This window comes from Pseudomonas sp. 8O (assembly GCF_902506495.1).
GTDB lineage: Bacteria > Pseudomonadota > Gammaproteobacteria > Pseudomonadales > Pseudomonadaceae > Aquipseudomonas > Aquipseudomonas chaetocerotis.
The window spans coordinates 1,205,472-1,261,982 of the sequence record NZ_LR733264.1 but is presented as its reverse complement, the minus strand read 5'-3'; the positions used below and the strand labels follow the sequence as shown (position 1 = coordinate 1,261,982).

53 protein-coding genes and 3 tRNA genes (2 of these 56 running past the window's edge) are annotated in these 56,511 nt (G+C 63.1%); 29 read left to right on the top strand and 27 right to left on the bottom strand.

Translation table 11 applies throughout. From position 1 onward, the window contains the following. The 6 genes from clpX to GV002_RS08550 form a co-directional block, all read right to left on the bottom strand. Positions 1-921, bottom strand: the 5' portion of a protein-coding gene (gene clpX, locus GV002_RS08575) for an ATP-dependent Clp protease ATP-binding subunit ClpX (RefSeq protein WP_160017910.1). 360 nt of this gene lie to the left of the window's left edge; the window shows 921 of its 1,281 coding nt (coding positions 1-921); its start codon is at positions 919-921; its stop codon lies off the left edge, out of view. A gap of 107 nt (positions 922-1,028) precedes the next feature. Then, entirely contained in the window at positions 1,029-1,670 is a 642-nt protein-coding gene (gene clpP, locus GV002_RS08570; RefSeq protein ID WP_160017909.1) for an ATP-dependent Clp endopeptidase proteolytic subunit ClpP, read from the bottom strand. A gap of 94 nt (positions 1,671-1,764) precedes the next feature. Continuing rightward, positions 1,765-3,075 carry a trigger factor gene (tig, locus tag GV002_RS08565; protein ID WP_160017908.1) on the bottom strand — a complete coding sequence of 437 codons (1,311 nt, stop codon included), beginning with the start codon at positions 3,073-3,075 and terminating at the stop codon, positions 1,765-1,767. A gap of 128 nt (positions 3,076-3,203) precedes the next feature. Further along, positions 3,204-3,288: transfer RNA gene (locus GV002_RS08560), tRNA-Leu, on the bottom strand. A gap of 56 nt (positions 3,289-3,344) precedes the next feature. Continuing rightward, a tRNA-His gene (locus GV002_RS08555) sits at positions 3,345-3,420 on the bottom strand. A gap of 39 nt (positions 3,421-3,459) precedes the next feature. Then, positions 3,460-3,536: transfer RNA gene (locus GV002_RS08550), tRNA-Arg, on the bottom strand. A 269-nt stretch (positions 3,537-3,805) separates the two neighbouring features. On the opposite strand from GV002_RS08550, the gene folD reads away from it, so the two are divergent. Next, positions 3,806-4,660: a bifunctional methylenetetrahydrofolate dehydrogenase/methenyltetrahydrofolate cyclohydrolase FolD gene (folD, locus tag GV002_RS08545; RefSeq protein ID WP_074678090.1), complete on the top strand. Its 855-nt coding sequence runs from the start codon at positions 3,806-3,808 to the stop codon at positions 4,658-4,660. 60 nt (positions 4,661-4,720) lie between these two features. On the opposite strand, the gene GV002_RS08540 is transcribed toward folD, so the two are convergent. The 6 genes from GV002_RS08540 to GV002_RS08515 are packed head-to-tail and all read right to left on the bottom strand — an operon-like array spanning position 4,721 to position 10,660. Then, positions 4,721-6,463, bottom strand: a complete 1,743-nt coding sequence (locus GV002_RS08540; RefSeq protein WP_160017907.1) for an ABC transporter substrate-binding protein — start codon at positions 6,461-6,463, stop codon at positions 4,721-4,723. Positions 6,464-6,514: 51 nt separating this feature from the next. Continuing rightward, a complete protein-coding gene (locus GV002_RS08535) occupies positions 6,515-6,787 on the bottom strand; it encodes a DUF2160 domain-containing protein (protein ID WP_160017906.1) in 273 nt (90 codons plus the stop codon). A gap of 12 nt (positions 6,788-6,799) precedes the next feature. Then, a complete protein-coding gene (locus tag GV002_RS08530; RefSeq protein ID WP_160017905.1) occupies positions 6,800-7,600 on the bottom strand; it encodes a carbohydrate ABC transporter permease in 801 nt (266 codons plus the stop codon). A gap of 8 nt (positions 7,601-7,608) precedes the next feature. Beyond that, positions 7,609-8,472, bottom strand: a complete 864-nt coding sequence (locus GV002_RS08525) for a carbohydrate ABC transporter permease (RefSeq protein ID WP_160017904.1) — start codon at positions 8,470-8,472, stop codon at positions 7,609-7,611. Beyond that, a complete protein-coding gene (locus GV002_RS08520; protein ID WP_160017903.1) occupies positions 8,469-9,566 on the bottom strand; it encodes an ABC transporter ATP-binding protein in 1,098 nt (365 codons plus the stop codon). Before GV002_RS08520 ends, GV002_RS08525 begins: the two co-directional genes overlap by 4 nt. Beyond that, positions 9,566-10,660, bottom strand: a complete 1,095-nt coding sequence (locus GV002_RS08515) for an ABC transporter ATP-binding protein (RefSeq protein WP_160017902.1) — start codon at positions 10,658-10,660, stop codon at positions 9,566-9,568. The genes GV002_RS08520 and GV002_RS08515 overlap by 1 nt, the downstream gene beginning before the upstream one ends. A gap of 259 nt (positions 10,661-10,919) precedes the next feature. Here GV002_RS08515 and GV002_RS08510 point away from each other — a divergent pair, with 259 nt between their 5' ends. Further along, positions 10,920-12,755, top strand: coding sequence for a sigma-54-dependent Fis family transcriptional regulator (locus GV002_RS08510; RefSeq protein ID WP_160017901.1), 1,836 nt, complete (start codon positions 10,920-10,922; stop codon positions 12,753-12,755). 95 nt (positions 12,756-12,850) lie between these two features. Then, on the top strand, positions 12,851-13,990 hold the full coding sequence (gene blaPRC / locus GV002_RS08505) for a PRC family class C beta-lactamase (protein WP_160017900.1): 1,140 nt from the start codon (positions 12,851-12,853) through the stop codon (positions 13,988-13,990). A 43-nt stretch (positions 13,991-14,033) separates the two neighbouring features. Here the strand turns inward: blaPRC and GV002_RS08500 are convergent, their stop codons facing one another. From GV002_RS08500 to GV002_RS08480, 5 genes are all read right to left on the bottom strand, one after another. Next, positions 14,034-15,161, bottom strand: a complete 1,128-nt coding sequence (locus tag GV002_RS08500; protein ID WP_160017899.1) for an acyl-CoA dehydrogenase family protein — start codon at positions 15,159-15,161, stop codon at positions 14,034-14,036. 147 nt (positions 15,162-15,308) lie between these two features. After that, positions 15,309-16,499 (bottom strand): acetyl-CoA C-acyltransferase, encoded by a 1,191-nt coding sequence (locus GV002_RS08495; RefSeq protein ID WP_160017898.1) that lies wholly within the window; start codon positions 16,497-16,499, stop codon positions 15,309-15,311. A gap of 85 nt (positions 16,500-16,584) precedes the next feature. After that, a complete protein-coding gene (locus GV002_RS08490; RefSeq protein ID WP_160017897.1) occupies positions 16,585-17,352 on the bottom strand; it encodes a 3-hydroxyacyl-CoA dehydrogenase in 768 nt (255 codons plus the stop codon). 19 nt (positions 17,353-17,371) lie between these two features. After that, complete coding sequence (locus GV002_RS08485; protein WP_160017896.1) at positions 17,372-18,988, bottom strand: AMP-binding protein; 1,617 nt, start codon at positions 18,986-18,988, stop codon at positions 17,372-17,374. Between the two features lie 80 nt (positions 18,989-19,068). Next, positions 19,069-20,112 (bottom strand): AraC family transcriptional regulator, encoded by a 1,044-nt coding sequence (locus tag GV002_RS08480; RefSeq protein ID WP_160017895.1) that lies wholly within the window; start codon positions 20,110-20,112, stop codon positions 19,069-19,071. Positions 20,113-20,300: 188 nt separating this feature from the next. On the opposite strand from GV002_RS08480, the gene GV002_RS08475 reads away from it, so the two are divergent. The 11 genes from GV002_RS08475 to GV002_RS08425 are packed head-to-tail and all read left to right on the top strand — an operon-like array spanning position 20,301 to position 31,626. After that, a complete protein-coding gene (locus GV002_RS08475) occupies positions 20,301-21,035 on the top strand; it encodes a helix-turn-helix domain-containing protein (RefSeq protein WP_160017894.1) in 735 nt (244 codons plus the stop codon). 53 nt (positions 21,036-21,088) lie between these two features. Then, a complete protein-coding gene (locus tag GV002_RS08470; protein WP_160017893.1) occupies positions 21,089-22,171 on the top strand; it encodes an SDR family oxidoreductase in 1,083 nt (360 codons plus the stop codon). A 32-nt stretch (positions 22,172-22,203) separates the two neighbouring features. Then, positions 22,204-23,427, top strand: a complete 1,224-nt coding sequence (locus GV002_RS08465) for an aspartate aminotransferase family protein (RefSeq protein ID WP_256667051.1) — start codon at positions 22,204-22,206, stop codon at positions 23,425-23,427. A gap of 9 nt (positions 23,428-23,436) precedes the next feature. Next, positions 23,437-23,880, top strand: coding sequence for a type II toxin-antitoxin system RatA family toxin (locus GV002_RS08460; RefSeq protein WP_160017891.1), 444 nt, complete (start codon positions 23,437-23,439; stop codon positions 23,878-23,880). Between the two features lie 4 nt (positions 23,881-23,884). Continuing rightward, positions 23,885-25,030 carry an acyl-CoA dehydrogenase family protein gene (locus GV002_RS08455; RefSeq protein WP_160017890.1) on the top strand — a complete coding sequence of 382 codons (1,146 nt, stop codon included), beginning with the start codon at positions 23,885-23,887 and terminating at the stop codon, positions 25,028-25,030. Further along, positions 25,027-25,854, top strand: a complete 828-nt coding sequence (locus GV002_RS08450; protein WP_160017889.1) for an SDR family NAD(P)-dependent oxidoreductase — start codon at positions 25,027-25,029, stop codon at positions 25,852-25,854. The genes GV002_RS08455 and GV002_RS08450 overlap by 4 nt, the downstream gene beginning before the upstream one ends. Next, on the top strand, positions 25,851-26,789 hold the full coding sequence (locus GV002_RS08445; protein WP_256667050.1) for a fatty acid desaturase: 939 nt from the start codon (positions 25,851-25,853) through the stop codon (positions 26,787-26,789). Before GV002_RS08450 ends, GV002_RS08445 begins: the two co-directional genes overlap by 4 nt. 39 nt (positions 26,790-26,828) lie before the next feature. Then, positions 26,829-27,623: a DUF3050 domain-containing protein gene (locus tag GV002_RS08440; RefSeq protein ID WP_160017888.1), complete on the top strand. Its 795-nt coding sequence runs from the start codon at positions 26,829-26,831 to the stop codon at positions 27,621-27,623. A gap of 60 nt (positions 27,624-27,683) precedes the next feature. After that, positions 27,684-28,751 (top strand): HlyD family secretion protein, encoded by a 1,068-nt coding sequence (locus GV002_RS08435; RefSeq protein ID WP_160017887.1) that lies wholly within the window; start codon positions 27,684-27,686, stop codon positions 28,749-28,751. Next, on the top strand, positions 28,748-30,310 hold the full coding sequence (locus GV002_RS08430) for a DHA2 family efflux MFS transporter permease subunit (protein ID WP_160017886.1): 1,563 nt from the start codon (positions 28,748-28,750) through the stop codon (positions 30,308-30,310). The genes GV002_RS08435 and GV002_RS08430 overlap by 4 nt, the downstream gene beginning before the upstream one ends. Continuing rightward, positions 30,280-31,626, top strand: coding sequence for a TolC family outer membrane protein (locus tag GV002_RS08425; RefSeq protein WP_160017885.1), 1,347 nt, complete (start codon positions 30,280-30,282; stop codon positions 31,624-31,626). Before GV002_RS08430 ends, GV002_RS08425 begins: the two co-directional genes overlap by 31 nt. 55 nt (positions 31,627-31,681) lie before the next feature. Here the strand turns inward: GV002_RS08425 and GV002_RS08420 are convergent, their stop codons facing one another. From GV002_RS08420 to GV002_RS08410, 3 genes are all read right to left on the bottom strand, one after another. Next, positions 31,682-32,071 carry a MerR family transcriptional regulator gene (locus GV002_RS08420; protein ID WP_160017884.1) on the bottom strand — a complete coding sequence of 130 codons (390 nt, stop codon included), beginning with the start codon at positions 32,069-32,071 and terminating at the stop codon, positions 31,682-31,684. An 86-nt stretch (positions 32,072-32,157) separates the two neighbouring features. After that, on the bottom strand, positions 32,158-32,739 hold the full coding sequence (locus tag GV002_RS08415) for a peroxidase-related enzyme (RefSeq protein ID WP_160017883.1): 582 nt from the start codon (positions 32,737-32,739) through the stop codon (positions 32,158-32,160). A gap of 71 nt (positions 32,740-32,810) precedes the next feature. Continuing rightward, positions 32,811-34,490 carry an AMP-binding protein gene (locus GV002_RS08410; RefSeq protein WP_160017882.1) on the bottom strand — a complete coding sequence of 560 codons (1,680 nt, stop codon included), beginning with the start codon at positions 34,488-34,490 and terminating at the stop codon, positions 32,811-32,813. A 151-nt stretch (positions 34,491-34,641) separates the two neighbouring features. Here GV002_RS08410 and GV002_RS08405 point away from each other — a divergent pair, with 151 nt between their 5' ends. The 9 genes from GV002_RS08405 to GV002_RS08365 all read left to right on the top strand — a co-directional run bounded on the left by GV002_RS08405 (position 34,642) and on the right by GV002_RS08365 (position 46,344). Beyond that, the gene (locus GV002_RS08405; protein WP_160017881.1) at positions 34,642-35,805 is read left to right on the top strand and encodes an isovaleryl-CoA dehydrogenase; all 1,164 of its coding nucleotides are present in this window, start codon (positions 34,642-34,644) and stop codon (positions 35,803-35,805) included. A gap of 128 nt (positions 35,806-35,933) precedes the next feature. Next, positions 35,934-37,541, top strand: a complete 1,608-nt coding sequence (locus tag GV002_RS08400; RefSeq protein WP_160017880.1) for a carboxyl transferase domain-containing protein — start codon at positions 35,934-35,936, stop codon at positions 37,539-37,541. A gap of 86 nt (positions 37,542-37,627) precedes the next feature. Further along, positions 37,628-38,428, top strand: coding sequence for a gamma-carboxygeranoyl-CoA hydratase (locus GV002_RS08395; protein WP_160017879.1), 801 nt, complete (start codon positions 37,628-37,630; stop codon positions 38,426-38,428). Beyond that, positions 38,425-40,353: an acetyl/propionyl/methylcrotonyl-CoA carboxylase subunit alpha gene (locus tag GV002_RS08390; protein ID WP_160017878.1), complete on the top strand. Its 1,929-nt coding sequence runs from the start codon at positions 38,425-38,427 to the stop codon at positions 40,351-40,353. The genes GV002_RS08395 and GV002_RS08390 overlap by 4 nt, the downstream gene beginning before the upstream one ends. Positions 40,354-40,501: 148 nt before the next feature. Beyond that, positions 40,502-41,401 carry a hydroxymethylglutaryl-CoA lyase gene (locus GV002_RS08385; protein ID WP_160017877.1) on the top strand — a complete coding sequence of 300 codons (900 nt, stop codon included), beginning with the start codon at positions 40,502-40,504 and terminating at the stop codon, positions 41,399-41,401. Between the two features lie 289 nt (positions 41,402-41,690). Then, on the top strand, positions 41,691-43,652 hold the full coding sequence (locus GV002_RS08380) for an acetoacetate--CoA ligase (RefSeq protein ID WP_160017876.1): 1,962 nt from the start codon (positions 41,691-41,693) through the stop codon (positions 43,650-43,652). Positions 43,653-43,758: 106 nt separating this feature from the next. Next, positions 43,759-44,586 carry an alpha/beta fold hydrolase gene (locus GV002_RS08375; protein WP_160017875.1) on the top strand — a complete coding sequence of 276 codons (828 nt, stop codon included), beginning with the start codon at positions 43,759-43,761 and terminating at the stop codon, positions 44,584-44,586. Further along, positions 44,573-45,526: a sensor domain-containing diguanylate cyclase gene (locus GV002_RS08370; RefSeq protein ID WP_160017874.1), complete on the top strand. Its 954-nt coding sequence runs from the start codon at positions 44,573-44,575 to the stop codon at positions 45,524-45,526. The genes GV002_RS08375 and GV002_RS08370 overlap by 14 nt, the downstream gene beginning before the upstream one ends. Before the next feature lie 68 nt (positions 45,527-45,594). Further along, the gene (locus GV002_RS08365; RefSeq protein WP_160017873.1) at positions 45,595-46,344 is read left to right on the top strand and encodes a substrate-binding periplasmic protein; all 750 of its coding nucleotides are present in this window, start codon (positions 45,595-45,597) and stop codon (positions 46,342-46,344) included. Here GV002_RS08365 and GV002_RS08360 read toward each other — a convergent pair. Then, entirely contained in the window at positions 46,341-47,558 is a 1,218-nt protein-coding gene (locus GV002_RS08360; RefSeq protein ID WP_178094628.1) for a PilT/PilU family type 4a pilus ATPase, read from the bottom strand. The two genes, GV002_RS08365 and GV002_RS08360, sit on opposite strands and share 4 nt — an antisense overlap. 148 nt (positions 47,559-47,706) lie before the next feature. Between GV002_RS08360 and GV002_RS08355 the strand changes: the two genes are divergently transcribed. Next, positions 47,707-47,985 (top strand): peptidylprolyl isomerase, encoded by a 279-nt coding sequence (locus tag GV002_RS08355; RefSeq protein ID WP_017362973.1) that lies wholly within the window; start codon positions 47,707-47,709, stop codon positions 47,983-47,985. A 7-nt stretch (positions 47,986-47,992) separates the two neighbouring features. Here GV002_RS08355 and GV002_RS08350 read toward each other — a convergent pair whose 3' ends face one another. The 4 genes from GV002_RS08350 to GV002_RS08335 all read right to left on the bottom strand — a co-directional run bounded on the left by GV002_RS08350 (position 47,993) and on the right by GV002_RS08335 (position 51,156). Next, complete coding sequence (locus tag GV002_RS08350; RefSeq protein WP_160017872.1) at positions 47,993-48,904, bottom strand: LysR family transcriptional regulator; 912 nt, start codon at positions 48,902-48,904, stop codon at positions 47,993-47,995. Positions 48,905-48,972: 68 nt separating this feature from the next. Next, positions 48,973-49,452, bottom strand: coding sequence for a DUF1348 family protein (locus GV002_RS08345; protein ID WP_075748038.1), 480 nt, complete (start codon positions 49,450-49,452; stop codon positions 48,973-48,975). Further along, positions 49,436-50,053, bottom strand: coding sequence for a TetR/AcrR family transcriptional regulator (locus GV002_RS08340; protein WP_160017871.1), 618 nt, complete (start codon positions 50,051-50,053; stop codon positions 49,436-49,438). The genes GV002_RS08345 and GV002_RS08340 overlap by 17 nt, the downstream gene beginning before the upstream one ends. Positions 50,054-50,235: 182 nt before the next feature. After that, complete coding sequence (locus GV002_RS08335; RefSeq protein WP_160018907.1) at positions 50,236-51,156, bottom strand: LysR family transcriptional regulator; 921 nt, start codon at positions 51,154-51,156, stop codon at positions 50,236-50,238. A gap of 140 nt (positions 51,157-51,296) precedes the next feature. Between GV002_RS08335 and GV002_RS08330 the strand changes: the two genes are divergently transcribed. Continuing rightward, entirely contained in the window at positions 51,297-51,692 is a 396-nt protein-coding gene (locus GV002_RS08330) for a RidA family protein (RefSeq protein ID WP_075748042.1), read from the top strand. A gap of 41 nt (positions 51,693-51,733) precedes the next feature. Here GV002_RS08330 and nfsB read toward each other — a convergent pair whose 3' ends face one another. Together nfsB and GV002_RS08320 are read right to left on the bottom strand one after the other, a co-directional pair. Beyond that, on the bottom strand, positions 51,734-52,384 hold the full coding sequence (gene nfsB / locus GV002_RS08325; protein WP_160017870.1) for an oxygen-insensitive NAD(P)H nitroreductase: 651 nt from the start codon (positions 52,382-52,384) through the stop codon (positions 51,734-51,736). 129 nt (positions 52,385-52,513) lie between these two features. Further along, positions 52,514-53,383 (bottom strand): LysR family transcriptional regulator, encoded by an 870-nt coding sequence (locus tag GV002_RS08320; RefSeq protein WP_160017869.1) that lies wholly within the window; start codon positions 53,381-53,383, stop codon positions 52,514-52,516. A gap of 102 nt (positions 53,384-53,485) precedes the next feature. Here GV002_RS08320 and GV002_RS08315 point away from each other — a divergent pair, with 102 nt between their 5' ends. From GV002_RS08315 to GV002_RS08300, 4 genes are all read left to right on the top strand, one after another. Continuing rightward, entirely contained in the window at positions 53,486-53,908 is a 423-nt protein-coding gene (locus tag GV002_RS08315) for a VOC family protein (protein WP_160017868.1), read from the top strand. A gap of 18 nt (positions 53,909-53,926) precedes the next feature. After that, a complete protein-coding gene (locus GV002_RS08310; protein WP_160017867.1) occupies positions 53,927-54,940 on the top strand; it encodes a homoserine dehydrogenase in 1,014 nt (337 codons plus the stop codon). A 12-nt stretch (positions 54,941-54,952) separates the two neighbouring features. After that, on the top strand, positions 54,953-55,654 hold the full coding sequence (locus GV002_RS08305) for a glutamine amidotransferase (protein WP_160017866.1): 702 nt from the start codon (positions 54,953-54,955) through the stop codon (positions 55,652-55,654). Positions 55,655-55,835: 181 nt separating this feature from the next. Further along, a protein-coding gene (locus tag GV002_RS08300; RefSeq protein ID WP_160017865.1) for an ABC transporter substrate-binding protein crosses the window boundary here: on the top strand, positions 55,836-56,511 show its 5' portion. It continues 239 nt past the right edge of the window; only the first 676 of its 915 coding nucleotides appear in the window; it begins with the start codon at positions 55,836-55,838; the stop codon falls past the right edge of the window.

Below are 56,511 nucleotides of genomic sequence, written 5' to 3'. Positions count from 1 at the left end.
ACGACCGACGAACTCGGGAATCAGACCGAATTTGACCAGATCGTCCGGCTCGACCTCACGCAAAGATTCGCCGATTTTCTTGCCTTCCTGCTTGCTGCGCACTTCTGCACCGAAACCGATACCGCCTCGGGTGGAGCGAGCCTGAATGACTTTCTCCAGGCCGGCGAACGCACCGCCACAGATGAACAGGATGTTACGCGTATCAACCTGCAGAAATTCCTGCTGCGGATGCTTGCGCCCGCCTTGCGGCGGAACCGAAGCCACGGTGCCCTCGATCAGCTTTAGCAGCGCCTGCTGCACGCCCTCGCCCGACACATCACGAGTGATCGACGGGTTGTCGGACTTGCGCGAAATCTTGTCGATTTCGTCGATGTAGACGATGCCCATCTGGGCCTTCTCGACATCGTAATCGCACTTCTGCAGCAGCTTCTGAATGATGTTCTCGACGTCCTCACCTACATAACCAGCTTCGGTCAGGGTGGTGGCGTCAGCGATGGTGAACGGTACATTGAGCAGGCGTGCAAGCGTTTCGGCCAGCAGCGTCTTACCCGAACCGGTCGGACCGATCAGTAGAATGTTGCTCTTGCCCAGCTCGACATCATCTTTCTTGTCACGCTGATTAAGACGCTTGTAGTGGTTGTATACAGCTACCGACAGCACTTTCTTCGCGCGCTCCTGACCGATCACGTACTGATCGAGGATGCCGCTGATTTCCTTGGGCGCCGGAAGTTTGTGCGCGCTGCTCTCAGCCTGTGCTTCCTGCACCTCCTCGCGGATGATGTCATTGCACAGGTCGACGCATTCGTCGCAGATGAAGACGGAAGGACCGGCGATCAACTTGCGCACTTCATGCTGGCTTTTGCCGCAGAAGGAGCAATAAAGCAGTTTGCCGTTGTCCTCACCGTTACGGGTATCAGTCATTCGATCAATCCAATACGGTAGGCTTGAAACACAAGATGAAGGCAAATGCGGGCATTTTCAAGGGCGCAAGTCGCGCCAGTGAAGGATGCCCGCGGCCAGTGCCTTATCTAGACCGGCATTTGACGCTTTTCATGTACGGCATCGACGAGACCGTACTCCACTGCGCGCGAAGCGCTCATGAAGTTGTCGCGGTTGGTATCGCGCTCGATGACTTCCAGGCTCTGACCGGTGTGGTGTGCCAGCAGCTCGTTCAAGCGCTCACGGATAAAGAGAATTTCCTTGGCATGGATCTCGATGTCCGAGGCCTGCCCCTGGAAGCCGCCCAGCGGCTGGTGAATCATCACGCGCGAGTTTGGCAGGCAGAAACGCTTGCCCTTGGCACCGCCAGCGAGCAGGAATGCACCCATGCTGCAGGCCTGACCGATGCAGGTGGTGGACACATCAGCCTTGATGAACTGCATGGTGTCGTAGATCGCCATGCCGGCAGTCACCGAGCCACCCGGCGAGTTGATGTACAGGTGAATGTCCTTGTCCGGATTCTCTGCTTCCAGAAACAGCAGCTGGGCGCAGATCAGGTTGGCCATGTAGTCCTCGACCGGGCCGACCAGAAAGATCACGCGCTCCTTGAGCAGACGCGAATAAATGTCATAGGCACGCTCGCCACGAGCGGATTGCTCGATGACCATCGGCACCAGGCCGCCAGCGGCCTGGATTTCAGGCATGTTTTGCATAAAAGGATTGCGGGACATGTCTTGCGCTCACTCCCTAATAGTCATGTCTCAAATACACATAAGCCAGCACGGAGGCTGGCTTATGGTGGTGTACTCGAACGAGGTTACCAGATCAGTCGGCTTTAGGAGCTTCCGCCGGCTTGACTGCGTCTTCGTAGGAAACCGCTTTATCGGTCACGTTGGCCTTCTGCAGAACAGTATCTACAACTTGCTCTTCCAGTACAACCGAACGCACTTCGTTCATCTGCTGGTCATTCTTGTAGTACCAGGCAACGACCTGCTCAGGTTCCTGGTAAGCCGAGGCCATCTCTTCGATCAGCTCGCGTACGCGGGCTTCGTCAGGCTTGAGCTCGAACTGCTTGACCACTTCGGCAACGATCAGGCCCAGTACCACACGGCGCTTGGCTTGCTCTTCGAACAGTTCGGCCGGCAGCTGGTCTGGTTTGATGTTGCCACCGAACTGCTGAACGGCCTGCACGCGCAGACGATTCACTTCGTTGCCGATCAGCGCCTTCGGCACTTCGACCGGGTTGGCAGCCAGCAGGCCGTCCATTACCTGGTTCTTGACCTTGGATTTGATGGCCTGACGCAGTTCGCGCTCCATGTTCTTGCGAACTTCGGCGCGGAAACCTTCCAGACCACCTTCCTTGATACCGAACAGGGCGAAGAACTCGTCATTCAGCTCAGGCAGTTGCGGGGCGGAAACGCTGTTCACGGTAACGGTGAACTCGGCGGTCTTGCCGGCCAGATCGAGGTTCTGGTAATCCTCGGGGAAGGTCGGATTGATCACGCGCTCTTCACCAGCCTTGGCACCAACCAGGGCATCTTCGAAGCCCGGGATCATGCGGCCGGAGCCCAGCACCAGCTGGGTGCCCTTGGCGCTACCGCCAGCGAAGGCTTCGCCGTCGATCTTGCCGACGAAATCGATGTTCAGCTGGTCGCCATTCTCGGCAGCGCGCTCAACAGCTTCGAAACGAGTATTCTGCTTGCGCAGGATGTCGAGCATGTTGTCGACGTCGCTGTCAGCCACATCGGCTTCCAGGCGCTCGATGGCGATGGACTCGAAACCGGAAACCTGAAACTCGGGGAATACTTCGAAGGTAGCGACGTATTCCAGATCCTTGCCCTTCTCGAAGGACTTGGGCTCTACAGCCGGAGCACCGGCCGGGTTCAGCTTCTGCTCGACCACGGCTTCATAGAAGGTAGCCTGGATCAGATCGCCCAGTGCTTCCTGACGAGCGGTATCTTCGTAGCGCTGACGGATCACGCTCATCGGCACCTTGCCAGGACGGAAGCCAGGAACCTTGGCACGACGGGCAGTCTGCTGCAGACGCTTGTTGACTTCGGTCTCGATGCGCTCGACGGGTACGCCGACAGTCATGCGGCGCTCAAGAGCAGAAGTGCTTTCAACAGAAACTTGCATGGATATTCCTCGTTGCACAGACATAAGCCGGCTCGAACCGGCCCCGAATCAAGGCCAAGCATTCTAGAGGGTCAATGTGCAGAAGTCACCCTAGAAGCAGGCGGCAGTCGGGAGGGGCTATATAAAGATGGTGCGGACGGAGAGACTCGAACTCTCACACCTTGCGGCGCCAGAACCTAAATCTGGTGTGTCTACCAATTCCACCACGTCCGCGTGGCTTTGCAGCTTAAAACAAAAACGCCAGGCTTTTGGCCTGGCGCTTTGGAATATGGGGTGGACGATGGGAATCGAACCCACGACACCAGGAGCCACAATCCTGTGCTCTACCAACTGAGCTACGCCCACCATATTGCATTTGCTTACTCGATTTGCCTGACCGCCAAATGGCGCACCCGGCAGGACTCGAACCTGCGACCATCCGCTTAGAAGGCGGATGCTCTATCCAGCTGAGCTACGGGCACTTATCCATCCGCTAGCGCAGACTTACAAGCTTTTGGCTCCAACCTCACCACTAGGGCTTGGCTCTTGCCGCCTCACCCAGCGAGTGGCTGTTCCTGAGAAGCGGGGCGAATGTTATAGACGGCTCCCAACCTCGTCAACAGAAATTTTCAAAAAAATTCAGCGATTTAAAGGAGTTACGCGAAAACGACGGCAGGCGCCTTTGCCCAAGTGAGCGCCCATGCGAGAATGCGCGTCCTTTTTTCATCCTTATTAATGGTTAACCAGCGCAATGACCGCACAACTGATCGACGGCAAGGCGATCGCCGCCAGCCTCCGCCAGCAGATTGCCCAACGTGTCGCCGAACGCCGCCAGCAAGGCCTTCGTGCGCCAGGCCTGGCCGTGATCCTGGTCGGCACCGATCCCGCCTCCCAGGTCTATGTGTCACATAAACGCAAGGATTGCGAAGAGGTCGGCTTTGTTTCCCGCGCCTATGATCTGCCGGCAGAGACCAGCCAGGCCGACTTGCTCGCGCTGATCGACGAACTCAACGAAGATCCGGCCATCGACGGCATCCTGGTACAGCTGCCGCTGCCAGAGAATCTCGACTCGTCCCTGCTGCTCGAACGCATTCGCCCGGATAAAGATGTGGACGGCTTCCATCCCTACAACATAGGTCGCCTGGCCCAGCGCATGCCGCTGCTGCGCCCGTGCACACCGAAGGGCATCATGACCCTGCTGGAAAGCACCGGTGCCGATCTGTACGGCATGCATGCGGTGGTAGTGGGCGCCTCCAATATCGTCGGCCGACCAATGGCCATGGAGTTGCTGCTAGCCGGTTGCACCGTGACCGTCACCCACCGTTTCACCAAGGATCTGGCTGGCCACGTCGGCCAGGCCGATATCGTCGTGGTCGCAGCCGGCAAGCCTGGGCTGGTAAAAGGTGAGTGGATCAAGCCAGGCGCCATCGTCATCGACGTCGGCATCAACCGCCAGGAAGACGGCAAGCTGGTCGGCGACGTGACCTTTGATGCCGCCCTGCCCCGCGCCGGCTGGATCACCCCGGTTCCAGGCGGCGTAGGCCCGATGACCCGCGCCGGCCTCTTGGAAAACACCCTGCACGCGGCCGAGCATCTGCATAAATAAGCAGCGCTGCACAACGAACAACGGCACCCGAGGGTGCCGTTGTCGTTTCTGACGTGCAGATCAGTTGCGCGATTGTTCCCAGGACTTGAGCAACTCGTCATAGGCGATGGTTTCGCCTTTAGGTTTCTCGTTGGCCAGCTTGGGCTTCGGCGCACCGGGCTGGTCGAACCAGTACTGCGGATCACGCGGCTCGTTCAGTTTCGGCCCGCACTCACCCAGCACACCCGAGCGCTCCAGACGACCGAGCATGGTGTCCTGCGCCGCGGCCAGGCCATCGAGCGCCTGTTGCGGCGTCTTGTCACCGCTGGCCGCTTCGGCGATGAATTGCCACCACAGCTGAGCCAGACGCGGATAATCCGGCACGTTGGTACCGGTCGGCGTCCATTGCACGCGTGCCGGGCTGCGGTAGAACTCCACCAGACCACCGAGCTTGGGCGCCACATCGGTCATCGCCTGCGAATTGATGTCCGATTCACGAATCGGCGTCAGGCCGACCAGGGTCTTTTTCAGCGAGACAGTCTTGGAGGTGACGAACTGGGCGTAGAGCCAGGCAGCCAGACGCTGTTTCTCCGGGGTGGACTTGAGGAAGGTCCAGGAACCGGTGTCCTGATAGCCGAGCTTCATGCCCTCCTCCCAGTACGGTCCCTTGGGCGACGGCGCCATGCGCCACTTCGGCGTGCCGTCCTCGTTGACCACCGGCAGGCCCGGCTTGGTCATGTCGGCAGTGAAGGCGGTGTACCAGAAGATCTGCTGGGCGATTGCACCCTGCGCCGGCACCGGCCCGGCCTCGGAGAAGGTCATGCCCTGCGCTTCCGGCGGTGCGTACTGGCGCATCCAATCAACGTATTTCTGCGTGGCGAACACCGCCGCTGGGCCATTGGTGTCGCCGCCACGGGCAACGCTGGAGCCCACCGGACGGCAACCGTCGACACGAATACCCCACTCGTCTACTGGCAGGCCGTTGGGCAGGCCCTTGTCGCCGCCGCCGGCCATGGAGAACCAGGCATCAGTGAAGCGCCAGCCCAGCGACGGGTCTTTCTTGCCGTAATCCATGTGGCCATAGACGCGCTGACCGTCGATTTCCTTGACGTGCACCGAAAAGAACTCGGCGATGTCCTCGTAAGCCGACCAGTTGACCGGCACGCCCAGCTCGTAGCCGTAGATTTCCTTGAACCTGGCCTTGAGTTCCGGGCGCTCGAACCAGTCCGCGCGGAACCAGTAGAGGTTGGCGAATTGCTGGTCGGGCAATTGATACAGCTTGCCGTCCGGCCCGGTGGTAAAGGAAGTACCGATGAAGTCCTCAAGGTCCAGGGTCGGTGAAGTGAAGTCCTTGGCCTCGCCCTCGATCATGTCACTGATCGCCACGGCCTTGCCGTAGCGCGCATGGGTGCCGATCAGGTCGGAATCGTTGACCCAGCCGTCGTAGATGTTCTTGTCCGACTGCATCTGCGTCTGCAGCTTCTCGACAACGTCGCCTTCCTGCAGCAGGTCATGGCGCAGTTTGATCCCGGTGATCTCGCTGAACGCCTTGGCCAGCACCTTGGACTCGTATTCGTGGGTGGTGATGGTTTCCGACACCACGCTGATGTCCATGCCGCGAAACGGCTCGGCGGCCTTGATGAACCACTTCAACTCTTCGAGTTGCTGTTCGGGCGTCAGGGTCGAGGGGTTGAACTCATCATTGATCCATTTCTTCGCGGCCTCTTCATAGGCATCCGCCCAGGCCGCACCGCTCAAACCGGACAATGCCAGCAAGGCGGCCAACGCCATGCTATGTCGGGTCTTGTTGTTATTGTCGAACATAGAGACCTCCATCTCAGGATATGGGGAGAGGCATACCGGCGGCAGCCCGGCTCAGCCCCAGCGCATGACTGCGCATAACCACAACAGCGATAGCAGCGAGGCTATCCACACGCTCCAGTCGGTCACGCCGATTACCAGCAAGTGCAGGTAGGCGCTGCCGAGCAGACCGATGAACAACCGATCACCACGGGTGGTGGTGATCGGCAGAAAACCCTTGCGCTCGACGCACGGCCAGCGCAGCTCGACCAGCGTCATGCCAACCAGCAGCACGGCGATGCCGGCGAAGAACAGCGCGGTCGGTAATGTCCAGGCCATCCAGCTCATGACGAACCTCCCTTACACGCGACCGAGGGCGAAGCCCTTGGCCACATGGTTGCGAACGAACCAGATCACCAGCATCCCCGGCAGGATAGTCAGCACCCCGGCAGCGGCAAGCACGCCCCAGTCGATGCCCGAGGCGGAAACGGTACGGGTCATCACCGCCGCGATGGGCTTGGCGTCCACCGAGGTCAGAGTGCGCGCCAGCAGCAACTCGACCCAGGAGAACATGAAGCAGAAGAAGGCGGTGACGCCAATGCCAGAGCGGATCAGCGGGATGAAGATCTTCACGAAGAATGTCGGGAAGCTGTAGCCGTCGATATAGGCCGTCTCGTCGATTTCCTTGGGCACGCTGGACATGAAGCCTTCGAGGATCCACACCGCCAGCGGCACGTTGAACAGACAGTGCGCCAACGCCACGGCGATATGGGTGTCGAACAGGCCGATGGACGAATAGAGCTGGAAGAACGGCAGCAGGAACACCGCCGGCGGCGCCATGCGATTGGTCAGCAGCCAGAAGAACAGGTGCTTGTCGCCGAGAAAGCGGTAACGCGAGAAGGCATAAGCAGCCGGCAGCGCCACGCTGAGCGAGATCAGGGTGTTGAGGCTGACGTAATACAGCGAGTTGAGGTAACCCTCGTACCAGCTGCGGTCAGTGAAGATCACCCGGTAATTGTCCAGAGTGAAACTCTGCGGCCACAGGCTGAGCCCACCGAGAATCTCGGTGTTGCTCTTGAAGGACATGTTCAGCAGCCAGTAGATCGGTACCAGCAGGAACAGGAAATAGATCAGCAGTACCAGGCGTTTGCGCAGCGTCATGGTCGGCCTCAGCGGTTTTTGTCGTCGTGAGTCATGGCGGTGTAGAAAAGCCAGGACACCAGCAGGATGATCAGGAAGTACACCAGCGAGAACGCCGCCGCCGGGCCCAGGTCGAACTGACCGATGGCCATTTGCGTCAGGGTCTGGCTGAGGAAGGTGGTAGCGTTGCCCGGCCCGCCGCCGGTGAGCACGAAGGGCTCGGTGTAGATCATGAAGCTGTCCATGAAGCGCAGCATCACCGCGATCAGCAGCACGCTTTTCAGCTTGGGCAGCTGGATATGGCGGAACACCGCCCAGTTCGACGCGCGGTCGATGCGCGCGGCCTGGTAGTAGACGTCGGGAATGGCGCGCAGCCCCGAGTAACACAGCAGCGCCACCAGCGACGTCCAATGCCAGACATCCATGATCAGCACCGTCACCCAGGCATCCGTGGTGTTGGACGCATAGTTGTAGCTGATGCCCAGCGCATTCAACGCCCAACCCATCAGCCCGATATCGGCGCGGCCGAAGATCTGCCAGATGGTGCCCACCACGTTCCACGGTATCAGCAGCGGAATGGCCATCAGGATCAGGCACAGCGAGGCCCAGCGCCCGCGCGTCGGCATGCACAAGGCAATGGCGATGCCCAGCGGAATCTGGATCAACAGCACGCAGGCGGAGAAAATGAACTGGCGCAACAGCGAGTCGTGCAGGCGCGGGTCCTGCAATACCTGGCGATACCAATCGACGCCGACGAAGTAGCGCGTGGAAGGGTCGAAGATGTCCTGCACCGAGTAATTGACCACCGTCATCATCGGCACGATGGCACTGAACGCCACCAGCAGGAACACCGGCAATACCAGCCACCAGGCCTTGTTGTTCTGCACCTTCATGGCTTCACCTCCACCAGATAGTCGTCGGCATAGAGCATCAGCCACTGCGCCGGGAAGCTCAGGTACACCTGCTCACGCGGTACCGGCTGATCTTCCTGCAGGCGCACCTTGAGCACTTGGCCGTCGAGATCGAAGGTGAGAATCTTGTAGGTGCCGAGATCCTCGACGTGCAGCACCTGGCCACACAGCGCGTCCTCATAGGCGCCGTCCCAGACGTGCACGAACTCGGGACGGATACCCACCTGCAGGCGCTTGCCGCCCAGTTCAGACAGCCGCTGGTTGAGCGAGTCAGCCAGTGGCAGCACGGTATCGGCAAAACGCACCCCGCCCTCACAGCGCTGCACGTCGATCAGGTTCATGCCCGGGCTGCCGATGAAATAGCCGACGAAGGTGTGTCCGGGGCGCTCGAACAGCTCGCGCGGCGTGCCGAACTGGACGATCTGCCCGCCATACATCACCGCGATCTTGTCGGCGAAGGTGGAGGCTTCCAGCTGATCGTGAGTGACGTAGACCATGGTGATGTTGAACTGCTCGTGAATCTGCTTGAGCTTGCGCCGCAGCTTCCACTTCAGGTGCGGGTCGATCACTGTCAGCGGCTCATCGAAGAGAATCGCCGACACATCGTCGCGCACCAACCCGCGGCCCATGGAGACCTTCTGCTTCTCGTCGGCGGTGAGGTTGCGCGCCTTCTTGTGCAGCAGCGGATGCAGCTCCAGCACCTCGGCGATCTCGTGCACCTTGCTCATCACCCGCGCCTCGTCCATGCCCTGGTTGCGCAGTGGGAAGGCCAGGTTGTCGAACACCGTCATGGTGTCGTAGACCACCGGAAACTGGAAAACCTGAGCGATGTTGCGCTCCTGCGGCGACAGCGTGTTGACCGCCTTGCCGTCGAACTGCACTTCGCCCTGGGACGGGCTGAGCAGACCGGAGATGATGTTGAGCAATGTGGACTTGCCGCAGCCTGACGGCCCCAGCAGCGCGTATGCGCCACCCTGCTGCCAGACGTGGTTCATCTCGCGAATCGCGTAGTCTTCCGGCGCCTTAGGCACGCCGCTGTAGCTGTGCGCGAGGTTGTGCAAGCGAATCTCGGCCATCAGGCGGCCCTCCCCTGACGGCGACTGGGCGCCTGCACCAGTTGCCCATCGGCGGCGAAAACGAAGAGTTTGTGGGTGGGGATGTAGATCAGGATCGGCGTATCCACCGCATACTCGTGCACGCCCGGAAGGTGCAGCACCAGCACGAACTGCTCGTTGCGCACGTGAAGGAAGGTTTCCGAGCCGCTGATCTCGGCCAGCTCCACGGTCACCGCCAGCTCCAGGTCATCGTCGTTGGACGGCACCAGGCCGATATGACTGGGGCGCACGCCGAAACGGTACTCGCCCTCGGCGATGCCGCGCAGATCGGGATTGAGCGGAAAGTGCACGCAATCGGCGAAACTCACCTCGGAGCCGCTGATGCGTCCGGGCATGAGGTTGATCGCAGGTTCCGAGAACAGCTCGGCGGCCAGCACCTGCTGCGGACGGTGATAGACCTCGGCGGTCTTGCCACTCTGCACCACCCGGCCCTCGTGCAGGATGGTGGTGGTTCCGCCCAGGGCCAGCGCCTCGTTGGGCTCGGTAGTGGCGTAGATGGCGATGGTGTGGCGAGCCTGAAACAGCTCGCGCATTTCCTGGCGCAGCTCCTCGCGCAGTTTGTAGTCGAGGTTGACCAGCGGCTCGTCAAAGAGGATCAGCGAGGCATCCTTGACCAACGCCCGGGCCATGGCCGTGCGCTGCTGCTGGCCGCCGGACAGCTCCAGCGGATAGCGCGACAACAGTTTTTCGATACGCAGCATGCGCGCGGTGGCCTCGACCTTCTCGACGATCTGCTCCTTGCCCACACCGGCCTGGCGCAGCGGCGAGGCGATGTTCTCGAACACCGTCAGGGTCGGGTAGTTGATGAATTGCTGATAGACCATCGACACGTTGCGCTGGCGCACCGGCACGCCAGCGACATCGGCGCCGTTCATCAGCACACGGCCGCTGCTGGGCCGATCCAGACCGGCCATCAGCCGCATCAGGCTGGTCTTGCCGGCCAGGGTCCGGCCGAGCAGGACGTTGAAGGAGCCGGGTTCGAAACTCAGGCAGACATCGTCGATATGCACCTGGCCGTCGACGATACGGGTGACGTGTTCGAGCTTGAGCGACATGGCCTGTCCTTTTTCTTGTCGTGCCATTCGATTGCGAACATCGATAGCGACAAGCGTGCCAGCACCCAAAAAATAGACATATCTCTTTGATAAAAATCAGAAAATCCCTTCGCGCCGATTGGCGCGCCAGTTTTCCACTGAACATTTTTGAACAGTCGAATGTGAACAACTGAACAATTCGTTCGTTGACTTTGAACAGGCTTGAACGAAACTGGATTGATCGCGGCACAGATCGCGAACCAACAAGAAGAGATCATGTATGACTGAAGCTGCCCGCGCGCCGGCGCACGACACCCTCATCCAGGAGTCCTGGTCGCGCTGTCGTGACTATGGCCTGACCCATCAGAGCTCGCCGCGCTTCGACCCACCGCCTGCCGGCGAACTTTCGGCCCTGCTGGAAAGCCGCCAGGCCTTGGTGCAGACCACCCACCAGGAAGTGCTGCCCTACTACGGCACCATCCTCGCCAATTCCAACTGCCTGATCATGCTCGCCGACGACCAGGGTCGGCTGCTGCATTCCTGGGGCGACCAGCGCTTCATCGAACCGCACCAGGCCGCCGGCTTCGTCGCCGGCGCCAGCTGGCTGGAGCGCTACACCGGCACCAACGCCATCGGCACCGCGCTCAGTTGCGGCCAGGCGGTGCACATCCAGCACGACGAACACTTCCTCAAGGCCAACCGCTTCATGACCGGCTCGGCCTCGCCGATCTTCGACGAGCAACGGCGCATGATCGCCGTGCTCGACGTATCCAGTGACAGCTACCTGCCGCCGGCGCACACCCTGGGCATGGTCAAGATGATGAGTCAGTCGGTGGAGAACCGCCTGATCCTCAAGCTGTTCGCCGACCAGTACCACCTGCTCAGCTTCAACACCAGCCTGGACAACCTCGACAGCCCCTGGGCCGGCCTCGTGGTGTTCGACGAGCAGGGCCACGTGGTGTCCGCCAATCGCCGCGCCGACAACCTGCTTGGCCAACCCCTGACCTACGGCGCCATAGAACAGCTGTTCGACGTGCCGCTGCAACAGTTGCTCAACCAACCGGACGGCCAGCCCTTCAGCCTGCGCACCAGCGGCCATTTTCGCTTCCATGCTCGGGTACGTCGCCCTGCCCGGCCGGTACCCATCCAGCCTCGCGACTTTCGCCCGCAAGCGGCGCAGAGCACGCCGCAAGAGCCCCAACTGCATGCGCTGAGCGCGGGCGATGCGCGGATGGACAAGGCCGTGCGCCAGGCCGAACGCCTGCTGGAGAAGGACATTCCGATCCTGATTCAGGGCGAAACCGGTGCCGGCAAGGAGGTTTTCGTCAAGGCGCTGCACCAAGCCAGCTCGCGCGCCAGTCAGCCGTTCATCGCAGTCAACTGCGCCGCCATTCCAGCGGAGCTGGTGGAGTCGGAGCTGTTCGGCTACGAGAAAGGCGCCTTCACCGGCGCCAGCCAGAAAGGCCATGTCGGGCTGATCCGCAAGGCACACAAGGGCACGCTGTTTCTCGACGAGATCGGCGACATGCCGCTGCGCGTGCAAGCCCGCTTGCTGCGTGTGCTGCAGGAACGCTGCGTGCAGCCACTGGGCAGCAGCGACCTGCATCCAGTGGATGTACGCCTGGTCTCCGCTACCAACCGTCCGCTGCGCCAGGACGTCGACAGCGGGCAGTTCCGCGCCGACCTGTACTACCGTATCAGTGGCCTGAACCTGGAGTTGCCACCGCTGCGCGAACGCAGCGACAAGCAGGCACTGTTCCAGCGACTGTGGGAGCAGCACCGCGAACCCCACCAGCACGCGGGCATCAGCCGCGAGGTTCTGGAGCTGTTTCAGCACCACCCCTGGCCAGGTAACCTGCGCCAGCTGAGCAGCGTGCTGCGCGTGGCGCTGGCCATGGCCGACGACCAACTCGTCCGCGCCGAACACCTGCCGGACGACTTCTTTCTCGACCTGCCGACGGACACGACCCTGCACGCGCATCCCGAGCCGGACGCCAGCGACCTGGCCAGCCAGTACCAGGCGTGCGGCGGTAATATCTCCTACCTGGCCCGCCACCTTGGCCTGAGCCGCAATACCCTGTACAAGCGCCTGCGCGAACAGGGCGTCAGGCCCTGAACCTTTGTTCGAAAAATCAGCCCAAGCCATAGATTTGCCACCGCACTCGCCCGCCGAGCAGGACAGACATCGTCCCGCCACGAAAGGAACTCACCATGCGCCACCTGTACCGCCCCCTTTTCGCTGCCCTGGCGCTGCTGGCCGCCAGCCAGGCGTCGGCCTCGCCCTCACTGGACAAACAGGTGGACGCCGCCGTGAAGCCGATGATGCAGAGCTACGCCATCCCCGGCATGGCCATCGCCATCAGTCACAAGGGGCAGCAGCATGTCTTCGAATTCGGCGTCGCCTCACGTGAGAGCGGCCAGGCCGTGGATCGCCACACCCTGTTCGAACTGGGCTCGATCAGCAAACTGTTCACCGCCACCCTTGGCGCCTACGCCGAGGCCAGCGGTACGCTGAATCTCAGCGACAACGCCAGCCAGTATCTGCCGGCCCTGCGCGGCACCGCCTTCGATCACATCAGCCTGCTGGATCTGGCCACCTACACCGCAGGTGGCCTGCCGCTGCAGTTTCCGGATGCGGTCAGCAGCGAACGACAGATGCTCGACTATTACCGCAACTGGCAGGCGGTCTATCCGCCGGGTATGCAGCGGCTGTATTCCAACCCCAGCATCGGCCTGTTCGGCCACCTGGCGGCCGCCAGCCTGGCCAAGCCGTTTCAGCAGTTGATGGAGAAGGACCTGCTGCCACAACTGGGCATGCAGGAAAGCTACGTACGGATACCGACCGAGCAGATGAGGCGCTATGCCTGGGGCTACCGCGACGACAAGGCCGTGCGCGTGAGCCCCGGCGCGCTGGATGCCGAAGCCTACGGTTTGAAATCCACTGCGGCCGACATGCTGCGCTTTATCGAGGCCAACCTGCACCCGGACAAGCTGCCCGCACCGCTGCGCCAGGCCATCAGTTCCACTCATCGCGGCTACTACCAGGTCGGTGACATGACCCAGGCCCTGGGCTGGGAGCGTTACGCCCACCCCATCAGCCTGGAAAAACTGCAGGCTGGCAACTCCGCCGAGATGGCGCTCCAGCCCCAGCCGGTGAAACGCTTCAGTGTTCCCGAACCGGCCGAAGGTGACCTGCTGCTGAACAAGACCGGCTCGACCAATGGTTTCGGCGCCTACATCCTGCTGCTGCCGGCGCGCGATACCGGCCTGGTGATACTCGCCAACCGCAACTACCCGAATGCCGAGCGCGTGCGCCTGGCGTTGCAGTTGCTCGAGAGCCTAGAACCCTAGGCTGGTTTGCAAGGCATCGGCGCGCAGGATGCGCACCTTGCGCTTAAAGACTGCGCGCGATCACCATCCGCTGCACGTCGCTGGTGCCTTCGTAGATCTGACACACGCGCACGTCGCGGTAGATGCGCTCGACCGGGAAATCCTTGAGGTAGCCGTACCCACCCAACGTCTGGATCGCCGCCGAGCACACCCGCTCGGCCATCTCCGAGGCGAACAGTTTGGCCATCGAAGCCTCGGTCAGGCATGGCTGGCCTGCCTCACGCAGATTGGCGGCGTGGTGCACCATCTGCCGCGCCACGGCGATTTGCGTGGCCATATCGGCCAGGCGAAAGGCCACGGCCTGGTGCTCGATGATTGGCTTGCCGAAGGTCACCCGCTCATGGGCGTAATCACGCGCCGCCTCGAATGCCGCCCGCGCCATGCCCACCGCTTGCGCGGCGATGCCGATACGTCCGCCTTCCAGGTTGGCCAGGGCGATGCGATAGCCCTCGCCCTCCTCGCCCAGGCGTAGGCTGGCTGAGATGCGTACTTCGTCAAGCTGGAGCTGACAGGTGTCGGAGGCATGCTGACCGAGCTTGTCCTCGACCCTGGCCACGGAGAATCCCGGCGCATCGGTCGGCACGATAAAGGCACTGATGCCCTTCTTGCCCGCTTGCGGGTCAGTGACGGCGAACACGATGACCATGCCGGCATGACTGCCGGAGGTGATGAACTGCTTGGCGCCGCTCAACACATAGTGCTCGCCGTCACGCCGGGCGCGGGTGCGCAGGTCGCTGGCGTCGGAGCCGGCCTGCGGTTCGGTCAGGGCGAAGGCGCCGAGCATCTTGCCCTCGGCCAGCGGACGGAGAAAACGCTGCTTCTGCTCTTCGCTGCCGTATTTGAGAATCGGCATGCAGCCCACCGAGTTATGCACGCTCATGATGGTTGAGCAGGCGCCATCGCCAGCCGCCACCTCCTCCAGGGCCATGGCGTAGGCCAGGTGGCCGGTCTCGGCGCCGCCCCACTGCTGCGGCACCAGCATGCCCATGAAGCCCAGTTGCCCCATCTCGGCGATGGCCTCGGCAGGGAAGCGATGCTCGCGATCCCAGTCGGCGGCGAAGGGTTTCAGCCGTTCCTGGGCAAACTGGCGGGCCATGTCACGGATGAGGATTTCTTCTTCTTTTGGCAGCATGGCTGGCTCCGGTGATGCGATTTGATCACTCCGTGGGAGGCGCTTCAGCGGCGACTGTCGCGGCTACGACTGCTGGGATGCAGGAGGTAGAGCGAAGCAGGATGCCCGAGCCGAAAGCCCGTCCCACGGTGCGTACATGTACATAGATCAGAATATTTCGATAGCCACGGCAGTGGCTTCACCGCCACCGATGCACACGGAGGCCACGCCACGCTTGAGCCCGCGCTGCTTAAGCGCCGCCAGCAGCGTCACCAGAATGCGAGCACCGGACGCGCCGATGGGATGGCCCAGGGCGCAGGCGCCGCCGTTTATGTTGAGTTTGGCGTGGTCGATGCCCAATTCACGCATGGCCACCATCGGCACCACGGCGAACGCCTCGTTGATCTCGAACAAGTCGACCGTCTCCAGTGGCCACTCGATACGCGCCTGCAAGCGCTGGATCGCCGAAACCGGAGCGGTGGTGAACAGATTCGGCGCCTGGGCGTGGCCAGCATGACCGACGATGCGCGCCAGCGGCGCCAGGCCGCGTTCCTGAGCCTCGGACAGGCGCATCAGCAGTAGCGCGGCGGCGCCATCGGAAATGGAGCTGGCATTGGCCGCCGTCACCGTTCCGCCTTCGCGAAACGCCGGCTTCAGGGTGGGTATCTTGTCCGGGCGGGCCTTGGGCGGCTGCTCATCGCTGCTGATCTGGCGCCGTTCACGCCCCTGCGGTGCCTCCACGGCGACGATCTCACTGGCGAAACTGCCGTCGGTTATCGCCTGCTGGGCGCGACGCAGCGACTCCAGGGCATAGGCGTCCTGCTCCTCACGACTGAAGCGATACTGCTGCGCGCAATCCTCGGCAAAGGTGCCCATCAGTCGACCGCGCTCGTAGGCGTCCTCCAGACCATCGAGGAACATGTGGTCGAGCACCTGGCCATGGCCCATGCGATAACCGCCACGGGCGCGCGCCAGCAAGTACGGCGCATTGGACATGCTCTCCATGCCGCCGGCCACCAGCACATCGGCGCTGCCGGCAAGCAACTGGTCATGACCGAGCATCAGCGCCTGCATACCGGAGCCACACATCTTGTTCAGCGTGGTGCACTGCGCCGCCTGGCTCAGCCCGGCGCCCAACGCGGCCTGGCGCGCCGGTGCCTGGCCCTGTCCGGCCTGCAGTACGCAGCCCATCAGTACCGTGTCCACTGCCTCGGCCGCGAGCCCGGCACGCTCCAGGGTCGAGCGGATGGCAGCGGCGCCCAGTTCAGCCGCCGTCAGACCGGCCAGATCACCGAGAAAGCCGCCCATGGGCGTGCGCACTGCGCTGACGATAACGACGGGGTCGAGTTGCTGATTCATAAGTTAACCTGCGAGTCCTGTAGCCCGGATGCAATCCGGGGAATGTGTGGGGGGCTCCCCGGATTGCATCCGGGCTACCTGTCCGTTACTTCGCCGCCATGCGCAGCGCGCCATCGAGGCGGATCACCTCGCCGTTGAGCATCGGGTTCTCGACGATATGCCGTACCAGTGCAGCGTATTCATCGGGGCGCCCCAGCCGCGGCGGGAACGGCACGTTGGCCGCCAGCGAATCACGCACCTCCTGCGGCATGCCGGCCATCATTGGCGTCTCGAACACGCCTGGCGCAATGCACATCACGCGGATGCCCGAGCGCGCCAGATCGCGCGCCGCCGGCAGCGTCAGTGCGGCGACGCCACCCTTGGAAGCAGCATAGGCAACCTGCCCCATCTGTCCGTCGAACGCTGCCACCGACGCAGTATTGATAATGACCCCACGCTCGCCCTCGGCGTTCGTCGTGTTCTGCGCCATGGCCTCGGCAGCCAGACGCAACAGGTTGAAACTGCCGATAAGATTGATCTCGACGGTACGCCGGAAACTGTCCAGGCCATGCGCACCATTGCGTCCCAGTATCTTCTCGGCTGGCGCGACGCCGGCGCAGTTGACCAGTCCGTGCAGAGCGCCGAATGCCGCCAACGCCTGCGCCACGGCTGCGTGGCCATCTTCTTCGCGAGTGATGTCGGCGCGCACGAAACGGGCATTGCTGCCAAGTTCGGCGAGGGCCTGCTGGCCTGCCTCAGCGTTGATGTCCAGCACCACCACCTGGCCGCCCTGCCCAACCAGCTCACGGGCGCTAGCCAGACCCAGGCCAGAGGCGCCGCCGCTGATCAGGAATACGGACTTGTCGATACGCATGCTTGGACCTCCTGTGATTTCAATGACTGACGGCCACCTGGGTCTTGGCGATTTCCTGGTTGCGCAGAAGGAAACGCTGGATCTTGCCGCTCGGGGTCTTGGGTAATTCGCTGACGAACTCGACCTCACGCGGATAGGCATGCGCAGATAGGCGCTCGCGCACGTGCCGCTGCAATGCCTCGGCCAGCACTGCATCTGGCGCATGACCGGGCTTGAGCACGACGAATGCCTTGACCCGTTCGGTACGCTCGGGGTCCGGCTTGCCAATGACCGCTGCCTCGACGACAGAGGGATGCTCGATCAGCGCGCTTTCCACGTCGAACGGGCCGACCCGGTAGCCGCTGGTGGTGATTACGTCGTCGGCACGGCCAACGAAGCTGATGCTGCCATCGACGTTCAGCTCGACGGTATCGCCACTGAGGTAATAGTCACCGACAAAGGCCGAGGTCGGCAGCCCCAGGTAACCGGGAAACCAGAACAACGGCGAGCGGCGCCGGTCCACCGCCAGGATGCCGGGCTGGCCCGCCGACAGCTCGCGCATCTGCTCGTCCAGCACCACCACGCGATGACCGGGCACGGCGTAGCCGGCTGCCCCCCTGTGCACCGGGTGCTGCAGGCCATGATGGTTACACAGCACCATGCCCAGTTCGGTCTGCCCGTAGTGGTCATGGATGGTGCAACCCAACTCCTGATCGAACCAACGGATCACCTCCGGCGTCAGCGGCTCGCCGGCGCTGGACACCGCGCGCAGGCGCCCGCGCAATTGTGCCTCGACCCGCTCCCGCTCGGCCATCAACAAGCGGAAGGCGGTCGGCGAACCCGCCAGGTTGCTGATGCCCTGCTCGCGAATGATCCGACAGGTACTGTCGACGCTGAAGGGGCCTTCGTAGAGGGTGGTCGACAGCCCCATGGCCAGCGGCCCGGTCACCGCGTAATAGAGGCCGTAGGCCCAGCCCGGATCGGCCAGGTTCCAGAAGCGGTCGTCGGCCTGCAGGCCGATCGCATCACGCATGTAGCCTACGAACGCGGTGATCGCCTTGAGCGGAACGGTCAGAGGTTTGGCCGGCCCGGTGGTGCCAGAGGTGAACATCAACAGGAAGGGATCGTCGCCGCTGCGCATGACAGGCGCAAAGGTGGCGCGTTGGCCTAATGCAGCAGCGAACTCGGCGCCTAGTGTCAGCACCGCAGGGCTCGGCGTGATCGCATCGAGCTTGTCGCGGTTGGCCTGATCGGTCACCACCAACCGCGTACCGGCACCCAGCAGGCGATGTTCGATGGCCTTGGGACCGAAGGCGGTAAACAACGGTTGATAGACGGCGCCGATACGCCAGGTACCCAGAATGGTGACCAGCAGCTCCGGCGAGCGCGGTAGCAGGCCGGCCACCACATCTCCGGCGCCGATACCCTGACTGCTTAGGTAGTGCGAGAAGCGCGAAGCCTGTTCCTGCAACTCGGCGAAGGTCCAGCATGAACGTTCACCCCCTTGCCCTTCCCAATAAAGGGCGATGGCACCGCTGGCGGCATGGCGGTCACAGCACTCGACACAGGCATTGAGCGCATCGCGATTCCCCGTCAGCGCGTCAGCCATGGCGCGAGACGGATCGAACTGGCGTGCGGCAGAGAAGTAATCATGCATGGCGGGGCTCCCGGCTTGTTATTGTGCGGAGTGTCCCAGATGGTCACGGCGCCGGCCGGTTGCGGCAATGTCGAAAGGCTTCAATCGTGGCGAGCACTTTTGACAGCCGCCCGTTCTGCCGCGCAGTACTGGCCCGGTGTCGTGCCGGTCCACTTGCGAAAGGCTTTGTAAAAGGCACTGGCGTCGGCAAACCCGAGTGTCTCGGCCAACTCGGCGAACTGCCGGCCGCCGGCGTCCAGGCACGCGACGGCGAGATCGCGGCGAACCTGATCCTTGAGCACCTGATAACTCTGCCCCTCGCGCGCCAGGCGACGGCGCAGGGTCGAGCTGGCCATGTGAAAGCGCTGCGAGAGTTGCTCGAAATCGGGCCAGTGGGCCGGTTCCAGACTGCGCAGGCAGGCTTTCACGCGCATGGTCAGGCTCTGCGGGTCGCGGTAGCGCACCAGAATGTTGGCAGGCGCGCCACGCAGAAAGCCGCGCAGCTCACTATGGCTTCGCGAAACCGGCAGGTTCAGGCAATCGGCCTCCAGCAATAAGCGGCTGCGTGGACACTCAAAACGCAGCTCATCCCCGAACATCACCTGATAGTCCGCGACATAATCGGGACGGGTACAACGCAACTCCACTGCCACGATGGGCAGGCGCCGCCCCACCAACCAGCAGCACAGCCCATGCACCATCATCCACAGGGTGAAATGGGCAAAGGCCCGCAACGGCTGCACGCCGGACTCGCGCACCACCACCTGGGCTAGGCCGTCGGCCCGCTCCAGGCGCAGTTGCACGTCATCCAGACCGAGATTGAGCAGGCGCACCATCACATCCAAAGCCACGCCCAGGTTGTCGGTGGCCAGTGCCGTGCGCGCCATGAAGGCAAAGGTGCCGGACTTCAGCCGGCGGCTGTCCATGCCAAAGAACTCATCGTCCAGGCCCGCTGCGAGGGCAAGCCACAGGCGCGCATAAGCCTGTGCCGAAACCCGCGCCTGGGGTCGCTGCAACTGCACCGGACTGATACCGGCCTGCGCCAACAGCGGCGCCTCGGGCAGACCCCGACGGCGCCACGCCTGCAACGCTTCGGCAACCAGATGGACGGAGATGGTGCCTTTCTCCAGGGCGCTGTCAGTCATCGGGCTCCTTCCTGAGCAGGGCGTCGGATGGGCACTTTGGCAAGTGACGAGCGTCTCGGCAAGTGTGATGCGGCGACAGCGACATTGCATTTGCCGATGATCCGTGGCATCCCTGCCTCACGGCAACGCCAGTGACAAATGGTGGGCTGCGTTCCGCCAACCTCAACAGCCAGGTGCGGGTATGACAGATGAAATGGAATGGCAAGGTCACCTTCGGCAAGGACTGGCTCGGCTATGTCGGCCTGAATGATGAAAGCAGCCCCCACGTGCATGTCGCCATCCAGCTCTGTGTCGGCCTGCAATACGGCGTCAGGGTGGCACTCGACGACGGCATCCTTGAAGGCGACGGCGTCATCATCGGCCCGGGTGTGCGTCACCACGCACTGGTAAGCACGGGCCGCATGGCGCTACTTTTTCTCTACCCCGACGCGCCACTGGGACGTGCCCTGCATCGCCAGCTCGGCAGTCGTGGTACAGCCGTAGCCAGCCAGGCGATTACCCACTGCATCCGCCATGCCGCAACGCTTGAGCAGGCGGTCGTTGCGCTGCAACAGTGCTTGGTCAGTGCACAGGCTTTCGACCCGCGCCTGTCTAATATCCTCGACCTGCTGCGCGCAGACTGCAGCGGTGTCGGCGCGGTCTCTCGCGCCGCCAGTACGGCTGGCATCTCCCGCCCGCGCCTGCGCCATGTCGCCCACAGCCAGATGGGCGTACCCCTGTCGCAGTGGATCATCTGGCGCAAGCTCGAACGCTCCTGTCGGGCTCTGGCTCTCGAAGCCAGCCTGAGCGATGCCGCCATGCAAGGCGGTTTCGCTGATCAGGCCCACCTGACGCGCATGATGCGGCGCATGATCGGCCTCTCGCCTGGGCGCGTCGCGCTGATCCTGCGCAAGACGAGCGATTCATTCAATAATCCCCGCTGAGCCCGCGCCATCCTGTACCTCTACTGCGCCCTGCCAGTCGAGGAGTACAACTCATGTCCGGCAACTCAAAGATAACCGTTCTAATAACCGGTGGCAGCGGCGTACTGGGCGATAGCCTGATCTCCAAACTGGCCGACCGCTACCACTTGGTATGCCTGGTCAGGCGTCGAAGCATTCGCCACGACGGCGTCGAACTCGTGTATGGCGATATCCGCCAGCCGCGTATGGGCCTCAGCGCCAACGCCTATGTGGCACTGCTGGCAAGGATCGACTGGGTCATTCACTGCGCTGCCGTGACGCGCCTGAACGGCCATAACGCAGAGATTTTCGAGGTCAACTGCCAGGGTACGGTGCATGTGCTGGCCTTCGCCCGCGACGCTGATGTGCCGTTCTACCATGTCAGTACGGCCTTCACCCTGCCCTGCGAATACCACACCGGGGTGTTGCCGCAGACACCCTATGAAGCCACGAAGCGCAAGGCCGAAACTCTGGTACGAGAGGCCGGTGTAGCCGCGTCGATCTTCCGTCCCTCGATCATCATCGGCGACAGCCTGGATGGTCACATACCCAATCTGCAGGGTTTCCACCTGAGCATGGGGCTGGTCATGTCTGGCTTCCTGCCGATCATTCCATGTCCGGAGTCGGGACGCGTCGACCTGATTCCCCGCGACGTGGTCGCCGCAGCCATCGCCAGTGCGCTGGATCAGCGTCTGATCGGCGACGACTACAACCTCACCAGCGGCGCCCAGGCTCTCGAGTTCAGCATGATGCTGGATCTGATGTGCGCCGAGATGCAACAGCAGCACAAACCGTTCCGACGCCCGCGCTGCCTGCAACCGGATGTCTACGAACGCCTGGTACGCCCGGTTTTCCTGCCTGCGCTGGACGAACACACGCGCGCCGCACTCGCCATGACCGCACAGATGTGCCGCTACGCCAGCTTGCGCCAGCCCTTGCCCAGCTCCCTGGACGAGCTACTGCCAGCAGCGCGCCTGGCCCTGCGCAACCCACGTCAGGAAATGATGCTCAATCTCGCCCAGTTGGCCACGAGGCTCGGCGCCGTGCGGCGCATGCTCAACATTCCCCTCGAGAGCAGCCGCACATCAGGGCCAACGCTGGAGGTTGCGCAAGCATGAACAACCTCGAAGCCTCGTCTCGGGAACGCTTGATGACACAAGTGCATGACCAGTATCGCGACCATGTCAACGCCGGCTATGCGCGTCTGGCCTCGCTGATGAACCTGCCGATCGAGTCCAGCGGCGCCGGTGCCCACCTGTTCGATAGCGATGGCAACAGTTACCTCGATGCCGGTGGCTATGGAGTCTTTCTACTCGGTCACGCCTACCCCGACATCGTCGCCGAGGTCAGTGTGCAATTGCACAGCCACCCGATGGCCAGCAAGCTGCTGCTCAACCCCTTCCAGGCTCGTGCGGCCGCCGCCCTGGCCGCCGTCTGCCCCGGCGACCTGCAATACGTCTATTTCTGCTGCGCCGGCACAGAAGCCACCGAGGCAGCGCTGAAACTGGCCTGCCTCAATGGCTGCCAGCACGTGGTCTCGATGCAGGGCGGCTACCATGGCAAGACGCTCGGCGCACTGGCGGTCACCGGCAATGCGCTCTACCGCAATCCCTTCGCCCGCCTGCTGAAGCAGAGCCACTTCGTCCCGTATGGCGATAGCCAGGCCCTACGCGAACAGTTGCAGAGCCTGCCTGAGCGGACCTGCGTGATCCTTGAGCCGATACAGGCCGAAGCCGGTGTAATAAGGCCGCCCGCTGGCTACCTGCGCCAGGTACGCGACCTCTGCGATGAGCATGATGCGGTACTGATCCTCGATGAAATCCAGTCGGGCATGGGACGCACCGGGCGCTGGTGGGCCTGTGACGAGGAAAACGTGGTTGCCGACATCATGCTGGTCGGCAAGAGCCTTTCAGGCGGCTGCGTACCGGTCAGCGCCATGGTGGCGACCCCACGCATGCAGGAACCACTGAACCGCAATCCCTTGCTGCACACCAGCACCTTCGGGGCCAATCCACTGGCCATGGCTGCCGTGGTGGCAACGCTGAGGGTGATGCAGCGCGACGCTCTGGTGCAACGCGCCCAGCGCCTGGGCGAAACGCTCCAGTACGCATTCGAGACGCTGCTGCGCCGGCGCCAATGGAGCAGCCAGATTCAACTGCGCTGCGCCGGGCTGCTGCTGGGGTTCGAATTCAGCGACGCCTCGCTCGCCGCAAACATGGTCATGCACCTGCTCGCACAGCGCATCGTGGTCAATCACTCGCTCAATGATCACTGCGTGATCCGCCTGACGCCCTCGGTGATGTATGGCGACAGTGACGTGCAATGGCTGCTCGATGGCTTCGCCACCGCTCTGGCCCACACCCTCAGCCCATAGGACCGCCCCATGAAAGAAGTCAGCCTGACCGCCTTTGTGCCAAGCCAGAGTGCCGAAACGGTCTATACGACCCTCAGTAACTTCAGTACCTATCCCGATCTGTGCGAATCGATACGCAAAATCGACATCCAGCCGATGGAACACAACGAGACACTCAGCGATTGGGAGGTGGACTTCCACAGCGGTGTTCTCAGGTGGCAGGAACTGGACGTTTTCGATCCCATCAATCTCATCATCTGCTTCCGTCAGACCACAGGCGATATCGAACATTTCTCCGGTTCCTGGCAGATCAGCGATGTCGAACAAGGCGCCAACATCGCCTTTCGCTCGCGCTTCGATATCGGCCTGCCGATGCTCGCCGACATGCTTGACCCGATTGCCTGGCAGGCACTGCGCGACAACATCGGCGGCATCATTCACGGGCTGTTTCCCAACAGCCTCATACGGGATTGACGCCATGAACCTCACCCTGCTCCGACGTTCGCGGCAAACCCTCGACATCTTCTCACCCGGCTTCGCCGAGACACTGGCGGCATTGCCGTTCGAACAGCGCGAGGCGGCCGACAGCCCCGTGGTGCAGTGGTTCAAGGAACGAGGCCCGCTGGGCCTGCTGGTGCCACGTTCATCGGGCGGCCTGGGCGCCACTGCGCTTGAGGCCATGCATGTGCAGGTGGCCATCGGCGCCCTGTCGCCATCGCTGGCGGTTGCCAGCACCATGCACCAGTTTTCGGTGGCCAGCTTGGTGGCTGTCGCACTGAAGGGCGCCGGAGCCGATGCCTTGCTGCTCGCCGCCATCGCCCAGCAGCGCTTGCTGCTGGCCTCCGGTTTCGCCGAGGGCGTAACTGGCGGCGGCATCCTCGATACCGGCATGGCTGCCGTACCATTCAAGGACGGCGTGCGCCTCAGCGGCAGCAAACAGCCATGCAGCCTCGGTGCCTCACTGGATCTGCTGACGGCCAGCTACAGCCGCGACACTCCCGCTGGCGAAGAACTGATGATCGCGCTGATCCCACCCTCAGCACCCGGCGTCACTCAGCATCCGTTCTGGGCCAATCACGCGCTGGCCGGCGCACAGAGCATGGAGCTGCGCCTGGAAGACGTGTACGTCGACAAGAGGATGCTGTTTTCCGCCGGGCTCAAGGCCCGCCTGGGCGACGTACAGACCATCGGTTTCATCTGGTTCGAACTGCTGATCAGCGCCGCTTACCTCGGTGCCTGTCTGGGGCTGGCGGAACAGGCAATGGCCTCGCAGCGCTGGAGCGATCAGCAACGAGTCGAGCTGGGTTGCCAATTGCAGTTCGGCTTGGGTGCTTTGGAGGGGGCCGCGCACGAGCTGGATCGAGGGGACGTTGACCTGCAGGATCAACTGGCGCGCCTGTTGCTGGTTCGCTATGGCCTGGAACAGCAACTGGTCCGTGCCTCCGACCTGGCTCACCAGATGCTCGGAGGGCTCGCCTTTATACGCTCCAATATGGGCAGCCAGTGGCTGCTCAGCACGCGCGGCTTGCAGTTTCACCCACCCGGCCGCCTGGGCATGTCGACCAACCTCGATATCTACCTGCGGGACGCTACCTTCAGCATCGCCAACGGGGCACGCTCATGAAACTGCACGGCAAGATCATCGTCATCACCGGCGCCGGGCGTGGTCTGGGCCTGCATACCGCCTGCAAGCTCAAGCAACTGGGCGCCATCGTGGTCGGCATCGACCGTCTCGACGAACCGGACAGCGGAGAACTCGATGCCTACTTCCAACTGGACCTCTGCGATTCGGTGCTGCTGGACGATGCCGTGCGCTCGATCCATGAGCGCTTCGGCGACATTGATATCCTGATCAACAACGCCGGTGTGCTCACCCTCGAACGGGCCGAAGACGGTGTCGGCGAGTCGGTGCGGCGGACTCTGGAAATCAACCTGCTGGCGCCCTGGAATCTGACGGCGAAGTTCCTTCCGGCGTTGCTGCGCAAAGGCGGCAAGGTCATCAATGTGTCTTCGCTGTTCGCCCTGGTCAACGCGCCCTACATCGCTGCCTATGCCACCAGCAAACGCGCCATGAGCGCCTACTCCGACGTGCTGCGCATGCACTATCGCGGCCGACTGGACGTGGTCACGGCATTTCCCGGTTTCATCGATACCGCCATCCACGAGTCAGCCGAACGGATCGGGCTGTCGGTCAAGCGACTGGTGAGTTTCAAGCTGGGCGGGCGTGTGCTGCTGTCGCTGGAGGAAAAACTCGAGGACGCCAGCGATGGTCTGGTTCGTATCTGTCACCGGCAGGGCCTACGCAACACCGGGCTGACCGCGCTCGGCAGCCTGGCCATGTACACCGCACGCTGGTTGCCCGGTCTGGTGGACGCCTTCATCAGCCTGCGCCTGCACAGCTTGAGCAAGGCCGGGCAACTGCAACTCAAGCCGGAGCTGATCGAATGATGACCTGCCAGCCCTTCGCCAGACCGGCATTGCGCCCGGAGCGTCATCTGCTGGCGCCGTCGCTGTGGCAGTCGACGCTGGCGATCGGCTATGCCCTGCTGCTGTTCGCCGGGCCACTGGCGCTGTTCGTGGCCGCCAGCGAATGGTTCGGCTGGTGGGCGCTGGCCGCCCTGCCGCTGCTGCTACCGGCCGGATACGGCCTGTTCCTGCAGGGCATCCTGGGACACGAGGGCTTTCACTCCAACCTCAGTAGCAACCGTTTGCTCAGTTGCTTGCTGGCCGTGGTCACCAGTTCGCTGCTTTTCGGCTTCTGCGTCACGGGCTACTTCGTCGATCACTGGCAGCATCACCGCTACAGCAACAGTCCGCGCGACCCCGACTGGCGGGTACTGCGACGCTATCGCGGGGCCTTTTCACGCCTGCTGGTGTCGCGGCTGCATACCACCGTCCGCTACCTGTTCAAAACGCTCTGGCTGGCCATGCCCGGCTCCACCGTCGACGGCTGCCTGCCGCTGCCAGCTTGGCAGATTCGCCTGCTGGCCAGAGCCAATCTGGTCTGCCTGCTGCTCTGGCCCCTGCTCTGGCTGCTACTGGCAAGTCACTGGCCGACCCTCCTCCCGGCACTGCTGACCTGCCTGCTGCTCGCGCTACTGATCGCCGCACTCAACGCCTATCAGGAACATGCCTTCCCGGCTGACATCAGACAGCCGCTCGCCCGTTCCCGCACCGCGCTGCTGAGCACCCTGTTGCACCTGGGCTCGAACTATCACCTGGAGCATCACCTGTACCCACGCGTGCCCTGCTGGCGCCTGCACCACGTGCACCGAGCACTGCTGGCCAGCGGCTGGTACGACGGACGCGAGGCGCTGTTGGAGCCCTCCTTCCTCGGCGCGTTGCGCTATTGCCGCGCACGCTTTCCCTACGCAGGCGCGTGAAAGCGCACCACTTAACTGCACACACCATTGGAACCGAACATGCCCTTCGATATCGATCCTTTGATTCGCGACGAACGCCGTGCCCTGCTGGAGCACCCACTATTCACTCGCGTCACCACGCTGGAAGACGTCCGTCTGCTGATGGAACTCCACGTGTTCGCAGTCTGGGACTTCATGACCCTACTCAAGCGCATTCAACGCGACCTGACCTGTGTTGATTTGCCCTGGTTGCCTCCCGCGCACCGTATGGCCACCCGGCTGATCAACGAAATCGTGATCGGCGAGGAGTCCGACGAACTTCCGGGAGGCGGCTTCGCCAGCCATCTGGAACTCTATTTGGACGCCATGGACGAGATCGGCGCCGACAGCAGCGGGTTCCGTCAGTTTCTGGTGCGACTGAGGAGCGGCATGCCACTGAGCGAGGCGATGGACGACCTGCCCCCGGCGGCCAGGGTATTCGTCGACGAAACCCTGGAAGTCGCTCTGCACGGCTCGACCGAACAGGCACTGGCGTATTTCTTCTTCGGCCGCGAAGACATTATTCCGGACATGTTCAACGGCCTGCTCGAACGCTGGGCCATCGATGAAGCCAGCGTGCCGATGCTGACCCATTACCTCAGGCGCCATATCGAAATGGATGGCGACAGCCACGGCCCCGCCGCTAGGCGAATCATCACCGAACTCATCCGTGAGCCCGAACAGCAGCAGGTTCTGGTGGACAGTGCGCGCAGCGCCATTCGTGCCCGCACCCGGCTCTGGGACGGTGCTCTCCTGTGTCTGGAGCAACGCCACGGCCAGGTGGCGGTCAACGGGGTTCTCAGCGCGCCCGGCTGAATGCAATCGGCAATCCGGCACAGGCAGACACGACGAGAACCAGGATGAAGAGCAACTGAGATGTTCAAGAACAAGAGCGCCAAATGGGCCGTTTGCCTGCTGGTGATCGGCAGCCTGGCTGCCTTCGGCTGGCAACGCTGGCAGTACGAAAACCGCTACGTCAGCACGGACAATGCGGAGGTGGAAGGCGTCATCATCCCGATCCGGGCACGACTGTCCGGTGAGGTCATCGCCGTCGCAGTGGAAGAAAACAGCCGCGTTGCCGGAGGTGACCTGCTGTATCAGGTGCGCGAGGACGAGTACCGGCAGCAGGTGACACAGGCCGAAGCCCATTATCTGGCCTTGTTGACCGCCGCAGGCCAGGCCGACATGCCCGGTCTGGTGGACAGTCAGGCACGCGGCGCCATCGCTCGCAGCGAGGCGGCCAAGGCACGGATCGAACAACTGGCGGCCAGCCTGGAAGAGGCGGACAGCGACTACCGCCGCAGTCGCCGTCTTGCCGAGCAGGGGGTGCTCAGCACGCGTGATCTGGAGGTGGCACGCGCCCGTAACAACGCCCTCGCCCACCAGTTGCAGGGTGCCCGCGACGATTCTCAGGCCGCGCGTGAAGGCGCCCTGGCCAATCAGGCTGCGCTGAAGGTCGAACAGTACCGCCTGCGCTCGGCCCAGGCGGCGCTGGCGCTGGCCCACATCCACCTGCAGGACACCCGGCAGGATGCGCCCCGCAGCGGCATCATCGTTCACCGACACGTCCAGCCCGGCCAGTTCGTCATGGCGGGCCAGAAACTGCTGAGCCTGATCGCCACCGACACGCTCTGGGTGGTGGCCAATTTCAAGGAAACCCAGATCGGCCGCGTGCGCGTCGGTCAGGTGGCGCGTATCAGTGTCGATGCCTTCCCCGAACAGACCTTCGACGGCGTGGTGCACAGCCTGGTCCCCGCGACCGGAGCGCGCTTCTCACTGCTGCCTCAGGAAAATGCCACGGGTCACTTCACCAAGGTGGTGCAGCGGCTGCAGGCGCGTATCGAGTTCAAGGCGCTCTCCCCTGAACTCAGGGACGCACTCAGCCAGGGCATGAGCGTACTGGTCGAGGTCGATACCCACGATGACGGCGGACAGGCGCGGTGAAGTCGCCCTGGCTGGTAGCCTTTACGGTCACCCTGATCTCGATGATGGAATTGCTCGACGTCACCATCGTCAATGTCGCCATTCCCAGCCTCATGGGTGCCTACGGTGCCTCGGTGGACGAAATTTCCTGGGTCTCGACCGGCTACATCGTCGCCAACGTGGTCATTCTTCCTACCAGCGGCTGGCTGTCGGCCTGGTTCGGCCGGCGCGCCTATTATCTGGCCTCGTCCGCCCTATTCGTCCTCGCCTCCCTCGGCTGCGCACTCTCGACGGAACTGTGGCAGATGGTGCTGTGCCGGATCATCCAGGGCCTGGCTGGCGGAGGGCTGCTGGGCATCTCCCAGGCCATCATCTACGACGTGTTCCCGAAGGAAAAGGTCAGCACCGGACTGGCGCTCTACGGTGTCGGGGTCATGATGGGGCCGACCCTGGGTCCCTCGGTCGGTGGTTACCTCATCGACACCTTTTCCTGGCACTGGATCTTCCTGATCAACCTGCCGATCGGTGCCATCGCCATATTGCTGGCCTGGCTGTGCGTGGACGACTCGGTAAACGAGCGCCGTCCGCAACGCATCGACTACTTTGGCTTCGTGCTGCTGGCCGTCGGTGTCGGCAGCGTGCAGATCCTGCTCGAACGCGGCGAGCACTGGGACTGGCTGGAGTCGGGACGTGGCCTGCTGTGCCTGGCCCTATCGGTAATCGGCCTGCTGGGTTTCTGCTACTGGGAACGGCGAGTGGCCAATCCGATCGTCAACCTGGCGCTGTTCGCCAATCGCGACTTCCTGCTGGGTTCGATCTGCGCCTTCTGCGTCGGTTTCGGCCTGTACAGCACCCTGTTCATGGTGCCCCTGCTGTTGCAGACGCTGCTGGAGCAAAGCGCCTACCAGAGCGGCCTGGTGATTTTCCCCGGCGCACTGGCCAGCGCCGTGAGCACTCTGGTGATCGGCAAGCTGTCGCAGGACAACCGCATCGACGAGCGCGCGTTCATCTGCCTGGGCATCCTGGTCTACGGCTACGCCATGTACCTGCACACGCAGTTCACCCTGCAGAGTACGCCCGACACCCTGTACTGGCCGCTGATCATTCGCGGGCTGGGGCTGGGCATGATCTTCGTGCCGCTGACCAACCTGGCCATGCGGCAATTGCCCGCCGAGCTGATCTCGGTCGGTTCCGGCGTGCTCAATCTGATGCGCCAGCTCGGCGGCAGCGTCGGCATCGCCATCGCCGCCACCCTGCTGACACGCTTTTCCTGGCGCAGCTATCGCCAGCTCTCGGAGCACGTCGACGAGCACAGCCTGCTCGCCAGCGGCTGGGACCGCGCGGCCCTGGAGCCCTGGCGACTGTCCACCGAGCTGCTCGACCCGCAGCAGGCGACCGCCCTGCTGGCCTTTATCGAAGCGCGCGCCCAGGCGCAGATGCTCGGTTTCAGCATGCTCTTTGCCCTGCTCGGCAGCGTGATGCTCCTTGGTGTGCCCATGGTCTTGCTGATGCGCAAGGCTCCCTCTCAACCTGTAAAGGAGTCTGCGACGTGCCCGGACGATCCCCGCGAGCCCGCCTGAGCCTGCTTGCCCTGTTGAGCCTGCTGGTGCTCGGCACGGGCCGCAGCCAGGCCGAGGACCTCTACCAGAGCTACCAGTGGGCCCAGCAGCACGACATGGCCTATGCCGCCGCCCAGCAGCGCCGGCTGGCCGCTGCCGAACCGCAGCGTCAGGCACGCGCCGCCCTGTTGCCGCAGCTTTCGCTGGAGGCCGGCGACGGCTGGGTCGAACACCGGCACAGCGACACAATCAGGCGTAACCGCAATGACTCCAACGCCTACGCACTGGTACTGGTGCAACCGTTGCTGCGCTGGCAGAACCTCATCGCCCTCGATCAGGGCAAGACGCGTGACAGCGCCGCGCAGATCGACCTGCTGGTCGCACGGCAGACGTTGATGTTGCAGGTAGCCAACGCCTACTTCGCGCTGCTGCTGGCCGAGGACCAGTTGCTGACCAGCCGGCAGCAGGTGCGCACGCTGAGCCAACACCTGGACAAGGCCCAGCGCCTCCTGCTGGCCGGCTCGGGCACCGAGCATGCAAGGCAACAGGTGCAGGCACACCATGATGCGGCCTATGCCGAGCAGATCGCAGCCGCCAATGACCTGCGCCTGCGGCAACAGGCACTGTTGCGCCTGACCGGCCGCACGCCGGGCGAACTGGCCAGACTCGATACCCGCACGGCCTTCAGCGCACCGCAGCCGCCACGCCTGGAGACCTGGGCCGAACAGGCCCGCCAGTACAACCTGAGGGTTCAGGCGGCCGAACTGCGCCGACTGATCGCCGAACAGGAAACCGAGAAACAGCAGGCCGGTCACCTACCCAGTCTCGACCTGGTGGCCGCTCACGGACGGTTTTCCTCGGTGGGCGGCAGCCTCTACGATGTCAGCCTGCCCGCCGACCACTACACCCAGAGTGTGCTTGGCGTACGCCTGAGCGTGCCGTTGTACGCCGGTGGCGGCACCATCAGCCGCAGCCGCGAGGCTCAGGCGCTACTCGGCGTTGCCGAACACGAACTGGAAGATGCGCGCCGTGAAGCCGACTTCGTGGCGCGCCAGGCCTTTCTCACCCTGACCAGTGGCATCAGCCAGTACCAGGCCTTGCAACAAGCCTTGAACTCCAGCCAGAGCAACCTGCACAACATGACGCAAGCCTTCGAAGCCGGGGCGCGGATCGGCAGCGACGTGCTGGACGCCGAGCAGCAACTCACACAGGCCCGCCACGCCCTCGCCAGACAGCGCCAGGCCCTGCTGCTGGCCAGGCTCGAGCTGATGGCCGCCACGGGCAGCCTGGACGAGGCAGGCTTGCAAACCATCAACGCTCTACTGGTGCGGCCCTGAGGGACACCCGGTTCTGTAGGGACACTGCCTGCATCAGGCGATGCTTCGTATAGGCTCAGCCGGCTTCGGGAATTTGCTGCAAGGCGGCGCGGCAACGTTCCTCGGCGGTGTCCAGCTCCAACTGCATCTGCTGGATGTCCAACAGTTGCTGCTCGAGTTGCAGACGCCGCTCGGCAATTTTGCCCAGCATGAGGGTGAGCTGGTTGCGGTTATCGCCCTGGGGATCGTACAGCTCGATAAGAGTCTTGCATTCGGCCAGGGAAAAGCCGATGCGCTTGCCTCGCAGGATCAGCTTCAGCGCCACGCGATCGCGGGGCGTATAGATGCGCTCCTGACCGCGCCGGGTCGGCGTGAGCATGCCCTGTTCCTCGTAGAAGCGAATGGTACGCGTGGTCACGTCCAGTTCGCGGGCCAGTTCGGAAATGCTGTAGGTCTTGGCGGCCATGACGGGGGTTCTCGCAGGAGCGCAAATGAGAAAAGGCTAGCAGCACGCTTACGTAAACGTCAACGCTACAACCCGTAGTGCGAGGTTCAGCGCGGCACCCGCCCCATCAGATAGAACTCGGCATTGGGCGGCGTACCGGCAAGCGTCACCAGGCGATTGGACAGGCCGAAGAACGCGGCAATGGCACCTATGTCCCAGATGTCATCGAGACTGAAACCGGCCTCCAGCAGGCGCGTCTGCCAGTCTGAGTCCAGGCCGCCGCCGCGCAAGCCGACGTGCAGGGCGAAGTCGAGCATCAGGCGCTGACGCTCACTCAGTGACGCTGTACGTGGATCAATCGCCAACTGGTCGGCCAAGTGGGGATTCTTGCTGTAGATGCGCAGCAACGCACCGTGCGCCACCACGCAGTACAGGCAGCCGTTGCGGGCGCTGAGGGTGACCACGATCATCTCCCGTTCCGCCAGTGTCAGGCTGACGGACTCACGCGTCATCAGGGCATCGTGATAGGCGAAGAAGGCGCGAAACTCTTCGGGTCGGTGCGCCAGCATGAGAAACACGTTGGGAACGAATCCGGCCTTGTCCTGCACGGCCAGGATGCGTGTACGCACGTCCTGCGGCAGTTCATCGAGCGATTCGGGTACGGCAAAGCGGCTGATGTGCGTGTTCATGGGGCGTCCTCGGAAAAGGTCAGGTTGCCGCAGCTTGTCCGCCGGCGTCATGCCGACGGGCAAGCCGATATTCACTGAGGCGCGATGCCCAGCGCACTCAGACTCATTTCGCGCATGCGAAACTTCTGCACCTTGCCGGTAACCGTCATCGGGAAGGCATCGACGAAGAGAAAATGCCGGGGCACCTTGAAGTGGGCAATGCGTCCCTGACAGAAATCGCGCAACTGCTCGTCGCTGACCGTCTGCCCCGGATGGCACTTGACCCAGGCGACGATCTCCTCGCCGTAGTGTTCATCGGGAATGCCCACCACCTGCACGTCGGCTACCGCCGCATGGCCGAAGAGGAACTCCTCGATCTCACGCGGGTACAGGTTCTCGCCACCGCGAATGATCATGTCCTTGTTACGCCCGACGATACTCAGGTAGCCCGCCTCGTCCATCACTGCAAGATCGCCGGTGTGCATCCAGCGTGCACCGTCGATGGCCTCGGTAGTCGCCTCGGGGTTATTCCAGTAGTCCAGCATCACGCTGTAGCCGCGTGTACAGAGTTCGCCGATCTGGCCACGCGGCACGATACGTCCCTGTTCGTCGACAATCTTGCTTTCCAGGTGCGGCTGGGTGCGCCCGACACTCGCCACGCGGCGCTGCAGGTCATCATCGGCGGCGGTCTGGGTCGACACCGGGCTGGTCTCGGTCATGCCATAGGCAATCTGCACTTCGCTCATGTGCATCTCGCCGATCACCCGTTTCATCACCTCGATCGGGCAGGTCGCGCCAGCCATAATGCCCGAGCGCAGGCTGGATAGATCGAACTCGCCACGCCGCGGATGATCGAGTTCGGCGATGAACATGGTCGGCACACCGTACAGCGTCGTGGCGCGCTCTTCGGCCACTGTCTGCAAGGTGCTCAGCGGATCGAAGGCATCGCTCGGATAGATCATGGTGCTGCCGTGGGTCAGGCAACCGAGGTTGCCCATGACCATGCCGAAGCAGTGGTACAGCGGCACCGGAATCACCACGCGGTCATGCTCGCTCAAGCCCAGGCTTTCGCCGACCATGTAGCCGTTGTTGAGGATGTTGTAGTGACTGAGCGTGGCCCCCTTGGGAAAACCGGTGGTTCCCGAGGTGTACTGGATGTTGATGGCCTCGTCGAACTGCAACTGAGCGCTGCAGGCGCGCAGTTGTTCCGCGCAGATACTGTCCGCATGTGCCAGCAGTGCCTCCCAGCCGAGCATGCCGGGTGCAGGCTCGCGGCCGAGGCTGATTACACCACGCAGCTCCGGCAGCATAAGGCTGTGCAGTGCACCGCTGGCACTACCGGGCAGTTCGGGGAGCAATTGACCAAGCATCGCGTGGTAGTCGCTGGTCTTGAACGCATCGGCACAGATCAGCCAGTGGCAACCGGAATGCTTGAGCGCGTACTCCAGTTCGCTGAGTCGATAGGCCGGGTTGATATTGACCAGAATCACCCCGGCTTTGGCGCTAGCGAACTGAGCGATGCACCACTGCGCACAGTTCGGTGCCCAGATGCCCAAGCGCTCGCCGGGCTGCATGCCGATGGCCAGCAGCGCACGCGCACAGCGCTCGACCTGCTCGGCCAGTTCCACCCAGCTATAGCGCACCTGCTGATGACGCACCACCAGCGCCTCACGCTCGGCAAAGCGCGCCACCGTCCGGTCGAATGCTGCACCGATGGTCATCGCCAGCAACGGCTTATCCTGTGGACCGCGGGTATAACTGGGTAATGTCATGGCATGCCTCTGTCTTATGCTTGTTATCGAGTCTGGCGCCCTTGACTTGGCGAAGGCGTGGCAGTTGACAGCCGACCAAGTCACCTTTACGTTAACGTAAAGCAAAAAGACCTGACAAGCCCAATCAATAACGACAATTCACGGTGCCCCCATGAGCTACCCCACTCTCAACTTCGGCCTCGGCGAAACCCTCGACATGCTGCGCGACTCGGTGCACCAGTTCGCGCAGGCCGAGCTGGCGCCGCGTGCCGCGCAGATCGATCGCGATAACGAATTCCCCATGGACATGTGGCGCAAGTTCGGCGACATGGGCCTGCTCGGCATGACGGTCAAGGAAGAGTACGGCGGCACCGACATGGGCTATCTGGCCCATGTGCTGGCCATGGAAGAGATCAGCCGCGCCTCGGCCTCGGTGGGCCTGTCCTACGGCGCGCACTCCAACCTGTGCGTCAACCAGATTCACAAGAACGGCAGCGAGGCGCAGAAGCAGAAATATCTGCCCAAGCTGTGCTCCGGCGAGCACATCGGCGCCCTGGCCATGAGCGAGCCCAATGCCGGCTCAGACGTGGTGTCGATGAAGCTGCGCGCGGAAAAACGCGGCGACCGCTACGTGCTCAACGGCAACAAGATGTGGATCACCAACGGCCCGGACGCCCACACCTACGTGATCTACGCCAAGACCGACATCAACGCTGGCTCGCGCGGCATGACCGCGTTCATCGTCGAGCGTGATTTCAAGGGTTTCTCCCGCCACCAGAAGCTGGACAAGCTGGGCATGCGCGGCTCCAACACCTGCGAGCTGGTGTTCGAGGACTGCGAAGTGCCGGAGGAGAACATCCTGGGCGTCGAGGGCGGTGGGGTGCGTGTGCTGATGAGCGGCCTGGACTACGAGCGCACCGTGCTCTCCGGTGGCCCGACCGGGATCATGCTGGCCTGCATGGACGTGGTGCTGCCCTATGTGCACGAGCGCCAGCAGTTCAAGCAATCCATCGGTGAATTCCAGTTGGTGCAGGGCAAGCTGGCTGACATGTACGCCGGCATGAATGCCTCCAGGTCCTACCTGTACAACGTCGCCAAGGCCTGCGACCGCGGTGAGGAGTCGCGCAAGGACGCCGCTGCGGTGATTCTCTACACCGCCGAGATGGCCACGAAAATGGCACTGGACACCATCCAGTTGCTCGGCGGCAACGGCTACACCAACGAATACCCGGCTGGCCGCCTGCTGCGCGACGCCAAGCTCTACGAGATCGGCGCCGGCACCAGCGAAATCCGCCGCATGCTGATCGGCCGCGAGCTGTTCAACGAAACCAAGTGATCGGCGGGAACGCCCCGTGTGATGGTTCCCACGCTCTGCGTGGGAACCTGAAACCGGACGCAGAGCGTCCCTGGCGAAACTCCCACGCAGAGCGTGGGAGCGATCAAATCAAAATCGGAGCGCCCCAGATGGCCATCCTGCATACCCAGATCAACACCCGTTCACCGGAGTTCGCCGCCAACAGCGCGGCGATGCTTGCTCAGGTCAACGAGCTGCGCGCCCTGCTCGCCCGCGTCCATGAAGGCGGCGGCGCCAAGGCGCAGGAGCGCCACATCTCGCGCGGCAAGTTGCTGCCGCGCGAACGTATCAACCGCCTGCTGGATGCCGGATCGCCCTTCCTCGAGATCGGCCAGCTCGCCGCCCATGAGGTCTACGGCGAAGACGTACCCGCCGCCGGGGTTATCGCCGGTATCGGCCGCGTCGAAGGGGTCGAATGCATGATCGTGGCCAACGACGCCACGGTAAAAGGCGGCTCCTACTACCCGCTGACGGTGAAGAAGCACCTGCGCGCGCAGGCCATTGCGCGTGAGAACCGTCTGCCGTGCATCTACCTGGTGGACTCCGGCGGCGCCAATCTGCCGCGCCAGGACGAAGTGTTCCCGGATCGCGAGCACTTCGGCCGGATCTTCTTCAACCAGGCCAACATGAGCGCGCTGGGCATTGCGCAGATCGCCGTGGTGATGGGTTCCTGCACTGCCGGCGGCGCCTACGTGCCGGCGATGAGCGACGAAACCATCATGGTGCGTGAGCAGGCGACCATCTTTCTCGCCGGCCCGCCCCTGGTGAAGGCCGCCACTGGCGAATTAGTCAGTGCCGAAGAACTCGGGGGCGCCGACGTGCACTGCAAGACCAGCGGCGTGGCCGACCACTATGCCGAGGATGACGAACACGCCCTGGCCCTGGCCCGGCGCAGCATTGCCAACCTCAACTGGCGCAAGCTCGGCCAGCTCGACGCCCGCGCCCCCATCGCCCCGCGCTATGCCGCAGAAGAGCTGTACGGGGTGATCCCGGCCGACGCCAAGCAGCCCTTCGATGTGCGCGAGGTGATCGCGCGCATCGTCGACGACTCGCAGCTGGATGAATTCAAGGCGCTGTTCGGCACTACGCTGGTGTGCGGCTTCGCCCGCATCAACGGCTACCCGGTGGCGATTCTTGCCAACAACGGCATCCTCTTCGCCGAGTCGGCGCAGAAAGGCGCGCACTTCGTCGAACTGGCCTGCCAGCGCGGCATCCCCCTGCTGTTCCTGCAGAACATCACTGGTTTCATGGTCGGCAAGAAGTACGAGGAAGGCGGCATCGCCAAGCACGGCGCCAAGCTGGTCACCGCCGTGGCCTGCGCCCAGGTGCCGAAATTCACCGTGATCATCGGTGGCAGCTTCGGCGCCGGCAACTACGGCATGTGTGGCCGCGCCTACGACCCACGCTTCCTGTGGATGTGGCCCAACGCGCGCATCGGCGTGATGGGTGCCCAGCAGGCTGCCGGCGTGCTGGTGCAGGTCAAGCGCGAGCAGGCGCAACGCACCGGCCAGCCGTACTCCGATGAAGACGAACAGCGCCTGAAGCAGCCCATCGTCGAGCAGTACGAGAAGCAGGCGCATGCCTACTACTCCAGCGCTCGCCTGTGGGACGACGGCGTGATCGACCCGGCGCAGACCCGCGAGGTGCTGGCCCTGGCCCTGTCCGCCAGCCTAAATGCACCGATCGAGCCGACCCGTTTCGGCGTGTTCCGCATGTAACACCAGTCTGTAGGAGCCCGCTTGCGGGCGATCAAAAGCATCGCCGGCAAGCCGGCTCCTACACCAGAGTTCTGAGAGCGACAGACATGACCAACTTCACCACCGTACAGCTTGAAACCGACAAACGCGGCTTCGCCACCCTGTGGCTGAACCGCCCGGAAAAGAACAACGCCTTCAACGCCGAGATGATCCGCGAGCTGATCCTCGCCCTCGACGCCGTGGGTGAAGACAAGAGCCTGCGCTTTCTCCTGCTGCGCGGCCGTGGCAAGCACTTCTCGGCCGGCGCCGACCTGTCCTGGATGCAGCAGGCGGCCGGGCTGGACTACAACACCAACCTCAACGACGCCCGCGAGTTGGCCGAGCTGATGTACAACCTGCACGGTCTGAAGATCCCGACCCTGGCCGTGGTGCAAGGCGCGGCCTTTGGCGGCGCGGTGGGGCTGGCCAGTTGCTGCGACATGGCCATCGGTAGCGAAGACGCCCTCTTCTCACTGTCCGAGGTGCGCATCGGCCTGGCTCCGGCGGTGATCAGCCCCTTCGTCGTGCAGGCCATCGGCGAGCGTGCGGCCAAGCGCTATGCGCTCACTGCCGAACGCTTCGACGGCAGACGCGCCCGCGAACTGGGCCTGCTCGCCGAGAGCTACCCGGTCGACGAACTGGACACCCAGGTCGAAGCCTGGGTCGCCAACTTGCTGCACAACAGCCCGCAAGCCATGCGCGCCAGCAAGGATTTGTTGCGTGAAGTAGGCAGCGGCGAGTTGACCCCCGCCCTGCGCCGCTACACCGAGAATGCCATCGCCCGTCTGCGCGTCAGCGCCGAAGGCCAGGAAGGCTTGCGCGCATTCCTGGAAAAACGCCAACCCACCTGGCAGGAGCCATCCGCATGATCGACACCCTGCTGGTCGCCAATCGTGGCGAGATCGCCTGCCGCGTGATGCGCACGGCCAAGGCCATGGGCATCCGCACCGTCGCCGTGCACAGCGCCATCGACGCAGGTGCGCGGCACGTGCGCGAAGCCGATGTGGCGGTGAATCTCGGTGGTGCCAAACCGGCCGAAAGCTACCTGCTGATCGATAAGATCATCGCTGCCGCCAAGGCCAGTGGCGCGCAGGCCATCCACCCCGGCTACGGTTTTCTCTCGGAGAACGCCGGCTTCGCCCGCGCCATCGAACAGGCCGGATTGATCTTTCTCGGCCCGCCCGCCTCGGCCATCGACGCCATGGGCAGCAAGTCAGCGGCCAAGTCGCTGATGGAGGCTGCCGGCGTGCCGCTGGTGCCCGGCTACCACGGTGAAAAGCAGGATCTTGATACCTTCCGCGAGGCCGCCAAACGCATCGGCTACCCAGTGCTGCTCAAGGCAGCCGCTGGTGGCGGCGGCAAGGGCATGAAGGTGGCTGAATCAGAAGCGCAGCTCGCCGAGACGCTGGAATCCGCGCAACGTGAAGCGCAGTCGGCCTTCGGCGACTCGCGCATGCTGGTGGAAAAATACGTGCTCAAACCGCGCCATGTGGAGATCCAGGTATTCGCCGACCAGCACGGCAACTGCCTGTACCTCAACGAGCGCGACTGCTCGATCCAGCGGCGCCACCAGAAGGTGGTTGAGGAGGCGCCGGCACCGGGCCTGAGCCCCGAGCTGCGCCGCGCCATGGGCGAAGCGGCGGTCAAGGCGGCGCAGGCCATCGGCTATGTCGGCGCCGGCACGGTGGAGTTTCTGCTCGACGAGCGTGGCGACTTCTTCTTCATGGAGATGAACACCCGCCTGCAGGTCGAGCATCCGGTCACCGAGGCCATCACCGGCCTCGACCTGGTGGCCTGGCAGATTTGCGTCGCCCGTGGCGAGCCGCTGCCGATCACCCAGCAGCAGGTGCCGCTGAACGGCCATGCCATCGAGGTGCGGCTGTACGCCGAAGACCCGGACCACGATTTCCTTCCCGCCACCGGCACCCTGGCGCTGTACCGCGAAGCCGGCAACGGTGACGGGCGTCGCGTCGACAGCGGCGTGGCCGAGGGTGACAGCGTCTCGCCCTTTTACGACCCGATGCTGGGCAAGCTGATCGCCTGGGGCGAAAACCGTGAGCAGGCGCGCCTGCGTCTGCTGACCATGCTCGAAGGCACCCTGGTCGGCGGCGTGAAGACCAACCTGGCATTCCTGCGCCGCATCCTTGCTCATCCAGCCTTCGCCGCGTGCGAGCTGGACACGGGCTTTATCCCACGCCATCAGCAGCAGTTGCTGCCTGCGCCAAGCGAGTTGCCGGACGCGTTCTGGCAACTCGCTGCCGATGCCTGGGTACAGAGCGAAAGCCCCGTGCAGCGCGCGGACGACAGCCATTCGCCCTGGGCCGCTCGTAGTGGTTGGCGCGCCGGTGGTGCAGCGGAAATCGACCTGCACCTGAACTGCCAGGGCGAAAGCCGCAAGGTGCGCGCGAGCAACCAGGCCCGCTTGCAGGGCGAAGAACTGCTGGCGGACATCGACGGCATACGCCAGCGTCTGCGTGCCATTCGCCGTGGCGAAACCCTCTATTTGCAATGGCACGGCGAGCTGCATGCCATCAGCCGCTTCGACCCCATCGCTGCCGCCGAGGCCAGTCATGCTCAGCATGGTGGCCTCAGTGCGCCCATGAACGGCAGCATCGTCCGCGTACTGGTCGAACCCGGTCAAGCGGTCGAGACTGGCACAGCGCTGGTGGTATTGGAGGCGATGAAGATGGAGCACAGCATCCGCGCGCCCGAAGCCGGGACGGTCAAGGCGCTGTACTGCCGTGAAGGCGAAATGGTCAGCGAAGGTGCGGTGTTGGTGGAGTTCGAACCCTAGGGTGGATCGCGCTTCATCGATCCACCATGAAGTCATTCGCCTGCATCAAGGTGGACATGAAAGGCGATGTCCACCCTACGTAGCAGTTCGACCATCTTGCCGCGAGTGGTGCGCACGGCGCACCCTACGATGAAAACGAGGACAGCCTATGAACCTGCCTGAATCCGTGCGTCTGGTCGAAGTCGGCCCGCGCGATGGCCTGCAGAACGAGAAACAGCCGATCAGCGTCGCCGACAAGGTGCGCCTGGTGGACGGCCTGACAGCCGCCGGCCTGAGCTATATCGAGGTAGGTAGCTTCGTCTCGCCCAAATGGGTGCCGCAGATGGCCGGCTCCGCCGAGGTGTTCGCCGGCATCCTGCGTAAACCTGGCGTCACCTATGCAGCGCTCACGCCAAACCTGAAAGGTCTCGAAGCCGCACTCGAAACCAAAGTCGAGGAAGTGGCGGTGTTCGCCGCCGCCAGCGAGGCTTTCTCACAGAAGAACATCAACTGCTCCATCGCCGACAGCCTGCAGCGCTTCGTACCGCTGATGGAGGCGGCCAAGGCGGCGAACGTGCGTGTACGCGGCTACGTCTCCTGCGTGCTCGGCTGCCCATACGATGGCGAAGTCGCGCCCGAGCAGGTCGCCAGCGTCGCCCGCGAGCTTTACGCCATGGGCTGCTACGAAGTATCGCTGGGCGACACCATCGGCACCGGCACCGCCGGCAAGACGCGCGCGCTGATCGAGGTGGTTGGCCGCGACATCCCGCGCGACAGGCTCGCCGGGCATTTCCACGACACCTATGGCCAGGCCCTGGCCAACATCTATGCCAGCCTGCTCGAAGGCATCAGTGTATTCGACAGCTCTGTCGCCGGCCTGGGCGGCTGCCCCTATGCCAAGGGCGCGACCGGCAACGTCGCCACCGAGGACGTGCTCTACCTGATGCAGGGCCTGGGTATCGGGACAGGTGTGGACATGAACAAACTGATCGCCTCGGGGAACCGCATCTGCGAAATACTGGGCAAGACCAACGGCTCGCGGGTGGCGCGGGCATTTCTGAGCCGCTAGATCCGATAGGGTGGATGATGCTTTTCTCATCCACCGTTGTGGTGGATCGGTGAAGCGTGATCCACCCTACGTGCTGAACAACAGCCCGCATATGCGCAGGAGCGGATTCATCCGCGATTATCGCGGCTAAAGCCGCTCCTACAGGCAGGTGTACCGTATCGACCTGTCGTTTGCTTCCGAACATATGAAAAGGCCGGTGCGATAGCCGCGAAGGTCGCTCAGGTTAAAGGCCTGATTGCCCATGCGTACTAACCTGAAGCTTACGAACAAGCAATGACGAGGACTGGCCATGCAGCAGCCTCTCTGGACGCCCTCCGCCGACCGCATCGCTGGCACCCGCATGGATGCCTTCCGCCGTTTCGTCAACGACCGCCATGCCCTGCACCTGGCCGACTACCCTGCCCTGCATGCCTGGAGCATCGAGCAGCGCGAAGCCTTCTGGCAGGCTATCGCCGACTTCTTCGACATTCGCTTCCATAGCGCTGCCGAATGCGTCCTGCGCGAAGGCCCGGCAATGCCAGATGCTCAGTGGTTTCCCGGCGCCACCCTGAATTTCGCCGAACACCTGCTGCGCCGCCGTGACGGTCATCCGGCGCTGGTGGCCATCGCCGAGGATGGCAGCCGCGAACAACTCAGCCATGCACAACTCGCTGCCCATGTCGCCGGGCTGCAACGCGCCCTGCACAACGCAGGCGTGGGCATCGGTGATCGCGTGGCGGCCTTCATGCCCAACACCTGGCAGAGCGTGGTGGGCATGCTCGCCACCGCCAGCCTCGGCGCCACCTGGTCGAGTTGCTCGCCGGATTTCGGCACCCAGGGAGTGATCGACCGCTTTGGTCAGATCGAGCCCAAGGTGCTGATCGCCGCCGCCGGTTATCGCTATGCAGGGAAGAATCTGGACCTGACCGACAAGCTCAATGAAATCCTCGAACAGTTGCCTTCCTTGCAGCATCTGGTGCTGGTGCCTTACGCCAAGCTCGACACCCGTGCCACGGATTGCAAATCCGTCGCAGCGATCAGCCTGTGGCAGGATTTCTACCAGCCCGGCGGCGCACCACAGTTCACCCCAGTGGCCTTCGAACAGCCGCTGTACATCCTCTACTCCAGCGGCACCACCGGTGTACCCAAATGCATCGTCCATGGCGTCGGCGGCACCCTGCTGCAACACCTCAAGGAGCTGGGCCTGCACACCGACCTGACAGCCGATGACTGTCTGTTCTACTACACCACCTGCGGCTGGATGATGTGGAACTGGCTGGTTTCCGGCCTGGCGCTGGGCGCCACCCTGGTGCTCTACGACGGCTCGCCCTTCCATCCGGAACCGACGCGCCTGATCGATCTGATCGACGCCGAGGACATCTCCATCTTCGGCACCAGCGCCAAATTCATCGCCGCACTGGAGAAAGCCGGCGTCAAAACCCGTGAAAGCCACAAGCTGAGCAGGCTCAAGGCGATCCTTTCCACCGGCTCGCCGCTGCTCCACGAAAGCTTCGAATACGTCTACCGCGACGTGAAACGTGACCTGTGCCTGTCCTCGATCTCGGGCGGTACCGACATCGTCTCCTGTTTCGCCCTGGGCAACCCGACCCTGCCAGTCTGGCGCGGCGAACTGCAGTGCAAGGGCCTGGGGATGGACGTGCAGGTGTGGAACGACAGTGGCCAAGCCGTGATGGGAGAAAAAGGCGAGCTGGTCTGCACCCGACACTTTCCCTCGATGCCTGTAGGTTTCTGGAACGACGCGGATGGCGAGAAATTTCGCGCTGCCTATTTTTCTACCTTCCCCGGCGTCTGGGCACACGGCGACTATGCCGAGGAAACCGCTCATGGTGGCCTGGTCATTCATGGCCGCTCCGATGCCGTGCTCAACCCGGGCGGCGTGCGCATCGGCACCGCTGAGATCTATCGCCAGGTGGAAAAGGTGCCGCAGGTGCTGGAGTCCATTGTCATTGGCCAGGACTGGCAGGGCGACGTGCGCGTGGTGCTGTTCGTACGCCTGCGTGATGGCGTGACGCTGGACGACACCCTGCGCGAAGAAATTCGCCGAGTGATTCGCGCCAACACCACGCCACGCCACGTGCCGGCGAAGATCCTCCAGGTCGCCGATATTCCACGTACCCTCAGCGGCAAGATCGTCGAACTCGCGGTGCGCAGCGTCATCCACGGGCGCCCGGTGAAGAACACCGATGCCCTGGCCAACCCTCAGGCGCTTGAGCTTTACCGCAACTTGCCAGGGCTGACGGACGATCTGTAGCAAAAAGCCACCAGCCAGAAAAAATCACTATACTGGCGCCATTTTTTCGTCTTCACAGCAGCTGAGTCCTGGCCAAGGTCGACTCGGCACATGGCAAGGTGGCGGCATGAACATCATCCAGCGCAACAACGTTCAACGCTTGAAAGCGGAAACGGCCAATGCCCCAACGCTCATCTACGGCCACGGCTTCGGTTGCAATCAGGATATGTGGAGCAAGGTCACGCCAGCCTTCAGCCAGCACTGGCACCAGGTGCTGTTTGACTATGTCGGCAGCGGCCGCTCCGATGCCAACGCCTTCCACCCTGCCCGCTATGCCCAACTGGAGGGTTACGTAGAGGACCTTCTGGAAGTGTGCGACGCCCTCGAACTCTCGGGTGATCTGACCTTCGTTGGCCACTCGATCAGTTGCAGCGTCGGCATTCTCGCTGCCATCAGGCGCCCCGAGCTGTTCTCCCGGCTTATTCTTCTCGGTCCGTCCCCCTGCTTTCTCAACGATCCGCCCGACTATCACGGAGGATTCGAGCGCAGTGACCTGGAGGGGCTACTGGAACTGATGGCCCATAACTATCTGGGCTGGGCCCAGCAGTTCGCACCATTGGTATCGGCCGACGAGGCTCCCGCCGTCACCCAGCAGCTCTCCGACAGTTTCTGCTCGACCGACCCAATCATGGCTCATGCCTTCGCTCAGGCCACCTTCTTCTCCGATATCCGCCCGGCGCTGCAGCTGTGCCTGTCGCCCTGCCTGATCCTGCACCACCAGCGTGATGCACTGGTTCCCACGCCAGTTGCCGACTATCTGCATGCCGCCCTCATCGGCAGCGCTCTGGAAACGCTGGACGTCAGCGGCCATTGCGCGCACATGAGCCATCCTGAACTGGTGAGCGCCGCCATGCATCGCTACCTGATGGGAGCACAAGCACGTGTTCTATCTTGATCGCCTACCCGGCCCGGTACTGGTCACTGACTGCAACGGCCGAATCAAGCATTGCAATTGCGATTTCAAGCGCCTGGCAGGTGCAGGCGCGGCCGAAGGCATGGATCAGTTCTTTCCGCCAGCCAGCCGCATCTTCCTGCAAACCCACGCCTGGCCCTTGCTGCTGCGCAACGGTGAGTTCAGTGAGCTTTACCTGCAACTGCAATCAGAAGGCGGCCAGGCAATACCCGTCATGGCCAACGCGCGCATCAGCGAAGTCGATGGCGCGCCGGAGGTCATCTGGCTGTTCTTCGTCGCCAAGGACCGCCAGCGTTTCGAAGCAGAGCTGCTCAAGGCTCGCGAACAGGCGCAGGAAAGCGCAGCCCAACTGGCCAAGGCCAACCTGGCGCTGCAGAGCGCCTACGCCCAGTTGGCCACCTACGCCGTGGAAATTCAGAGCGAAGCCGAGCAACTTGCACAACTCAGCCATACCGACCCACTGACTGCGCTGAGCAATCGCAGGGCGCTGTCAGTGCACGTCGAGCAGTGGCTCGGCAGCGTCAGCGACCTGGCCTGCGGTAGCCTTTTGTTGATCGATATCGACCACTTCAAACAGATCAACGATCGCTTCGGCCACGCCGAGGGCGATCGAGTTCTGGTGGATATGGCGCAGCGTCTTCTGGCCAGCGTGCGCAGTGGCGACAGTGTGGTGCGCTACGGCGGCGAAGAGTTCGCGATATGGCTGCCCAACGCCGATCTCGATGAGGCCGGCGATATCGCCGAGCGCGTGCATGATCAGGTCAAGGCCCTGCAAATCGCCCACCAGGCTGTCACGGTGAGCATCGGCATCGCCAGCCTTAAACCATGCGAACGCTACCTGGAGCGTCTGCTGGCGGTAGCGGACAAAGCCCTTTACACAGCCAAAGCCCAGGGTAGGAATCGCAGCATTCGGCACGAGTAGCCGGCTCAGGATCGGCCGCTGCAGCTGGCCGCAAACGCCTCCTATACTGAAGCAACAATGACAACAGGATGTTCGTCGTGCATACGTTTTTCTGCCTACTGCTGGCGTTGATGCTAGCTGGAACCGCATCCGCCCACGAACCCATCAAGCTGTACATGCCAGACGCGCCGCCGCTGACGCTGCATGACTATGAAAGCGGCCATGGCATGGCGGGTGACGTGGTGCTGGCTGCATTGGCAAGGATTGGCAAACTCACCCACATCGTCGCCGAGCCCTGGCCACGCGCCCAGGTCAATGTGTCCAGGGGCAGGAACATGCTGATCATTCCCCTGTCGCGAACGCCCGAACGCGAGGAGCTGTATACCTGGATTGCCTCGGTCATGGAACTGGAGCGCGCCTTCTTCAGCCTGGACGAACCGGTCACCAGCTTCATGCAGGCCCGCCAGCGTTATCGCCGCGTAGGTGTCGGCTTGGGCACGGCGCAGGTGGGCATCCTGCAGCGCCAAGGTTTCAGCGACGAGCAGATCGTGCAACTCAAACTGGGCGAAAACCCGGCCCACCTGCTCAGCCTTGGACGTATCAACGCCTGGTTCACCGGGGTGCCGGAGGCGCTGTACATCTGGGAAAGCTCGGCCTATCGCGGGCAAAATCTGCGCAGAAGCCCGACCCTGGCCAGTACCGGCCTGTATCTGGGCTGCTCGAAGGACTGCGATGTGCAACTGGTCGAACAACTACGCACCGCCATCAGCGAACTGGAACAGGACGGCGTCAGCCAGCGTCTGCGTCAGGCCTATTTGCCGCTGCAGCCCGCCCCCTAAATCCCCTGCCGCCCCGGATCCTCTGGCGGCAGCTCCTCTTCGATGTCCTCAAGCTTCAGTTCCAGCCCCCAGTCGCCTGCCGAGGCAGCTTTCGGTGGCGCAACGGGTGCCGCCACCGGTGCTGCGGCGGGCGCAGGCCGGGCATTGGCCGGGTTGTCGCGGTGTAGCTTGAGCTTCAGGCGTACGTTGTTCGCCGAGTCGGCGTTCTTCACCGCCTCTTCCTCGTCGATTGCCCCTTCATGTACCAGATCGATCAAGGCCTGATCGAAGGTCTGCATACCGAGGTTCTTGGATTTCTCCATGATTTCCTTGAGCTCGGAAAACTCGTTGCGCTTGATCAGGTCGCGCACCGTCGGCGTACCCAGCATCACCTCCACCGCGGCGCGGCGTTTACCATCCACGGTCTTGACCAGACGCTGCGAGACGAATGCCTTGAGGTTGTTGCCAAGGTCGTTGAGCAACTGCGGACGACGATCCTCGGGGAAGAAGTTGATGATGCGATCCAGGGCCTGGTTGGCATTGTTGGCGTGCAGCGTGGAGATCGCCAGGTGCCCGGTATCGGCGAAGGCCAAGGCATGCTCCATGGTTTCGCGGTCGCGGATCTCGCCGATCAGGATCACGTCCGGCGCCTGGCGCAGGGTGTTCTTCAGCGCGGCGTGGAAGCTGCGGGTGTCCACGCCCACCTCACGCTGGTTGATGATCGACTTCTTGTGCCGGTGCACGTACTCCACCGGGTCTTCGATGGTGATGATATGGCCGCCGCTGTTGCGGTTGCGGTAGTCGATCAGCGCCGCCAGGGAGGTCGACTTGCCTGAGCCGGTGCCGCCCACGAACAACACCAGGCCGCGCTTTTCCATCACAGTGCCGAGCAGCACTTCGGGTAGCTTGAGGTCTTCGAAGCGCGGTATATCCAGCTTGATGTTGCGCGCGACGATGGACACCTCGTTGCGCTGCTTGAAGATGTTGATGCGAAAACGCCCCACGCCGGCCAGCGATATCGCCAGGTTCATCTCCAGTTCGCGCTCGAATTCCTCACGCTGGGCACTGTCCATGATCGACTCGGCAATCGCTGCCACATCGCCCGCCTTCATCGGCTCCTGGCTCAGCGCCTTGAGCACGCCATTGAACTTCGCGCAGGGCGGCGCGCCGGTAGACAGATAGAGATCGGAGCCATCCTGGGTGGACAGGATTTTCAGCATTGCTTGGAGATCCATGGCGGCGTTTCCGTGAGCGCGATTGAAATACCATAGGCCATGATTCGTCCGCACCGCGGACAACGCACAACCCACAAAATTGACGCCATTCTGCTGGCGCAATGAATACTGGCACAATAGCGCCCTGACAGAATTGAGGAGCCCATCAATGGCTAAGGCAATGGCCCGCCACATCTTGGTCAAGACCGAAGCGGAAGCCGCCGCGCTGAAGAAGCGCATTGCCGCTGGCGAAGCCTTCGATGTGCTGGCACGCAAGCACTCCACCTGCCCCTCCGGCAAGAAAGGTGGCGACCTCGGTGAAGTGCGGCCCGGGCAGATGGTGCGTGCAGTGGATCAGGTGATCTTCAAGAAGGCGCTGCGCGAAGTGCACGGCCCGGTGAAGACCCAGTTCGGCTATCACCTGATTCAGGTGTTCTATCGCGACTGAGCCCTGCTCAGGCGCCTGGCTCGCCCATGAACTCGACGATCTTGCCCCTCAGCCAGCGCTCGGCAGGGTCGTTGTCGGTCACCCCGCTCCAGACCATCGACAGATCCGAATTGACCAGCTCGAATGGCGGGTCATCCGCGCGCAGGCGAGTTCCGTCGATCAACGCCGCTGCGGCGAAATCCGGGACTGTGGCGAGCATTTCCGTGCCAGCGATGATCGAGCGCAAGCCACTGAACTGCGGCACCGCCAGCACCACGCGACGCGAGCGATCCAGTCGCGCCAGGTCGTTGTCGATGTTGCCGCACAGATCCCCCGAGAACGACACCAGCGCATGCGGCCGCGAGCAATACTCGTCCAGCGTCAGTGCACCGGGACGGTCGTCGCCGCGCAGCACCTTGACCTTCATCTCGCGCAGTTTGCGCCGCTTGGCGTTAGCCGGTAGCTCGGTGGTGTAACTGACGCCAACGGAAATTTCTCCCGAGGCCAACATCGCTGACATCAACAGGAAGTTGACCCGCCGCACCACGATCACCACCTCCGGCGCCTCTTCGCGAATCTGCTTGAGCAAGGCCGGGAACAGGCCGAACTCGGCATCATCGGACAGACCGATGCGGAAGGTGTCGCGGTTGCTGGCCGGGTTGAACTCGCGAGCACGACTGACTGCACCCGAGATGGTGTCCATGGCCGGCTGCAGCTCCCTGAGAATCGCCAGCGCTCGCGCCGTCGGTTCAAAGCCACGGCCATTACGCACCAGCAGCGGATCGTCGAACAGATCACGCAGCCGGGCCAGCGCCGCACTGACCGCCGGCTGGCCGAGAAACAGCTTCTCGGCGGCGCGGGTCAGGTTCTTCTCGAACATCAGGGTTTCGAAGATCACCAGCAGATTCAGGTCGACGCGGCGCAGGTCGTTGCGATTCATCCAGGAGCCTCGGAACACGGATTGGTGGGCGCATTAAAGCAGCAACTCCCGTGCCCACATAGCCCGGATCAGAGGCCCAGCTCGGACAGCCCCGGATGATCGTCAGGACGACGGCCCTGGGGCCAGCGGAACTTGCGCTCGGCCTCCTGAATCGGCAGGTCGTTGATGCAGGCATAGCGATTGATCATCAGGCCGTCCGCGCCGAACTCCCAATTCTCGTTGCCGTAGGAGCGAAACCAGTTGCCCGAGTCGTCGCGCCATTCGTAGGCATAGCGCACGGCAATACGGTTGTCGGTGAACGCCCAGAGTTCCTTGATCAGACGGTACTCCAGCTCCTTGGCCCACTTGCGCTCGAGGAAGGCACGCGCCTGATCGCGGCCATTGGCGAACTCGGCGCGGTTGCGCCAGCGCGTATCGAGGCTGTAGGCCAGTGCGACCTTGGCCGCATCACGGCTGTTCCAACCATCCTCGGCCAGGCGGACCTTCTCGATGGCGCTCTCGCGAGTGAACGGCGGCAACGGAGGACGAACTTCAGTATTTGACGACATGACGGCACCTCAGGTTTGCGGGGGGGTTGAGCCCATTGCTGGGCGATAGGGATTGCAGAAGCAGTTGCGCAGTACGGCCGGCGCTGTCGGCGGCATCCGCCTGGCCGGTGACCATGGCGACGGCGGTAGCACCATCGATCAGCAGGAGAAACTGCCTGGCCATTTCCTCGGCTTCGGCAAAGCCGCAGGCCGTGGTCAGTTCGCTCAGATAGGCCAGCAAGCGCTGCTTGTGCAGCAACGCGACGGCGCGGATCTCGCTGTCGGGATCACCGATCTCCCCGGCAGCATTGATGAAGGCACAGCCATGGAAGTCAGGCGCCGAGAACCAGCTGCGCAGCAGCGGGAACACTGCCAGTAGCCGCTCACTTGGCGACCCCGCAGAGGTGCCGGCAACGAACCATTGCATCCAGCGTTCATCACGCTCGCGCAGCGCGGCGGCAACCAATGCTTCCTTGGTCGGATAGAGGCGATAGATGCTTTTGCGCGCCACACCCGAGGCCTTGACGATGGCGTCCATACCAGTGGCATTGATACCGCCGGCATAGACCAGGTGTTCGGTGGCTTGCAGCAAGCGCTGCTGGATCGAGGGGTCTTCGAGCATGAGTCAGGGCCATAGAGAATGATCGTTCTCAGCAAGGTAGAACGATCATTCTCTTTAGTCAACTCAATTATCGAAACCCAGGATCAACGGTATACCGACCAGGTTTCTGCCGAGATCCGCGACGCCCACTCCGGTGCCAGCCGCGCCGGCGCCGGATGCAGGTCCTGCCGCCGGACGATGACTCACTGCCTTCCCAACACCGGCGCATGCTCGGCCATCAGCGCCACCACCCAATCGATGAATACCCGCAGCTTGGCGCTGACATGGCGGTTCGGCGGGAAAGCCAGGTACATCGGCATCGGTTTCATCTGCCAGTCGTCGAACAGACGCACCAGTTCACCACTGGCCAGGTGCGGCCTGGCCATGTAATGCGGTAGCCAGAGCATGCCCAGGCCCGCCAGCCCCGCAGCCAGATAGGCGTTGCCATCGTCGACCGTCAGCAGCGGGCGGCCATGGGCCTCGATGCGTTCCTCACCCCGCTGCATCGCATAGGGCAAGGCCTTGCCGGTGCGCGACCAGAGAAAACCCACCGTATGATGAACGGCCGCCTCCAGCTCGCGCGGATGCATCGGCGTGCCAGCGCGCTGCAGATAGCCCGGCGTGGCATAGATACCGAGCTGGAGATCACCGACATGGCGCGCGATCAGCGATTGATCGGTGATCTCACCGCCGCGCACCACGCAGTCGACGTTCTCACCGATGATGTCGATGAGCCGATCACTAACGCCCATGGTCAGCTGGATTTCCGGATAACGCGCATAAAATGCCGGCAAGGCCGGGATCAGCAGCATGCGCGCGAAGGGACTGGGTACGTCCACGCGCAGGCGGCCGCGCGGCGCCATCGATGCACTGGACAGGCTGGTCTCGGCATCGTCGATATCGGCCAGCAGACGCACCACACGTTCGTAGTAGGCGGCGCCGTCAGCGGTGACGTTGACCTTGCGCGTGGTGCGGTTGAGCAGGCGCACCCGCAGCCGTGCTTCCAGTTGCTGAACGAGCTGGGTCACGCTGGTCTTGCTCATGTGCAGGGTGGCTGCCGCCTTGGTGAAACTGCCGGTTTCCACCACGCGGGCGAAGGCCTGCATCGCATCGAAACGATCCATCATGCATCTCTCTTAAGCTCATGATTGTTTGGATTCTACAAACAGTCATGACCAGAGTTGCTCGTTTATCCAGCCCGGCCGTGTTTTTAAAGTGACTCCATCGTTAACAGCGGGCCGTAGCGGCCCAGATGGAGGCAACAATGACCAGCAAACGTGATGTGGTTTTCCCGGCCGACCGCCATGACCTGTATGAACTTCATCGCTATTCGCCGGCGATTCGTTCCAACGGTTTTCTGTTCGTATCCGGTCAGGTCGGCAGTCGCAAGGACGGCTCGCCCGAACCCGACCTGAAAGAGCAGGTGCGCCTTGCCTTCGCCAACCTCAATGCGATCCTCGCTGCAGCAGGTTGCAGCTTCGATGACGTGGTCGACACCACCGTATTCATGCTCGACCCGCATGCGCAGTTCGAAACCATCTGGGAGGTGGTAGCCGACTATTGGGGTGAGGCGCCCTACTCGAACGTGACTGCGGTCGGCGTGACCTGGCTGGCCGGCTTCGATTTCGAGATCAAGGTGATCGCCAAGCTGCCAGAGTGAACAGCGATGCGCCCCCGTGACGAGGGGCGCAGCCGAAAGGCTCAGAGGTGAGTGAAGACGCGCTCGGCCGGCAGACGCGACTTCGGCAGCGCGGCATTGAAATCGCTGTCGCTGTGATACCCCAGCGCCACCGCGACCATGCTGCTCAACCCCTGGGCGGCCAGCCCCAGTTCCTCATCCAGCGCCTCGCGGTCGATGCCCTCCATCGGCGTGGCGTCGACGCCTTTGGCAGCAGCACCCAGGAGCAAGGTGCCCAGCGCCAGATAAGCCTGCTTTTCTGCCCAGTGCGGGATGTCGCCAAGGCCACGGTGCAGTTCGACGTAACTGCTGCGGGTGTTGTGTTGAGTCGTACGCGCCGCATCGTCGCGGAAGCGGCCATCATCGGCCTCCTGCTGCAGCACATCGGCCAGATAAGCATCATCGAGGTCACGGCGGGCGCAGATCAGGATCACGTGCGAGGCATTGAGGATCTTCGACTGGTTGTAGGCAAAGCCGCCCTGAGCGCCCTTGGCCAGGCGCGCCTTGCCTTCGGCAGTGCTCGCCACGACGAAGTGCCAGGGCTGCGAATTGACCGAAGACGGCGACAGGCGCAGCAACTCCAGCAGCTCGTCGATGATCGCCTGATCCACCTGGCGACTGGCATCGTAAGCCTTGGTGGTGTAACGCTGACGTGCGAAGGAAACGGGGCTCATGAACACTCTCCTGATCGATGGATGATGCGAAATGGGCGTCAGTCTGCAGTATGCCTGCGCATGAAAAAAGCAGGCAAAGCCGCTAGGAGTTTCAAAGCAAAGATGAAAATGCGGGCAGGCATCAGCCCTCTAGCGAGCCACGCCGGCGCTCTGCAAGCATTCGATAAAACCCGCTACGGCCGCCGAGCGACTGACCTTGGGATACAGCGCACCGATCTCCCGATGAATGGGCGTCGGGCCGAGCGCGATGACGCGAACGCTGGCCGGCAACGGCAGGATGGTTTCCGTCAACGGCACCACGGCCACGCCAAGGCCGCTCTCGACCATCGACAGCATCGCCTGGATATCGTCGACCTCGATCCACTCCTGCAACGTTAAAGAGTGGTCGCGTAAAAAGCGCTCCACCTGGCGACCACCGAAGGACGAGCGGCTATAGCGGATAAAGGGCTGCTCGCGAATCACCGACAGCCAGTCATCGCCCACCACGTTGCTGGCGGCAAGCAGCACGTAGTTCTCGCATGCCAGCGGCGTCCACTCCAGCTCCCGCGGCGGCTCGAACGCCGGACGGATGAGGATGGCCAGGTCGAGCTCCCCCGCTTCGACTCGATCCATCAACTGCAGGGAAACGCCAGGCGACAGATTCACCCGGCAGTTGGCAAAGCGCAGACGAAAAGGCACCAGCGCGCGCGTGAGGATGGTCGCGTGCACCGAGGCGATCGCGCCAATCTCCAGCGGTTTGGCCCATTCCTCGTCTTGAGTCGGCTCGCCCAAGGCATCGAAACCGGCGACCAGCGCCTCGGCACGCGCCAACGTACGCAGCCCTGCAGCATTCAATATGGCCGAACGACCGGTACGATCGAACAGAGCGAAACCCAGGCTTTCTTCCAGGCGGCGCATATGGCCGCTGACGGCTGCCTGGGTCAGGCCGATGCGCTCACCCGCGGCGCTGAAGGTGCCATAGCGAGCCACCGCTATCAGCGTGCGCAGTTCGATGATCATGTCGATTGATAAGATTTTGTTTTGCTCATGATCAGAACATATAGTTTTTTAAGAGGCTTGTCGCCGAATAGGATGATTCCACTCACCAACGAGGGAACCCCGATGACCGCACTATGCCCGTTCCACCTGGCCTTTCCGGTTGACGACCTGGCCGCCGCCCGCGACTTCTACGGCAACCTGCTCGGCTGCAGCGAAGGTCGCAGCTCGTCAGAGTGGATCGACTTCAACTTCTATGGCCATCAGATCGTCGCCCACCTGGCGCCTGACGAAGCAGGCTCGGTACCGGCCAACGCGGTCGACGGCCACGGCGTGCCGGTGCGCCACTTCGGCGTCGTCCTGCCGATGCACGACTGGCAGGTCGCTGCCGATAAACTCACCGCCGCCGGTGTCGAGTTCATCATCAAGCCCTATATCCGCTTCAAGGGCGAGCCGGGCGAACAGGCGACGATGTTCTTCAAGGACCCAAGCGGCAACGCCGTCGAAATGAAGGCTTTCGCCGACATCAACAACCTATTCGCCCGCTGACAGCGAAAGGAACGCCCCATGCAAACGCTCAAGGTTGCAATCGCTGGTTTCGGCGGTGTCGGCCGCGCCACGGCCAACCTGCTGTTGCAACGTCGCGACCACTATCGCCAGGCCTATGGCGTGGACGTGCAACTGGTTGCCGTATGTGGCTCACGCGCCGGCCTGGCAGATGCCAATGGCCTGCAGGTCCACCAACTGGACGACCTGAAGCCTGGGCTGTCGGGGCCGGATTTCGTCGCGGCGAGTGGTGCTGAGGTGCTGATCGAGGCCGGCCCCAGCGATTTTCGCAGCGGCGGGCCGGGCCTGGACTATCTCTGTGCGGCGCTGTCTGCCGGGCGGGACTGCATCGTCATCTCCAAGGGCGCGCTGGTGCATAGCGGGCCGCGCCTGCGCGAACTGGCGCGCGCCTCCGGGGCGCAGCTGAAACTCAGCGGTGCGGCCGCAGCCGCCCTGCCCACACTCGACCTGCTCGAACACAGCCTGGCCGGCTGCAAGGTGCTCAGCGTCGAGGGCATTCTCAACGCCACCACCAACTACCTGCTCGACGCCATGCGCACCCAGGGACTTGGTTTCGATGCAGCACTGCGCGAGGCACAAGCCGGCGGTTTCGCCGAAGCGGATACGCGCAACGACACCGAAGGTTGGGACACTGCCTGCAAACTCCTGCTGCTGGCCAACTTCGGCCTTGGCGCCCAGCTGACAATGGCTGACGTCGAGGTCGATGGCATCCATTCGGTCACCGCGCAGCGTATCGCAGCCTGGCAAGCACAGGGCCTGGTTCCCCGTCTGGTCGGCAGCCTCAGCTCCGTGGACGGTGCGATCCGCGCCAGCGTCGGGATCAAGACCTATCCGCTGTCCGACCCCTTCGCCCAGGTGAACGGGAAGAACAAGGCGATCCGCGTCAACAGCGACGCCATGGGCGAGACGATCGCCATTGGCGGCGGCGCTGAACCCCTCGCCACAGCAGCCGCCGCCCTGAAGGACTTCGAACATATTCTCCAGGCCAGGGGGCATGCCCCCCTCCTTTACTGACGGACATTGCAAATGACCGAACGCACCCTGCAAGCCATCCGCCACGTCGGTTTCGAGGATCTCGGCAGCTTCGAGGCGCCGCTGCGCGCTGCCGGCTACCAGATCGAGTACATCGACGCAGCGGAACGTGACCTCAGTCAACTCGACCCGCTCGCAGCCGACCTTCTGGTGGTGCTCGGCGGCCCTATCGGCGTCTATGACCACGACCGCTACCCGCTCGTCTCCGCTGAACTGGAAATACTGCGCGCACGGCTGGCAGCCGATAAGCCGACGCTGGGCATCTGCCTCGGTGCGCAGCTGATGGCTGCGGCATTGGGCTCCACCGTCTACCCAGGGCCAGCCAAGGAAATCGGCTGGTCGACGCTGGAGCTGGCAGCCTCCGACTATCAGCCACTCGCCGCCCTGCGCGACGTCGCCGTGCTGCATTGGCATGGCGACACCTTCGACCTGCCGGAAGGCTGCACCCTGCTCGCCTCGACCCCGCTGTGCCGCCAGCAGGCCTTCGCTCGCGGGCAAAACGTGCTGGGCCTGCAATTTCACCCGGAAGTGCGCGGCGACCGCTTCGAGCATTGGCTGCTGGGCCATGCCAGCGAACTGGCCAGCTCGGGCATCGATCCCGTCACCCTGCGTCACGACGCCAAGCGTCATGCCAGCGCCCTTGGGCAAGCGGGCGCCATCATGCTCGGCGATTGGCTGGCCAAGCTGAAGCACTGAGCAGCAGCAGGCCCGAGCCTCATGACAAGGCTCGGGCGCCACCGGCTCATTCAGCGCTTGCATCCTGTAAACACTTCGTAAATGCGATGGATTTTCATTAACTCGCCTAGTAAAAGATAGCTTGCTTTCGATCCTGCCTGAAGCAGCGCTTGCCGCTACTCGTCTAGACCCGGAGTCCAGCATGTCTATCCGCTCTCACCTGCAACGCACTGCGGCGGCGATTACCACGTCGCTGCTGCTCGCCCTGCCCCTGCACGCCAGCGAACGCACGCTGGACAGCGCCTACGGCCCAGTGAAAATCAGCGGCACTGCGCAGCGCGTGGTTGCACTGGGCGACAGCGCCCTGGATGCGGCGCTGTCACTCGGCATACAGCCGGTCGGCACTCTAGCCAGTCGCGGCGGCGACGACGTGCCGGACTATCTCAAGACCACGGCAGGCAAGATCACCCTGGTGGGCAGCGTACGCGAGCCCAACCTGGAGGCCATCCTGCGCCTGCAGCCGGACCTGGTACTGGCCTCCAGCGACCTGTCACGCGATCTGTACGCCAAACTGAGCCTGATGGCGCCCACCGTGGTGCCCACCGGCAATTCCTTCCAGGACTGGCGCAAGACCTACCTGACCTACGCCCAGGCCCTCGGCAAACAGGAAGAAGGCCAACAACGCCTCGCCGAAATCGACAAACGCAGCGCCGAACTGCGCCACCGTCTGCCGCAGGGCCAGGCAGTCAGCGTGGTGCGCTGGAACCCGCAAGGGCCGGTGATCATGTCCAGCCACCTGTTCGTTGGCCAGTTGCTGAACGACCTCGGCCTGCGCGCCAACGAGCTGGCCGCAGCCCAGGCGCAGAAGCCGCACAGCG

Excerpts from the sequence above, each read along its gene's own strand:
- GV002_RS08450 (WP_160017889.1), top strand. The coding sequence starts at position 25,027 with ATGAAACTGCACGGCAAGATCATCGTCATCACCGGCGCCGGGCGTGGT.
- GV002_RS08475 (WP_160017894.1), top strand. The coding sequence starts at position 20,301 with ATGAAATGGAATGGCAAGGTCACCTTCGGCAAGGACTGGCTCGGCTAT.
- GV002_RS08360 (WP_178094628.1), bottom strand. The coding sequence starts at position 47,558 with ATGGATCTCCAAGCAATGCTGAAAATCCTGTCCACCCAGGATGGCTCC.
- GV002_RS08320 (WP_160017869.1), bottom strand. The coding sequence starts at position 53,383 with ATGATCATCGAACTGCGCACGCTGATAGCGGTGGCTCGCTATGGCACC.
- GV002_RS08525 (WP_160017904.1), bottom strand. The coding sequence starts at position 8,472 with ATGAAGGTGCAGAACAACAAGGCCTGGTGGCTGGTATTGCCGGTGTTC.
- GV002_RS08540 (WP_160017907.1), bottom strand. The coding sequence starts at position 6,463 with ATGTTCGACAATAACAACAAGACCCGACATAGCATGGCGTTGGCCGCC.
- GV002_RS08350 (WP_160017872.1), bottom strand. The coding sequence starts at position 48,904 with ATGAATCGCAACGACCTGCGCCGCGTCGACCTGAATCTGCTGGTGATC.
- GV002_RS08530 (WP_160017905.1), bottom strand. The coding sequence starts at position 7,600 with ATGACGCTGCGCAAACGCCTGGTACTGCTGATCTATTTCCTGTTCCTG.
- GV002_RS08305 (WP_160017866.1), top strand. The coding sequence starts at position 54,953 with ATGACCGAACGCACCCTGCAAGCCATCCGCCACGTCGGTTTCGAGGAT.
- GV002_RS08380 (WP_160017876.1), top strand. The coding sequence starts at position 41,691 with ATGCAGCAGCCTCTCTGGACGCCCTCCGCCGACCGCATCGCTGGCACC.
- folD (WP_074678090.1), top strand. The coding sequence starts at position 3,806 with ATGACCGCACAACTGATCGACGGCAAGGCGATCGCCGCCAGCCTCCGC.
- GV002_RS08400 (WP_160017880.1), top strand. The coding sequence starts at position 35,934 with ATGGCCATCCTGCATACCCAGATCAACACCCGTTCACCGGAGTTCGCC.
- GV002_RS08405 (WP_160017881.1), top strand. The coding sequence starts at position 34,642 with ATGAGCTACCCCACTCTCAACTTCGGCCTCGGCGAAACCCTCGACATG.
- GV002_RS08315 (WP_160017868.1), top strand. The coding sequence starts at position 53,486 with ATGACCGCACTATGCCCGTTCCACCTGGCCTTTCCGGTTGACGACCTG.
- GV002_RS08535 (WP_160017906.1), bottom strand. The coding sequence starts at position 6,787 with ATGAGCTGGATGGCCTGGACATTACCGACCGCGCTGTTCTTCGCCGGC.
- GV002_RS08480 (WP_160017895.1), bottom strand. The coding sequence starts at position 20,112 with ATGACTGACAGCGCCCTGGAGAAAGGCACCATCTCCGTCCATCTGGTT.
- GV002_RS08490 (WP_160017897.1), bottom strand. The coding sequence starts at position 17,352 with ATGCGTATCGACAAGTCCGTATTCCTGATCAGCGGCGGCGCCTCTGGC.
- clpP (WP_160017909.1), bottom strand. The coding sequence starts at position 1,670 with ATGTCCCGCAATCCTTTTATGCAAAACATGCCTGAAATCCAGGCCGCT.
- tig (WP_160017908.1), bottom strand. The coding sequence starts at position 3,075 with ATGCAAGTTTCTGTTGAAAGCACTTCTGCTCTTGAGCGCCGCATGACT.
- GV002_RS08470 (WP_160017893.1), top strand. The coding sequence starts at position 21,089 with ATGTCCGGCAACTCAAAGATAACCGTTCTAATAACCGGTGGCAGCGGC.
- GV002_RS08340 (WP_160017871.1), bottom strand. The coding sequence starts at position 50,053 with ATGCTCGAAGACCCCTCGATCCAGCAGCGCTTGCTGCAAGCCACCGAA.
- GV002_RS08435 (WP_160017887.1), top strand. The coding sequence starts at position 27,684 with ATGTTCAAGAACAAGAGCGCCAAATGGGCCGTTTGCCTGCTGGTGATC.
- GV002_RS08385 (WP_160017877.1), top strand. The coding sequence starts at position 40,502 with ATGAACCTGCCTGAATCCGTGCGTCTGGTCGAAGTCGGCCCGCGCGAT.
- GV002_RS08440 (WP_160017888.1), top strand. The coding sequence starts at position 26,829 with ATGCCCTTCGATATCGATCCTTTGATTCGCGACGAACGCCGTGCCCTG.
- GV002_RS08310 (WP_160017867.1), top strand. The coding sequence starts at position 53,927 with ATGCAAACGCTCAAGGTTGCAATCGCTGGTTTCGGCGGTGTCGGCCGC.
- GV002_RS08445 (WP_256667050.1), top strand. The coding sequence starts at position 25,851 with ATGATGACCTGCCAGCCCTTCGCCAGACCGGCATTGCGCCCGGAGCGT.
- GV002_RS08510 (WP_160017901.1), top strand. The coding sequence starts at position 10,920 with ATGACTGAAGCTGCCCGCGCGCCGGCGCACGACACCCTCATCCAGGAG.
- GV002_RS08375 (WP_160017875.1), top strand. The coding sequence starts at position 43,759 with ATGAACATCATCCAGCGCAACAACGTTCAACGCTTGAAAGCGGAAACG.
- GV002_RS08495 (WP_160017898.1), bottom strand. The coding sequence starts at position 16,499 with ATGAATCAGCAACTCGACCCCGTCGTTATCGTCAGCGCAGTGCGCACG.
- GV002_RS08420 (WP_160017884.1), bottom strand. The coding sequence starts at position 32,071 with ATGGCCGCCAAGACCTACAGCATTTCCGAACTGGCCCGCGAACTGGAC.
- GV002_RS08390 (WP_160017878.1), top strand. The coding sequence starts at position 38,425 with ATGATCGACACCCTGCTGGTCGCCAATCGTGGCGAGATCGCCTGCCGC.
- GV002_RS08345 (WP_075748038.1), bottom strand. The coding sequence starts at position 49,452 with ATGTCGTCAAATACTGAAGTTCGTCCTCCGTTGCCGCCGTTCACTCGC.
- GV002_RS08515 (WP_160017902.1), bottom strand. The coding sequence starts at position 10,660 with ATGTCGCTCAAGCTCGAACACGTCACCCGTATCGTCGACGGCCAGGTG.
- GV002_RS08460 (WP_160017891.1), top strand. The coding sequence starts at position 23,437 with ATGAAAGAAGTCAGCCTGACCGCCTTTGTGCCAAGCCAGAGTGCCGAA.
- GV002_RS08330 (WP_075748042.1), top strand. The coding sequence starts at position 51,297 with ATGACCAGCAAACGTGATGTGGTTTTCCCGGCCGACCGCCATGACCTG.
- GV002_RS08355 (WP_017362973.1), top strand. The coding sequence starts at position 47,707 with ATGGCTAAGGCAATGGCCCGCCACATCTTGGTCAAGACCGAAGCGGAA.
- GV002_RS08520 (WP_160017903.1), bottom strand. The coding sequence starts at position 9,566 with ATGGCCGAGATTCGCTTGCACAACCTCGCGCACAGCTACAGCGGCGTG.
- GV002_RS08365 (WP_160017873.1), top strand. The coding sequence starts at position 45,595 with ATGTTCGTCGTGCATACGTTTTTCTGCCTACTGCTGGCGTTGATGCTA.
- GV002_RS08335 (WP_160018907.1), bottom strand. The coding sequence starts at position 51,156 with ATGGATCGTTTCGATGCGATGCAGGCCTTCGCCCGCGTGGTGGAAACC.
- nfsB (WP_160017870.1), bottom strand. The coding sequence starts at position 52,384 with ATGAGCCCCGTTTCCTTCGCACGTCAGCGTTACACCACCAAGGCTTAC.
- GV002_RS08500 (WP_160017899.1), bottom strand. The coding sequence starts at position 15,161 with ATGCTGCCAAAAGAAGAAGAAATCCTCATCCGTGACATGGCCCGCCAG.
- GV002_RS08415 (WP_160017883.1), bottom strand. The coding sequence starts at position 32,739 with ATGAACACGCACATCAGCCGCTTTGCCGTACCCGAATCGCTCGATGAA.
- GV002_RS08410 (WP_160017882.1), bottom strand. The coding sequence starts at position 34,490 with ATGACATTACCCAGTTATACCCGCGGTCCACAGGATAAGCCGTTGCTG.
- GV002_RS08455 (WP_160017890.1), top strand. The coding sequence starts at position 23,885 with ATGAACCTCACCCTGCTCCGACGTTCGCGGCAAACCCTCGACATCTTC.
- GV002_RS08485 (WP_160017896.1), bottom strand. The coding sequence starts at position 18,988 with ATGCATGATTACTTCTCTGCCGCACGCCAGTTCGATCCGTCTCGCGCC.
- GV002_RS08395 (WP_160017879.1), top strand. The coding sequence starts at position 37,628 with ATGACCAACTTCACCACCGTACAGCTTGAAACCGACAAACGCGGCTTC.
- GV002_RS08465 (WP_256667051.1), top strand. The coding sequence starts at position 22,204 with ATGACACAAGTGCATGACCAGTATCGCGACCATGTCAACGCCGGCTAT.
- blaPRC (WP_160017900.1), top strand. The coding sequence starts at position 12,851 with ATGCGCCACCTGTACCGCCCCCTTTTCGCTGCCCTGGCGCTGCTGGCC.